The following is a 57,671-nucleotide window of genomic DNA, read 5'->3' as shown; positions in this document are numbered from 1 at the left end:
AAAGTAATTATTAAAGCATTAGATGTTGATATTAATGATAATGATGCAGTTGCTAAAGTTACTAGTGAAGAAGTAAAAAAAACGTCAAAAAATAATAAAAATATTATAGCAATTACTGCCTGTCCAGTGGGAGTAGCCCATACTTATATTGCACAAGATAAATTAGAAATTGCTGCAAAAAATTTAGGTTATAATATTAAAGTTGAAACTCATGGTAGTATTGGGATTAAAGGTGCTTTTTCGGCAACTGATATTGCTAATGCTGATTTAGTTATTATTGCTGTATCAGCAGGTGTTGCTGATTTAAAATTAGATCGTTTTTTTAATAAACGTTTGTATAAAGAAGAAATTAGTAAAGTTATTAAAAATCCGGAAGCTGTTATTAATGCTGCTTTTGCTAATGCAAAAGTTTTTGAAGAAAATAAGTTAGAATTAAGAACAAAAGGTGAAAAAGAAAATAAAGCAAATGATTTATTTACGACTGACAAACAAGGAGTTATGAAACATATTATGGCTGGTGTTGGTTATATGGTTCCATTTGTTGTTTTTGGTGGAATTATGTTAGCTTTATCAATCGGTATTGCTAAAGCAATTTATGGTGCAGCTTTTGATATTTCGAAGTTACCACATAATCATTTTCTTTATTTTATGAATCAAGCTGGTAGTATTGCTTTTATCTTAATGATTCCCATTTTAGCTGGTTTTATTGCTAATTCAATTGCAGGACGTGCTGCTCTGGCACCAGCAATGATAAGTGCTTATGTTGCTAATACCGCAGGATTAGTTTATCCAATTGCTGGCTTGGAACCAAAAGTTTCTGCTGGATTTTTAGGAGCATTATTAATTGGTCCAAGCGTTGGATATTTAGTAAGATGAGTTATTACATGAAAGGTGCCAAAAACTATTGCCCCAATTATGCCAATTTTCTTTATCCCAATTATTGTCACGTTTTTAATTAGTTTTATTTTTATTTATGCAATTGGTGCCCCAATTGGTTGAGTAATGGAAAAATTTCAAGATGGATTAACTAATATGCCACGTGAAGCAATGGCTGCTATTGGGTTATTATTAGGAGCAATGGCTGGTTTTGATATGGGTGGTCCCATTAATAAAGTTGCTTTTTTAGCAGCTTCAACAACAATAACTGCTGATCCTAGTTCACAATTATTTATGGGGGCAGTAGCTGCTGCCATTCCTGTGGCGCCACTTGGTATGGGTTTAACAACTTTAATTTTTCGTAAGTTCTTTAATGAAAGTGAACGTACATTAGGTTTAACAGCAATGTTAATGGGTTGTATTGGTATTTCTGAAGGTGCGATTCCTTGCGGTAAAAGATCCAAAACGCGCTATTATTAGTAATATTATTGGTAGTGCTGTTGCTGGAAGTATTGCTGGTGCTTTTTATTAACGGATGCTGCAGGTCATGGTGGACCTATTGTTGCTGTTTTAGGTGCTGTTAGTTCAATTAATTATGTAGTTTGAGTAAGTATTTTTTTATTCTTTTTAGCTATCATTATTGGCAGTATTATTACTTGTTTAATATATGGTGGCTTATTAATTATTGAATCACGTCATATTAAAATATTTAAAGTAATGAGTGAAAAATCTATGAAAATATTTAATAATAAGAAATCAAAAAAAGTGAAAAGTAAAGTTTAATTAAAAGAGACAACTAAAATTTAGGAGAGTGAATATGAATAATAGCACATCACAGATAATTTTTTTAAAACCTGCTTTTATTCGCAAATTATGAGGTAGCCAAAAATTAGCAACTAATTTTAATTTTGATTTACCAAAAAACACACCAATTGGTGAAGCTTGATTAGTAAGTGCGCACCCTAATGGTATGAGTTATGTTTTAAATGGTAAGTATCAAGGATTGAGTTTAGCAGATTTGTTTCAACAATACCCAAATTTATTTGGTAATATTGATAGTACAGGTCATATTATCAATAAAGAATATCCATTGTTAACAAAAATTTTAGATGCTAATGATAGTTTAAGTGTGCAAATTCACCCTGATGATGAATTTGCAAAAAAAAATTATCAATTTTTAGGCAAAACTGAATGTTGATATATCTTGGATTGTTTACCAAAAGCTAAAATTATTTTAGGTCATAATGCTAAAACTAAAGAACAGTTTAAGCAATGAATAGAAAAAGGACAATGAAATAAATTATTAAAATATGTTCCAATTAAAAAAGATCAATTTATTTATGTTCCATCATTAAAAATTCATGGTCTATTAGCACATACTATCGTTTTTGAATTGCAACAATCATCAGACATTACATATCGTTTATATGATTATGATCGTAAAGATGAATTTGGAAATTTACGAAAGTTGCATTTACAAGAAGCATCAGAAATTGTTTTAATTCCTGATAAAAATAGTAGTGAAGCTAGTGCTCATGATAATTATTTAGTCGATAATAGTTTTTTTAAATTAATTAAAATAGTTAATATTGGAAAAAAACAATATAGTTATCCTAATACTAGATGATTACAAATTTCAGTATTAGATGGTAATGGCATCATTGATGATAATAATATTAAAAAAGGTGATTCATTTATTTTAACAAATGGTTACAATGTTTTTTCTTTAGTGGGAGAGATGTTGTTAATGATTGCCTATTGTTAATAAAACAATTAATATCTAAAAAAGAGTAGATTAGTTTGTTATTAATAATTTGATTGGGTATTAGTTATCATATAAAATATTCAACTTTCATATGAAAAAATATATAGTTTTTTTATTCTTTTATCGCAAATGTTTATTAAAAAAAGTTACTATTTTTAATAGTAATTTTTAAATTCAATAGTTATTATGTTAGTATTAGTTGGTTGGTATTAATATATTTATTATTGTTATTAGGTAAGATTTATTTAGAATGTATTTTATTATTGTTTTAAGTATAAAATATTTAGAATTTTGAGAAAAGTGTGAAATTGTAGTAAGAATATTAAATTGGAAAGTGTAGTAATGCATCATTAAAAATGATATTAGTTTATGTTACTAATATCATTTATGAATAATTTTTTTTAATTTTAAAGTACTTATTCTAAATAAATCTTGACTTAATTTTATAGTTAAAAATTTGAATATGCAATAAAAAAATAAAATTTAGAAAAATTATTTTAAATAAGCAATTGCTTCAATTTCAATTAATGCATCTTTAGGAATTTTAGCAACTTGTACAGCAGCTCTTGCTGGAACATGTTCACCAAATATTTCTCCATAAATTTTGTTCATTTCAACAAAGTGATTTAAGTTTTTTAAGAAAATATTAACTTTTACAATATGGTTTAACGTAACATTAGCAGCTTCACAAATTGCCTTAATGTTTAATAAGCTTTGTTTCGTTTGTAAAGCAATATCATTACCAACAAATTTACCTGTTTTACTATCGCACATGTGCTTAACTATTAAATTTAAATTAAAATATATATTTTAAAGAAATCATTGACTGACAAATATTAATAAATAATTTTGATAATATATTAATGCCAATAGCTAATGGTATTTTAAGATATTCAATTAGTAATATTATAGTGTTACTTTCAAGAAAGATTTTTAACTATTAACCAAAAAGTGATAAAATAATATATATTATGTGCTTACAAAAAAAAGTTGAAAAGTAAGAGAGGGATTTAGCATGGAAAGAAAACAAAAGATAGTTGTTATTGGTGTCAATCATGCCGGAACAACTGCACTAAAAGCAATTATGAGAACTAATCCAAATAGTGAAGTGGTTGCCTATGATCGTAATGATAATATTTCATTTTTGGGATGTGGAATTGCCCTTTGAGTTGGTAAAGAATTTACTGATCCAAAAGGGTTATTTTATGCCACAGTTGAAAAATTAAGAGCATTAGGTATTAAGATTAAAGAAAAACATGAAATGATTAAGTATGATAGTAAAGCTAAAACAGTTACTATTAAAAATTTAGAAACTAAGGAAGAAGTTACTGAAAGTTATGATAAGTTGCTGTTAGGAATTGGTTCATGGCCAATCTTAAATCCAGGTGGCAAAGAAATTCCTGGTTTAATTGCTCATAAAGATGGTGCTATTATTAAAGATAGTTTAAATGGTGTTAAATTAACAAATGGTATTCATTTATCTAAACTATACCAACATGCACAAGAAATTATTAGTCATTTAAGTAAACCAGAAGTAAAAAAAGTAGTAGTGATTGGTGCTGGTTATATTGGTATTGAACTAGTAGAAGCTTTTTATAAAGATAAAAAAGAAGTAACATTAATTGATTTTGAAGATCGTATTATGCCTCGTTATTATGATGAAGAATTTACAAATGATGTTGAAGCAGATATGACAAAAGTAGGAATAAAATTACAATTAGGAGAAACTTTACAAGAGTTTATCATTAAAAATGATAAAGTAAGTCAAGTAAAAACTAATAAAGGAACATATGAAGCTGATTTAGTAATTATGGCAGTTGGTTTTTTACCAAATACTGCTGTGTTAAAAGATGAGAATGGTAAATCACAACTTAAGTTAGATCCACGTGGAGCCATTGAAGTTAATGAATATTTTCAAACTTCAGATCCTAATGTTTATGCGATTGGTGATTGTATTAATATTCATTCAAATGCTTGAAATAAAAATGTTAATATTGCTTTAGCAACTAATGCTGTCCGTAGTGGTTTAATTGCGGGGATAAATATTGCTAAAATTAATCCTAAAACAAGAATTGCTTTTCCTGGTGTACAGGGAACTAATGCCATTGCTGTCTTTGGTTGAAAATTATGTGCTACTGGTTTATCAGAACTTTCTGCTAAAGCAATTTTAGGAAATAATAATGTAGAAGCATATTTTTATCAAGATACAGTATTTCCACCATTTATGAGTGAAAATCATGAAGTAAAAATTAAAATTGTATGAGAAAAAAGTTCTCGTCGTATTATTGGCGCTGAAATTGGCTCAACTCATGATCATACAGAAACAATTGCCATGTTCTCATTAGCAATATTGAAAAAAGTTACTATTGATGAAATACCATTAATTGATATGTATTTCTTACCACATTTTAATAAACCTTATAATTTTGTTACTGCAGCAGCACTTTTAGCAACAGGGATTTTAACAAAAGAAGACATTGCATATCCAGATCCATATCTAAAGGGTAAGAAAAAATAGATTGCCTTATCAAATTAATTTTGAGGGGAATAAAACATAATGGTTAGTAATAAACAATATTTAAAACTGAGAGCAAGAATGATTTTACCAGTTAAAGAAAGTAAATATAAAATTGCTTGATGATTAAAAATTATTTTAATATTTACTTTTCCATTATGGGTTATTCCTTTTTTAATTACTAATTTTTTTGTTGGCTTAATGATGCGTAATGTTATGCAAAATTTTCAACGAACTGGAGAAAGTACTAACCCAAATTATCTTAAAATTAATCTTAATACTTTAGATTTTTATAATCATGATATGGAATTACAAAATTGTCCACAGTTACTGATTGATGATATGACATGAGACATGATGCAACCACAAGATATAACAATAACTACTTATGATAATAAACTATTATCAGCTTTCTTTATTGATAATCATCAACCTAATAAAAATGATAAATGAGTAATTGCAACTCATGGTTGACAACAAAATCGTTACAGTATTTTATATTTAGCAAAATATTTTTATGATCAAGGATATAATGTTGTAACTTATGATACAAGAGGTCATGGTAGTAATAACAGTGATGATGCAATTACTTTTGGTAATAAAGAAGCTGATGACTTGTATACTGTTATTGTCAGTCTTAATAATTATTTGCAAGTTTCTAATCTTAACCAACCATCTAATATTATTTTAACTGGTAATAGTATGGGTGCTAGTACTATTTTAGAAACAATCTCACGTTTTGATACTAGTAGTATTGGTGTTAAATGTGCCATTGCTGATTGTGGATTTGATAGTTTTAGTCATATGATTAAAATTATGGGTAAACAGTATTTTAAACTTCATTGATTTTGATTTTATTTTGGTGTTAATTTTTTCTTTAAAAGTAAAGATAAATTTAAGATTAACAGTATTAATCCTATTAATAAATTTAAATATTGTTCGACAATTCCTGTATTATTTATTCATGGTAATGATGATGAAACTGTACCAGTGACAATGGCACAAAAGATGTATTATAATAAAATAAAATATGAAGAAGAAGTAAGAAGTGATTTATTAATTGTGCCATTTGCTAAACATATTCGTTCTATTACTACCAATTATGATATGTATTGCAAAATTACTTTAAAATTTGTTAATAAATGAACTAATAATACTAAAATTGAAGATAAAGGAGAATAAAATTAATAATGATTTATTATATTAATAATAGTAAAGATCCATATTTTAATTTAGCTGCTGAAGAATATTTAATTACTAATCGTGATATTACCGATGAAATTTTATTATTATGACAAAACAATAATACAATTGTTGTCGGTAGAAATCAAAATACGATTGAAGAAATTAATAATGAATTTGTAAGATCAAAAAAAGTTAATGTTGTGCGAAGATTATCTGGTGGTGGTACTGTTTACCAAGATTTAGGTAATTTAAATTTTACTTTTATTTTTGATAAAAATAAAGATAATGCTCGTAATTATGCTCTTTTTACAAAACCAATTGTTAATGTTTTACAAAGTCTGGGATTAAATGCTCAATTTAGTGGTAAAAATGATATTTTAGTTGATGATAAAAAAATATCGGGTAATGCTCAATATACATATAAAAATCGAATTTTACATCATGGTACTATTCTTTTTAATGTTGATATGGAGATGTTGCCAAAAGTGCTAAAACCTGATTTAGATAAATTAAAATCAAAAGGTATTAAATCTGTCCAAGCACGAATAACAAATATTTTACCATTATTAAATCCACCAATAACAATTGATCAATTTAAAAATTTAATTATTGAGCAATTAAAAAGTACAAAAAATACGAAGATTATGGAATTTTCGCCAAAAATGATTTCTGATATTGAAAAATTAGCAAATGATAAATATCGAACTTGAGATTGGGTTTATGGTAACTCACCAGATTTTGATTTAAAACATAAAACACTTTTTCCTAGTAAGGGCACAATTCATGTTTGAATGAATGTTAAAGCAGGAATTATTGAAAATATTAAAATATATGGTGATTTTCTAGGTTCAACAGGAACTGCTAGTTTAGAAAAAAAGTTAACAAAGCAAAAATATAATTTAGAAACAATTACCAATATTATTGAAAATACTAATATTAATGAAATTTTTGGTGATAATTTTGTTAAGCAAGAAATTATTAGTAGTATTATTAAATAACCAAAGAAATTATGTTTTATAGTAAAAGTGCTAAAGCTTATTAGCACTTTTTTAAAATTTGTTTATTAAATTATTAAAACTGCATTATTTTTTACTTTTTGCTGCTTGATTTGATACAATAGTTAAATTTATTTCCTTATTCATTACGTAAAATATTGATAGGTTAATTTTATTTAGTTTATAGATTATAAATTTTATTATTTTAAAATACTAATATATTTTTTAAGTTTCTATCAATATATTTTTGTACAGTTTTAGTTTGATTTAAAAAATTATAAATAGATTTAATTGTTGTCTTTTAGGTAGTTAATAAAAATAGAGATAAAATTATATTTTTGGTATAAATTATCTTGCACCAATCATTATTAGTAGTATAATGAAGTGGTATGTTCATTCATTATTTTAAAAATTAGTATAATTAAAGATATAACTGCAATTATCTAAAAATATCTAGGAGGAAAGTATAAATGTGAATTGAGAAATTTGATAATCCCCAAAAAGAAATTTTTCAGATATTAAATGAAAAGGGAAAAATTAATCCTGAATTCGTTGATTATTTGAAAAAATTTGATAGTAAGATTTTATTAAAAGCATATGAAAATATGTGCTTTTCTCGAATACAAGAACAAATGCAGATGGAATTAAATTATGAAAAAGATGAAAAGGGACAAGTAAAATTAGTAAATGGTATCCCAAAAGTAATAGGGAAAGTTATTAACTTTTTATCTTCGCGAGGTCAAGAGGGTGTTGAAGTAGCCTATGCTACTTGTTTACGTTCAGGTATTGATTGATTAGTGCCTGCTTATCGTAATAATGCAGCCTGAATTACCGCTGGTTATCCAGTTGAAAAAGTAATTCAATATTGATTAGGAAATGAAATGGGAAGTCAAATGCCAAAAGGTGTTAATATTTTACCAGTTAATATTCCAATTGCTACTCAATATTCACATGCAGCAGGAATTGCTTTTGCTGAAAAATATAAAAAAGATAAAGGAATTGTTATTACTACTATTGGCGATGGTGGTACCTCTGAGGGTGAATTTGCTGAAGCGCTTAACTTTGCTGCTATTCATAAATTAGCAATTGTTTTTTTTATTGAAAATAATCAATGATCATTAGATACCCCGACTGCTAAAGCCACAATGAGCCCAACTTTTTCACAAAAAGGAAGTGCTTATGGGATACCTAATATTCGTGTTGATGGTAATGATTTTTTTGCTGTTTATCATGCAACGCAAGAAGCTATTGCAAGAGCAAAAAAAGGTAATGGTCCTTCATTAATTGAAGCTGTTACTTATCGTCAAAATGCACACTCTGCTTTTGATATTAAAAAAGATTATTTTTCTGTGGAAGATTTTAAAATTGAACAAGAATGATTAAAAAAAGATCCAATTGATCGCATGAGAGAATATTTAAAATCAATTAAACTTTGAGATGATAAAAAACAAGCAGCATTAGAAAAACAAATTACAAAACAGGTTAATGATGCCATTGCTTGAGCATTAAAAAATCAAAATGTTTCGATTGATGAAATATTTGATTATACATATGAAAAATTAACGCCACAATTAATTGAGCAAAAAGCAGAAGCTAAAGCTTTCTTCAATGAAGGGGAGAAAAAATAATTATGAAAAGAAATAATGTACAAGCTATTACCTTAGCTTTAGAATTAGCAATGAAAAAAAATCCTAATGTTGTTGTTTATGGTGAAGATGCAGGTAATGTTGGTGGTGTCTTTCGTGCAACTAAGGGTTTACAAGCAAAGTTTGGTATTAATCGTTGTTTTGATGCACCAATTGCTGAAGCAGTTATTGCTGGTAGCGCTGTTGGTATGGCCATCAATGGTTTAAATCCTGTTATTGAAATGCAATTTTCAGGATTTTCTTTTCCTGCTTTTCAACAGTTACTATGTCATGCCGCACGAATGAGAAATCGTTCTCGTGGCCGATTCACTTGTCCAATGGTTGTACGTATGCCTTCATATGATTGAAATAATGGTAATAATGGTGCTTTAGAACATCATTCAGAAGCAATTGAAGCATTATTTTGTCATATTCCTGGTTTAAAAGTAGTAATGACTTCAAAACCTAATGATACTAAAAAATTATTATTAGCAGCAATTGAAAGTCCAGATCCTGTTATTGTCTTAGAGTGTTTAGGAACTTATTTTAATAGCTATACTAGTAATAATTATAGATATGATGTTAGAGAAGAAGTTAGTGATGCTTATGAAGTTGCTGTCCTTGGTAAAGCTAAAGTTCTTACCGAATATAGTGCTGAAGCAGAACCTGATTTAACAATCGTTACTTATGGTTCAAAAGTTTATGATTGTGAAGCTGCTATTAAGATTTTAGCAGAAAAAGAAAATCTTAAAATTGAATTAATTGATTTACAAACATTACAACCATGAGATGAAGAAACGGTTGTTAATTCTGTTAAAAAAACAGGAAAATTATTAGTTGTATCAGAAGCTGTTCGTTCGTTTTCAGTTGCTGCCGAAATTGTTACTGTTATTTATGAAAAGTGTTTTGAATATTTAGAATGTCCTCCAACCAGACTAACAGGATATGATATTACTGTGCCACTATCTAAAGGTGAAAAATGATTTATAATTAGTCCAGATAAAATTATAGCAAAAGTTAAAGCAATGATGAATTATCAATTTTAGTTGTTTTATTAAAGGAAGGAAAGTGAAAATATGGAATTAAAGTTTAAAGATATGGATGGTTATGATGAAGTTACGGTAACTAAAGTTAATGTTGAAAAAGGTCAAAATGTTAAAAAAGGTGATAATATTATTGATGCTGAAGCAGATAAGGCTTCTGGTAGTATTATAGCAGAAGCAGATGGTATAGTTTCTAAGGTTCTTGTTAAAAAAGGAGATACTATTAAATCAGGTGCTGTTATTATTGAACTGGGAGGAGAAATTAGTGATACTAAAAGTTCTTCATCTTCATCAAGTGCAGTTATAAAACCTGAATCACCAGTTGCATCATCAAAAAAAATTGAACAACCTGCCCCTACCCAACAAACAGGTAAAGTATTATCAACGCCGGTAGTACGTGTAATGGCTCGTAGATTGGGTATTGATATAAAACAAATTAAAGGCAGTGGTAGAGAGGGTAAAATCTTAAAATCCGATTTATTAGCTTATAATCAACCGGTAACTAGTTCTGATACATCAACAACTCCGATTAATTCAACAACTACAATTGCTGCTGCAACTATTAGTTCACCAGGTATTAATGTTACTAAAATTGAAAGTTTTGGTAAGGTTGAGCACGTACCATTATCAGGTATCCGTAAAGCCGTTGCTAATCAAATGTCATTATCAGTTTATACAGCACCACATGTTAGTTTAATGATTAATGTTGATGCTGAAAACTTAGTACAATTACGTACAATTTTAAAAGAACCAGCAGCACAAGATCCCGATGGTAGTGCTAAATTAACATTTATGCCATTTTTTGTTAAAGCTGTTGCCAAAACACTAAAAGAAGAACGCTTTAAATTACTTAATTCGACTTTAAATATTGCTAATAATGAAATTCTTATTAAAAAATATTACAACATTGGTATGGCAGCTGATACTGAAAAAGGTTTAGTAGTTCCTGTAATTAAAACTGCTGATCAACTTTCATTATTTGAAATAGCAAGACAAGTTAATTCATTAGGTGATAAAGCTCGTAAAGGTTTATTAAAAGGTGAAGAAATGCAAGGTGGAACATTTACTATTACTAATTTTGGTTCAGCAGGAATTGAAATGGGAACACCAGTTATCAATTATCCAGAAGTAGCAATTTTAGGATTAGGAATGATGCAAAAAAAATTAGTTATTGTTGATGGTAAAATTGTTGAACATAAATTTTTTCCATTATCACTTTCAATTGATCATCGTGTTATTGATGGCGCCCCTGCTGGCTATTTCTTGTCTCGACTTAAAGAGTTATTAGAGAATCCAACATTAATTTTAGCTTAAGGAGAAAATATAAAATATGTCTAACTATGATTTTGATTTAATAATTATTGGTGCTGGTCCGGGTGGTTATGTAACAGCAGCAAGAGCAGCAAAGATGGGTTTAAAAACAGCAATTGTTGAAAAAGGTAACTGAGGAGGAGTATGTTTAAATGTCGGATGTATTCCTACTAAAACATTACTAAAAAATGCTAAAGTTTATCATTATATTGATAAAGATAGTGATAAATATGGTATTACTATTAAAGATAAAAAAAATATTGAAATTAATTGAAAAGTGATGCAAGACCGTAAAGCTGGCGTCGTTAAAACTTTAACTGGTGGTGTTGGCTTTTTAATGAAATCTAATAAAGTTGAACAATTATTAGGGATTGGTAGTGCGATTGATAAAAATACAATTTTAGTGAAAGATAAAGATGGTAAAGAAAAAAAATATACTACTAAATATATGATAATCGCTACTGGTTCAAAAGTAAAAATGTTTGATAATCCTGATGGTCCACAAGGTTTAAGTGAAAAAGACTTAAAAATGAATCAATCATTGTTGACTTCAACTGAAATTCTTTCTTTAACAGAAGTACCAAAAACACTAACTATTATTGGTGGTGGAGTTATTGGTGTTGAATTTGCTGCTTTATTTAGTACTCTTGGTAGCAAAGTTACTGTTATTGAATATGCAAATCGTATTTTATCATTACTAGATGAAGATATTAGTACCACTTTAACTAAAATTCTTGAAAAAAATGGTGTTAAGATTATTACTAGTCATAGTGTTAATGAGTTAAAGGATAAGACATTAACATATTATGCTGCAACTGATAAAGAACATAAAAAACCATTAACAGTAACTAGTGATTATTTTTTATTAAGTACCGGTCGTACCCCAGTTACTGCAGGCTTTACTAATTTAGGAATTCAAATTAAACCTAATCAAGCCTTTGCTGTAAATAATAAATTAGAAGCTTTGGATACTAATAATAACGTTATTGATAATATATATGTAATTGGGGATGCTAATGGTCAAAGAATGCTTGCTCACGTTGCATCAACACAAGGATTAGCAGCTCTTAATAATATTTTAGTTAAAGAAGGCAGAAATGATGGTTACGATCTGCCATTAACAGAACAAGAAGTTGATTACAATAAAATGCCTAATTGTATTTATTCATTTCCAGAAGTAGCAAGTGTTGGATTAACTGAAACGGAATGTAAGTCTTTAAATAAGGAATATTTAGTTAAAAAAATACCATTTAGTATTAATGGTAAAGCATTAGCTGATGGTGAAACTGATGGTTTTGTTAAGATCATTATTGATAAAAACTATGGAGAAATTTTAGGTGCTCATATTTTATGTTCAACAGCTACTGATATAATTGCTGAAATTGTTAACATTATGCAAACAGAAGGTACTATTGTTGAATTAGCTTCTGCTTGTCATCCACATCCAACAATGTCAGAAGTAGTCATGGATGCTGCACAAGATTTAGAACTAGAATGATATAAAGTTAATAAAAAATAATTTAATTAATATCTAAAATGCTACCAAAATTTTGGTAGCATTTTATCTGATTTTAATATTTTAAATTAATCGATATTTTTAATAATTTTATTTTAAAGTTAATTTTATATAAATAAAAAATAATGCTCTTTTTATGAAATAACTTTATTAATTTCATTATTTGTTTTATATTCAGCAAATATTTTTTGGAAAAGAGGATCGATTAAAACATTATTTAGTACTAATTGTTCATAAGTTTCATAGTTGTGATTTCTTTGAACATAATATGTTTCATAAGCAAATAAATGCATAATCATATTACCAATAGTAGGATTACCTTCTTGATTGTTTTTTCAAAGTATTTCTTGTAATTTAATACCATGTTTTTTTAACAACATATTCATTGAATGTTTTATTCGATGTGGTCTAGTTAAAATTAATTTTTCAATAGAACTACTAATATTAACACCATTAGCAAATATGTCATTTAAACTATGAATGAAATTTCTTAATTGAATTAATTCAAGATCTTCAAATAATTGTTCATTATCTTGTAAGATTTTTTGCATTAATGGCATTTTAACATGACTATCATTTTGTTCAATATAAATTGGAAATTTAACTAGATTAGTAAAACTTTTAATGATTAGCATTAATTCTTGTTTAAATTGATAGCCAAGATGATAATGAATTACAAAAAATAATAAGAAAAGATTTTCAGATATTTTATTTAAGTTTCAGAAAGACATTGCTTTTTTATGCTGATTTATTGTTTTATTAAATGATTCGTGAAATTGAGTAATATTATTAATAATATCTTGTGATGTGTTTTCCAAATACATATTTCTAAAGTTAGTAAGCGTAGTTTTTTTATAAATAAGATTTGCATTATTAAACTCTTTTAAGGCATTTTTATAATAATCTGTTGTGAAAGTTTCTGCAAGTTCTTTTTGTAAACTATTAATTTTTTGTTCATCACATAGTATAACAGCATCTTGATAATTTAAAAATGAAATAATTCAATTTATACACATTTTTTTTTGATCAACAGTTAAATTTGTATCAACGAAACATTGGAATAAAGCACCCCCAGTTTCGATGATACATTCATCAGTTGTTTTATTAATTAACATTATTTGGCACCTAACTTTCTTTTTTTGTAGTTTTAATAACTTAATTAAAAAGCGTTTTTAAAGTTAACTATCTTTTATTCTTTTATTATAAATGACTTTTTTTAATTTTAATAGAAATTACCAATTTTAATATTTTTTAAAACAAGCCAAAAAAAGAGTGATTATTAACTTTAAATTTTAAATTAATACTTTTCAAATTATCTATTGATTTTAAGAGATTAAGTAATCCTGTATTCTTTTTTGCTTAACAGTTAAGTTTTTATTAACATAGAATTTGAATAAAAGACTACTAATTTTAATGATATACTGATTAACTATTTTATTAATTAACATTATTTGGCGCCTAACTTTCTTTTAATTATAGTTTGATAACTTAATTAGAAAATATTTCAAAAGTTGGTTATCTCTTTTCATCTTTTATTATTATAAATGACTTTTTTTAATTTTAATAAAAATTACTAATTTTAATATTTTTTAAAATGAACTAAAAAATAGTGATTTTAAAGTAGTTACTATTATTATGTTTTTATAACATCAACATATACTTTAAAATTGAAGTAATGCTTATATTTTATCTCAAATTCTTTAAATAAGAACCCTAATAATTTTTAAATAAGTATAATTTTATTTTGCAAGTTTTTTATAAATGTTTATATTCTCTCATTATTTAAATATTAATTTTATAATTAAAACTTAGTTAAATACTTATAGGACAAGATGTGATATTGTGAATCTTGTATACTTATTCTAACATATAATATTTGAAAGTTTTTACTTTTGGAAATTATTATTAATGGTAATAAAAAAATAATTTTTAAAGATAATTATTACTTGAAATTATTATTTTTTAGTGTTAATATATAAAATAGTACAGACATTTTGGACTATTTTCCATCTAATAAAAGTTTATCAAAATAATCCATAGGAGTCATTAATCGTAATGATTTATGTGGTTTAGAATTGTTATAATATTCTTGAAAAGAATTCACTAATTTTTGAAATAAACTAAAATCACTATTTAAATATGGTTTTATTTCAAATAAATTACTTCAATTTCTGTGAAATCTTTCAATCTTACCATTACTTTGTGGTGATCTAAACGGTGTAGTTTCATGAACTATACCTTTTTGTTACAAAAATTTGTAAATCAACGATTCCTTTGTGGTTTTCCACAAGATGTATTAGTATATTGACTACCATTATCAGTTCTAATTCTTTTAATTTTAATTCCCAATTTTTCATAAAAATTTAAAGCATTTTTAGTAGCATTTACAATATCTCTGGTTTGTGCTTGTTCAGATGGATAACAATAAGTAATTCGAGTCTTTTCATCAATAAAATCAATAATATATCATCTTTTACTTCCTGTTATATAATCTGATACTACTTTAATATCAGTTTGCAATAATCCAGTTTCTTTTACTTCATATCTCAAATGTTTTTTCTTAATAGTTTTTTGTGAATAAAAACCAAAACGTTTTAATCAACGATATATAGTTTTAATCGAGGGTTTTGGCAAAAAATTAAACCTAATATCATCAATATGTCTTATTAAATAACAAAATTGAAAAGCACCTATACCAAACTCTTCTTGATACTGAACAAAATAATTTATAAATTTTTCTGATAATTCCAAATTATAGAAATATTTAATATTTTTAGGTTTTGTTGATTTAAATAATAATTCTGCAAAAGGTTTATTTCTGTAGAAAATATCATAAAAACGTTTAGCTCAATAATAAAAAGTTTGCTTTGGCATATGTAATTGAGAAATTATTTCTTTACAAGTATTTTTTATTTTTAAAAATAAAACAAAATTTTCTAAATTTACGATAATAAATATTAACTTTGTTAATATTTTTATCATTTTTATACTTTTCTACAAACTTGTTAAATTTATAATCAAATTTAGTAAAATCAGCATTATTAATTAAATATTTCATTTTAAACTACACCTCAACTAATAATATAAAGTTATAAAAACTTTTATTAGTCCAAAAAATGTGTCTAATCTACATTTTTTAGTGTTAATAAAATTTGCAAAATAATAAAAAGTATGTTAATAATTAATTATAAATTCAAGATCAGCATTAAAGCCCATTTATTTTAATTTTTAAAAGAAATGGGCTTTAATCAAAAATCAAGAGGTGAATACAATGAATACTTGTTTAATTAATATAAATGAATTTATTGAAAAAATAAGTCCAAAAGATGATTTTAAAGGTATCGATTTACTTGAAGAATATTATTTTTTTGAAAAGCAAGCAAATATAAAAATTTATGTCGAATTAATTCAAAAAATGAATAATGAATCTTTTAAAAAAATAGAAATCACTAAAGAAGAAAAACAAAAATATGAAGAATGTCTTTCTTATTTTACTAATGAAATAAAAAAAGCAAAAGAAAGTTATCAAAAAAAATATGTTGATAAAAATGAAAAACATGAAAAACTTTTAGAAAAAAATGATCAAGATATTAACAATAGTTTAAGAATTAATAGTAATTATAGTAAAAATATTAAAAAATTAGAAATTAAAAAAATTAGTAAATGAAAAAATACTTTTCTTAAAATTATTAGTTTAAATTTTTTCGATTGAAATAAAAAAATAATAATTCAACAACAAAGATTAAAGCATAATAAACTTGATAATGATAATTGAATAAAAGAATTAAATGCAGAAAAACAAAAATATAAGAAAATAAAAGAAAACATTGATTTTCAATTTCAGAAAGATTTGCTAAAAATAAGTAATGTTATTGCAGATTTTGATCTATTAAAAGCAGAAGTTAATGATTTAGTATCTGTAAAAAGTATTGAGGATGAAATTGAATGTGAAATTGCAGAAGAAGCATTTGCTAAAGAAATGTTTGTACCTTTAAGTAAACCTAGAAATTCATTTTGTTCACAAGATAGTGGTTTTGAGTCAAAATCAAATAGTGATAGTGAAGAATGATCTTATTCTAATAATTATGATTATTCAAATTTTCAACCAGCAATTAATATTAAAAAATCAGATTCATTAAAAATATAAATAATAGTTACCAATTTTGGTAACTATTTAATTTTTACAATATTAAATTTTTTTATCTGTTAAGTATTTTTATTTGACATCATCATTTGAATAGGATACTATTAAAAAGGTTTATGTGCCACAAATTAATAGAAGGAGGTAATTTATGGTTAAATTACGCTTAATACCAACAGGAAAAAGCAAATCGGTGCAACCTAGTTACAGAATTGTTGCCATTGATGTAAGAACAAAGCTTAATGGTAAATATATTGATAAATTAGGTACTTATAATCCAACAAACAAAGGGAAGCAAGTAACTATTGATGAAGTAAAAGCATTAAAATTTTTGTCAAATGGTGCCCAACCAACAGAAACTGTTCGTAGTCTATTATCAGCAGCAGGGATTATGACTAAGTTTCATAATTTGAAACAAAGTAGAAAACATAGTAATCCTAAAAAAATAACTAAAAAAGTTACTGTAAAAAATAAAATAGGTAATGAAACTTCTTTAAAAAAAGAAGAAGCACCTGTTACTTAAATATTTTGACAATTTAATGAAGTGATTAATATTTATATAACATTATTGGTATAATTAATTGAACTAATTTTCTTTGATAAAAAAAGATATGATTCAAGCATTGTCAACAATTATTGAAAATAAAGCGTATTTAGAAAATCATGCTATTAAATTAATAAATAATGGGTTTTAAAATGAAATATTTAGAGTTAGGTACTATTGTTAACACACATGGTCTACGTGGTGAAGTTAAAGTTTTATGTAATTATTATGGTAAAAAATTTTTATGAGCAGTGAAAACAACAGTTTATTTAGAAGAAAATAAGCAGTTGATACCTTTAAGTATTACTAGGGTAAGAAATCATCAACAATTTCTATTATTAACTTTTGAAAATTATGATACTATTGAGTTAGTACAAAGTATGAAAAATAAGCACTTAGTTATTAATACTGAAAAAATAATTAATGTTAATTTACCTTGATTTTATCAAGATATTCTTCATTATCAGGCATTTGATGCTAGTAATGATATATTTTTAGGAGAAGTTATTGCTTTCTTTGATAATAATCATCAAGGTTTATGAGAAATAAAAATGGTTAATAATAAAACCTTTTTCATTCCTAATAATGAAGTATTTATTAGTAAAATTAATAAAGAAGAAAAAAAAGTTTATTTTAATATGATTGAAGGATTAATTAATAATGGTTAAAAATCAATTTACAATTATAACTTTATTTCCTAATGCTTTTAATGACTTTATGCAAACATCAATCATTAAAAGAGCAATTAGTAAAAAACAAATTAGTATTGATATTGTTAATATTAGAAATTTTGCTGATAATAAGCAACAACAAGTTGATGATGCTCCTTATGGCGGTGGCAATGGTATGGTATTACAAGCATTACCGATAATTAATGCTATTAATAATGTTAAACTTAAGCGTCCTAATGCTAAAACAATTTTACTTAGTCCACAAGGTCAACAATGAAATCAGCGATTAGCTTATCAATATAGTCAACAAAATATTAATTACATTTTAGTTTGTGGTCATTATGAGGGTATTGATGAACGTGTTATGCCTTATATTGATGAAGAACTTTCAATTGGTGATTATGTATTAACTGGTGGTGAATTACCAGCAATGGTTATTATTGATTGTATTACTAGATTGATCCCTAATGTTATTCAACATCAATCACACCTTAATGATTCATTTAGCAATTCATTATTGGATTATCCAACATATACAAGACCAGAAGAAGTACTTGGTATGAAAGTTCCAGCAGTACTTATTGGTGGTCATCATGAGAAGATAGCACAATATCGTCATCAGCAAGCATTAATTAACACTTATAAAAAAAGAATCGATTTATTTAAAAAATATCAATTATCGACAAAAGATAAAATAATTATTGAAGAATATAAAGCTTCACTTAAAAAATCTAAACGGAAGGAGAAATAAAACATGCAAAATGCAATTATGCAATTAGTTAGTGAAAATCAATTAAATCATGATCTTCCTAATTTTAAAGCTGGAGATACAATTCAAGTATTTTCAAAAATCAAAGAAGATAAAAAAGAACGTATTCAAATGTTTGAAGGAGTAGTTATTGCGCGTAAGGGTTCAGGAATTACTGAAAATGTTATTGTTCGTAAAACTGTTGGTAGTAAAGGTGTTGAAAAAACTTTTGCTTTACACTCACCATTAATTGATAAAATTAATGTTATCCGTAAAGGTAAAGTAAGAAGAGCACGTATTTTTTACTTACGTAAATTAAGTGGTAAAGCTGCTAGAATTAAAGAAATTAAAACAGTAAAAGCTGTTAAATAATAATTAAACCACCATTATTAAATATTGATGGTGGTTTTCTAAAATGATAATAGCATAAGAGAATGTGTATTAAGGGAGTATAAAATGTCTAATGAAAGTAGCCATAATCAAATTCATTGATTCCCTGGCCATATGATGAAAGCGATTAAAGCAATTGAAATAAAATTGCCTATCATTGATGTTGCTGTTGAAATTTTAGATGCCCGAGCTCCATTAGCAACAAAAAGTACTCTTTTAGATCGCTTATTAGAAACAAAAGTAAGAATTATTGTACTTAATAAAGTTGATTTGGCTGATGCTAATATCACTAAACAATGAGTTACTTTTTTTGAAAAACAAGGTTTTGCTGTTTTATTAGCAAAGTCATTAACAACAAAAATTAAACCACATTTGTTAAATTTAATTACTAGTTTAATGCAACCACAAATTGAAAAACAGTTAGTTAAAGGCATTATTAATCCAAAAATTAAAGTACTAATTATGGGTTTACCAAATACTGGAAAATCAACATTTATTAATAATTTATTACAACGAAAAGTAACGCAAACTGCTAATATACCTGGCGTTACTAGAGGTCAACAATGGGTTAAATTAAATTCAACAATTGATTTATTAGATAGTCCTGGTATTTTGCCACCAAAAATGAATGATCAAAAAGTTGTAATGATTTTAGCATTAATTAAAGCGATTCCGGTAAAACATTTATTTTTAGAAGAAATTGCTAATTTTGCTTTAACTTTTTTGCTTGAAAATTATTATGAAAGACTAGTTAAATATTATAATATTAATTTTGATGTTAATAATATTACTGATGAAACGTTATTTTTTTATTTTAAACAATTAGCACAAAAGTATCATTTGAAATTAGTAAATAATGAAGATAATACTCATCGTGCTATGAATTTATTTATTAATGATTTACAAGTTGGAAAGTTAGGTTTAATTTCATTTGAAATACCACCTAAGGTTTTAATTAATGAAAACTAGGTTACGATATGAAATTGATAACTATTCACAATCAACATTGATTGCTAGCTTTGATGAAGTAGGCCGTGGAGCAATGCTGGACTAATTGTTATTGCTGCTGTTATTCTTACCAAATTTTGTGTGCTCATCCGTTAATAAAAGATTCAAATCAACGAGTTATTGGCTGCTGAAAATACAAATCGAAAATGAATTGGTATTGATAATTGCTCAATTGCTATTAAGGTTTCTATGGAAAAACTTAAAGAATCAGAGTATGATTTTATAGAATGTATTATTGTATATTGAAATATATTTTAATATTTTTATACATACATTTATATATTTAAAATGTAATATATTGTTAAAAACAATAAACTTCGGAGAAGTATTAAAATTGTCAACAAAGCGGATATTGAGGTATCTTTTATATTTAATTTTACAATTATAATAACAAAAACCACTTTAAAAAGTGGTTTTTGTTATTTAAGTAAAGGTTTATATACAACCATAATTTTGGTTTGAATCAATGTTTTATAAAAATGTAATATTGTTCGCTACATAATTTGAATTATTAGTTATTGGTGGTAAATATTGTTTTTGATTAATCGTTTTTGCAAAAGTAATATTTCACTTTTCTACATCTTTTTTAACAATTTGTGGAGTATTTATGATATCTCTATTTAATTTAGAATCTAAATTATTTTTCGTTTCAGTTAATAATATTTTTCCATTAAAAGTTATACTATCATTATCATTAATAAAGATTTCTGGTGGTAAAAGATTATTTCTTTGTAAAGTTTGCATTAGTTCTTTAATAGAAACATTTAATGTTATATCTGCGATATTTTTAGATGAAATAACACCGTTAATTTCTCCATAAATTTTTTGTTTCAAAGTTAAAAAAATTTTATTAGCAGTTTTATTTACAACAATACTAACTTTTATTTGTTCATTTGCTAAAATTTTAATTGGTTGAGATGGAAAAGTTAATTCTGTAATTACTTTGAGTTCATGTGTATTTGTATTTGATAAATCAAAACTCTTTCCTATGGAAAGTGTATTTGAATAACTTGTAGTATTGGAAATTGAATTTTCATTGGTAGAACTTGTTTCTCCTCCTTTTCCCCCACCTCCAATACTTCCTCCAAATCCAAATATAGTAAAGGACGGGTTTATATTCCAATTTCAATTTTGAATTTCTGTTTTACTGTTACCACTTGTTCATGTATTTGTTTCTTCTTTACTATTTTGAATTCCAATAGTATTAGTTAGTCCTTTTATAATTTCATATTTTCTTGTTATTTCTTGTGAATATTCACAAGAAGGAGAATGATAAGTTTGTTCATGTGATAAAATAGGAAACTCTATACTTCCAGAACAAATATTTTCCAAAAAATTTATTTTTTCAATTTCACTATTTTTAATTAATTCAATATTTGAATAAAATAAATTTTCTAAGTTAAGACTTTTAATATCACCTTGAAAAGAGTTTTTATCTCTAAAATTTAAAAATAAAGCTTGTTTAATTAATTCATTCAAATTAATAATTTTATTTTCATTAATTGAATAATATATTTTTTTAGAACCAGTGTATTTATTAGAATTATTTTTTGCTTTTATAGTTGCTGAAATATCATCTTTTATCGAAATTTCTAAATGACCTATATCTAAATTAGGGTTTAAGTAATTTAAAATATTTAAAATGGTTTTATCATCATAATTAAAGATACTTCCTAAGTTTATCTTATAAATAACTGTTCCTAAATCTAATTTAATATCAATTACATTATTATCTAAACCATTTATTTTAGTTAAAGTTCAATCATGATTTTGTTGTGGTACTAAGTATACCCCTTTATCAGTTATGAAAAACACACTTCCAGCACGTAAATTATTGCTATCAATATTTTTTTCAACCATACCTATATCTTTAACAAAATAATCAGAAAGTGTATTAATTTGTACAACAGAACGACTATAGTTGTTCATAAAATAAACTTTACCACTACTTGTTATAAAATAAATACTTCCAGTTGGAGCAATTTTAATATTAATTACATTATTATCTAAACCATTTATTTTAGTTAAAGTTCAATCATGATTTTGTTGTGGTACTAAGTATACCCCTTTATCAGTTATGAAAAACACACTTCCAGCACGTAAATTATTGCTATCAATATTTTTTTCAACCATACCTATATCTTTAACAAAATAATCAGAAAGTGTATTAATTTGTACAACAGAACGACTATAGTTGTTCATAAAATAAACTTTACCAGTACTTGTTATAAAATAAATACTTCCAGTTGGAGCAATTTTAATATCAATTACATTATTATTTAAACTTCTTTTCTGTTTATTTCTGCTTTTTTCGTGCCGGTGTTTATGGGTACTTGTTTCTGATTGTTGATTTGAGAATGAATCTAAATATAATTGATAAAATGGGTTAATATTTTGATTTATTTCATTTAAATTATATGGTTGATAATTAGTACTTGAGTTTGTATAATTAATTTCTTGATTTATTAATTCTAAATTAGTATTGTTACTAGTTCAATCTTTAATCTTTTGATTATTATCAATTGACTTAGCATTAATACCTTGTGTTTTGTCATTAAAAAGTGGAATGCTTAGTACTCACAATTTAAATCAATAACTTGGATTAAAATATTTCATATTGAATACCTTTCGTTTAAACATAAAAACCCATTTACTTTTCATTAAGTGATGAGTTAAAAACCTTTTTAATAAACTCTTTTTATCTATCTAAATTTTACTCTTTTATTTTATTTTTTATAATAAAATAAAATAGACATATTCCATAATTAAAATTAATAAATTGTCAAGAAAAAACTCATTTTATTTTTTTAAGCTATTTAGTGTTATTAATTATAGAAATTAATATTTTTTGAAAAAAATATTTTAAAAATAGTTTTATATTCAAAAAACAAAAATTGTTAATAGTATTTGATATTAACTTAATAATAATTTAAATTGTGAAATAGGTTTTTAATCACTTTTTTTATTTTAAAGGTTTTGTTTTATTAAAAATTTCACAAAGTAAGTTAAATCTTAAATACATAAGTTTAAATTTACCTTTTCTACATTTATTTACTAAAATTTTGAATCTTTTTAATCAAGCAAAAACATGTTCAACTTTAATTCTAATTTTAGATACAATCTTATTGTATTTTTTTCTTGTTTACTTAATTTTTTATTTTTAGTTTTTTTATTGGTATTAAAATATTAGTGATAATGATTTAAAATATATATAATATTGGATTTAGAAAAAAATGAATTTGCACATAAGTCAGATTTGATTTATATAAACTTAATTGAAACAGGTAATGAAAAAATTATTGAAAATAACTTAAAAATAAAAATAGATAGAAAATATTTAATCAAAATATATTATTTCCTAATGTAAAATGTAAGTTTAGTGAAATAAAATTATCAAATAAATTTAGTTTTAAAACCAAAGAATATTTAATTAAACATTCAAATTTAGAAAATTTTTTAATTGTGTTTTTAATTTATATTAAAGTAAATGAATATGGTAAATATAAGTATTTATAAATACTTATATTTGGTTCATATTTGTTGTTTTTAGTGATGTTTTATTTTTGAATAGTAAAGTATAGAGCAAACCTATCTTATTGGTTGGTGGCACCATGGGGTTTATCCCACAACTTTGGGGGTGGGGTGCTAACGAAGTAGCAAGGGATCCCCTATAAACTTGTTTTTTAGGAATGATAGAAGCATTTAGTAAATTAAAAGTAATTCCTGAAGTATGTTTAGTTGATTTTGAACAACCGTAGTTTTCTAATTTTATAAGAAAAGTGGAAGCAATAATAAAAGGTGATCAAAAATCACTTAATATTGCTAGTGCTTCAATTATTGCCAAAGTGGTAAGAGATAACATCATGATTGCTGATGATAGTCAGTATCCTAATTATGGCTTTAAAAGTCATAATTAGGATATTACACAAAAAGTCATCAGTTAGCATTACAGACTTATGGTATTTGTGTTATTCATCGTACTAGTTGTGTTCCTGTTAGAAAATATCGTTAATTAATTTGTTAATTAAACTTTTTATTTTAAACAAATCACTTTATATGTGTCTTAACTTTTCTAGTTCTGTTATAATTATATTATACTATTTTAAAGTGAAGCAGTTTTAATTTATAATTTAATATAGTCAGGAGAATTATAATGGCAAGAAAATTTGGTTATAATTTATTAGCATTTGTATATTTTGCAAGCCAACGTCGAGGAACTGCTAAATTAGTTTTGAAAAAAAGTACATGCAAACGTATTATTAAAATTTATAAAAAACATAGAAAGTTAGAAATTAGTAATAAAGTGACATTGTTATCTAATTTTTTAAGTAGTAATATTGTTAGTAAAATTTCAGTTTTAGCTGAGGATTCCGTAGTACCACATATGTTAATTGATGAAATAGTTTTTGTTATTATTGAACAATGAAAACTATTTTTACAGTGAAATAAAAAAATAAAAAATGGGATTATTATTACTGTTAATAAAAATATGGAAGTTAGTGTTGACTGAGTAGGTAAAGAAAATATTTTTACAGAATTAACAACTGAATATACTATTAATTATCGAGAAGTAGGAATGAATACCATTATTTTTAATAATGGTTTTTCTTATGAGATAGATGGTATTAAATATTGTGCTCATGGTGTGACTAAAATTATTTTAACACCAAGTTTATGAAAGCAAATTGATGAATTAAATAATGGATTAGTAATATCACAATATTTAAGAAATGAACAAATATTTTGTACTCTTGCTTTAGAGCCAGAATCTAATAAAATTTTAGATTATGTTTTTGATCAATTAGCGATTTTAATTTTTAATAATAAAAAATATATTGTTGAAGCATTTGCAAAATTTAAAGTAGGCGTTGTTTTAGAATTTGAAGCAATAGTTCATGAACAATTTCAATTAAAACAAATTTCGGCAATGAAGATTAATAGTGAAGAAAAATTAAAGTAATAATGATATTATTTAAGTTAAATAATATCATTATTATTTTTTCTTCATTTGTTTATTAATATTTTTTCTTAACTTGGTATTGAAACTGGTATTGAAATTGTTATTGTTGATTTTAGAGAAATTGTTTCTTCATTTTTTATTAAAGTAACCTTAAATTTTAATTTATCACCTGATCCAAGACGAACTGGATCAATACCAATTTTTTCATAACTGTCAACATTAAATTTTGCTTTTCAACCAATTAGTTCTTCAAAGTTATTAAAACAAATAGCTTGATCAGTTCTTGAATGGCTTATTAATGGTACTTCTGTTTTTTCTACTGTTCATTTATCAACAGTAGTCTCTCTTTTAGCATTAGCATAAAAATTTTGAATTGGACTTCCTGAATAAACAAATTCCCGATAACTAAGTTTAGCAGGATTTGTACTATCAGTGCTAAAAATATTAAATGTAGCCTTTGTACCACTTACTGCTTGGATTTGATATTGATCACCTAAATTTGTTTTATTATCTTCTTTAAAAAATTGTAAAAGATATGTTGCATCATTAATAATAAGTTTTTCCTCATCAGTTGGTTCAATAACTTTAGCAGTAGCAACTTGTATATTAGTTACTTTATGTTTAATTTTAGCAACTTCAGCTGCATCAAACATGCCATCTTCAAATGTTGTCCCTGTTTTCACTGTTTGTTGTAAAACAGATTTTAAAAAATAAAAACTATCTTCATCTTTAGCTTTAGCATCACCAGTAGTAACATTACCTTCTAGTAGATTAGTAGCGTTGATGTCACTATCATCAATTGTGAAAATTGGTGTATACTTACCATCTCACATCATGTCAATAGCTTTTAATCCTTTTCCATCACTATCAGTTAGACCTAAATTTATTGATACATTATCTATTAATTTTTTATTCTCATCTTCTTTGGTTCCACAAGCAATAATGGTAGTTACTGGCAATGATGTTAAAGTTACAGCCCCTAATAGTTTTAATAATGTTCTCATATTTTTCATTATTTTAACCTCCTTAGTTAAATCTAGAGTAGAATAAATGTGAATATTACCTTTCATAATCTTATATCAAAAAAGATGTTATCTTAAATAACTCACTAACACTATTATAATGTAAAAATTATTTTATGTTGTGTTTTTACTCTTTTTAGAGTATTTTCCTGTTTTTTTCTAGTAAAATTAATAAAAATGCTGATTATGATATGAAAGAAAATTTCGTAAATATTTATAAAATTACTAGTTTTGTTGAAAATATATTACTAAGGACAAATAATAAACTAAAATATGATACTTGAAACAAGAGAATTAGTTAATGATTGAAATAATATTGATAAAATATGACAACTAATTTAGAAAAAGAAATTACTAAATATTAAAAATCAAAATAGTAATGAAATAAAAAAGCTAAGTAATCATTTAGTAAAGGTGCAAAAAAGTTTAATAAATATTTGTCATAAAAAAGATAAAAGTCTTGAAAAAATAAGAAAGAAGAAGAGTTAATAATAGGAATAGAAAGAAATAAAACAGTATGTTATTGTTAGAAAATGATTTTTAAAAAGTAGTAATGTAATTTTAAATAAAGATAATTGATCAGCGTTACATGTTGGCTATGATGGCATAAATTATTCGGTTGGTAATATCTTATTCTAATAAATATTTATCTATTAAAATAGAATCTCTAAGAAAAAACAAGATTATCTTTTTTAATTAACTAAATCATATCATAAAATTAAAAACGGTTGCTATTAAAAAATACTTGTTTAGATTACATTATTTTGTTAAATTATGTAAAACTTTTATTTGTATGTAAAAATCAGATAGAAACCATAAATTAAATAAACATATTATTTAAGTAATATTGTTTTTGTTTTGCTAATAAACTTAACTGTTCTTTGACTAATTCAATTTTCCTATCAATAATACTAAAAAAATGTGCAATCTTAGTTTGTTCTTGTAAACTACAAGTAATATAAATTTGAATATTTTCTAAATCTTTATTAGAAATTTCTAAGAATGTTGTTCCAAATGAATTAGTAATTAATACATTTCTTATTGTTATAAAGTCAATAATATAGGTATTTATGGTTTATTAATTTTCCTGTTCTAATGTTTTTTATTCCTTGACTAAATCAACATTTTTCTAAATTATTTATTGTAACTACACCAACAGGAGCTCTGCAAGTTAAAAGAATATCATTTTTCTTAGAAAAATTAAAATTTTTATCTGTAATAAAACGATCATATTTATTAAGCAGCATACTGTTATTTTTTGTAATAAAATTAGGAGTTATAAAAGGAATTTCATTTAATCATAGTTTTTTATTTTTTGTTGAAGGTGTTGAACCACCTCAAATTGTTGCTATTGTTCTTAATTTTACTTTTTGAAAATTATTTTCATTAATAAACTCTTTAAATCTAATTTGGGGATAACCTTTTTCATTAGCAAACATATTATTTAAGTAATATTGTTTTTGTTTTGCTAATAAACTTAACTGTTCTTTAACTAATTCAATTTTTTTATCAATAATGGTAAAAAAATCAGCAATTTTATTTTGTTCTTGTAAATTAGGTAGTTTAAAAATAAATTGGTTAATTATTTCCTTAGAAAGGTTAGGTTGTGTTTGTTTTATAATATATTTATTTAATTCTTTTTTCTTAAATTTAAGTAATAAATAATATAAGTATTCTATCGAAAAATATAAATTATTAATTTCCATAGAAAAAAAAGCTTGACTAGTAGCTAATGGAATTTTATTGATTGTTGGAAATCCAACAGAAGCATATATAGAGTATATTAATGAATTTTTTGGTACTAATCAAGCACTAGAATTTAAAAGTCCTTTTCTAGTTATTGTTTTTTCAGTTTCAAAAATATATTTGCCTTGATTAGTAACATCTTTAATTGATAAAAATGATATTTCTCCATTATAAAAATCTTTATTTTTTGTACTTGGAGTTCCTCCAGATTTACCCTTATTATAAAACTTATTAAAAGTTGTTTTATAATAAAAATCAGCAAACTCTTTAAATCCAATTTTGGGAAGCAAAGATTTATTCATTATTAATCACCAACGCTTTTACCAGTAACTTAAATTCTTCATTTAATTTTTGCATTGCTTGTTCATTAGTAATTAATTTATCTTGCAATTCTTTAATATTAATGATTTCTTTTTCTGCTGTATTATCAATATAACGAGCAATATTTAAGTTATAATCATTTGCTTTAATTATTTCGATCGCAACTAAATTAGAAAACTTAGCAATAGTTTTTCTGTTATTAAAAACATTAATAATTTTAATAATATTTTCATCAGTTAAAGTATTTTTATTTCCTTGCTTGGCAAATTCTTTCGAAGCATCAATCAACAAAATGGCATTATCACTTTTCCATTTTTTCATTACAATAATACAAGTTGGAATTGATGTCCCATAAAACATATTAGCTGGTAAACTAATAATAGTATCAATTCAATTTTTGGCAATCATATATTTTCTAATAATTAATTCAGCATTACCTCTAAACAAAATTCCATGCGGAATAACAACGGCCATGACACCATTAGCAGCTAATTTATAAATCATATTTTGAATAAAAGCAAAATCAGCTTTTGTTTTTGGTGCTAATTTGCCATAAGCACTAAATCTTTCATCGCTTAAAAATTTTTGATTTGCCGATCAATGAGAACTATATGGCGGATTGGAAACAATTATTTCAAATTCTTGTCCTTTAAAACCATCATCTTCTAATGTATCACCATGATAAATATCAAATTTATTATACTTTAAACCATGTAACATCATATTCATTCTTGCGATATTATATGAATTGGTTTTTAATTCTTGACCATATAAATGACCAATTTTTAATTCTTTATATACTCTTAATAGTAATGAACCAGAACCACATGTTGGATCATAAACCGTTTTAATTTCTGTTTTTCCTTGACTAACTAATTTAGCTAATAATTTAGAAACAGGTTGTGGTGTATAAAATTCACCTGCTGCTTTTACTGATTCAGAAGCAAATTTACTAATTAAATATTCATAGGCATCACCTAAAATATCAATTTCTGCGTCGTTAATTTCAAAATTAATTTCATTAATTTTTAACATTACTTTAGCAATGATGTTACTTTTCTCGGTTTCTGTTTTTCCCAATTTACTAGAATCTAAATCAACAGAATCAAATAAATTTTCGAATTCTTTTGCTGATGCATGACCAACTATTGATTCAATTAATTTGTTAAACGCTTTTCTTAAGATGAAGATATCAAATTTTCCACTATTAATTTTTTTATTTATTGCTTGTCATAAATATTCTGGTTCAATATAATATCCAGCACTATCATTATCATATAAAACTTCTAAAAAATCATTGCGATATTTTTCATTAGTTAAAGCAGTGTAATAATCAATCCCTTCCATTGTTAAATCTTTTGCTATTATCGATTGGACATTATCTGATAAATAACGATAAAATATTAATCCTAAGATATACTCTTTATATTCGGATGGTTCCATTGTCCCCCGTAAGGTATTAGAAATATCTCATAACTTAGAAAACAACTGTTGTTGTTGGACATTTTGTTTTTCATGTGTTGTCATAATATCTTTTCCTAACTTTCAAACTTATTAATTAAAGTAATTAATATTTAATGCTAACTAATTTTAATCCTTGTTAGTAATTTTGCTGTTAAATATTTAATTATTTTTACGATACTATTATATAATAAAAAACTAAATTTTTAGCAAGGCAATAATATTTTAATAAAACTTTAATATCTTAAAATTGTTAGCGAAAAATTGAGAAATCCCATGTAGTATTTAATTTAATTGGTTGTTTTTACTGTTATTTTCTTAAACTAAGCAAGGTTAACGACAATTTTAACCTAATTAAAAAAGATAGAATTTTATTTCTATCTTTTTCTTAGTTTTTGGAAAATTATCCATCAACCGAATATTTTATGCGCTCTGTCATTTTTATATCTAAATGTTGAATAAGATAATTAAGATGAATTAATAAAATAATTTTTTCTTTAATTTGATGACAAATAAATTTTTCTTTTTTTAAAAATTGTATTTTTCAATTTTTTTAAATATGTTGTATTGCTTACTTTTTGTAGTGTTTCATTAGATAATTTATTAAAATTATTATTTAATAAAAATTCTACATATGTTGATTATTTTTTACTATCTTTTTCATCACAATATACACTAGTATGTTTGATAAGCTTTATTTTATTATTATAAGTAATTTCTAAATCTGGAAATTCGTGTTTTCCTTTTACAATCTTTACAGGATTACTTAAATTAATTAATTTATTTAATTCATTTTTTTGTAAATTTAGAATTAATTTCAAGTTTATTTTGATAATTATTTATTTTAGTTTCTTCATTAATAATTATGTTATAAACGAAAAATAATTGATAATTATTTAATAACTCCAAAAAAATGTTTCTGATTTGTTTAAGTTTTTATCTGAAATTAATATTTTGCTATTTAATAAGTTTTTATTGTATTCTTCGTTCATTTTATAAATTTATTTTATCATATAAATTAAATATTAAATGTTAGTATTTCTTTTTTTATTTTTTGTATAATACTTTATACAGGATAAAATAATTAGCAAAGAAGGTTATTATGAAAAAAAATAAATATCTATTAAAAAATTTAGATGATACTAATAGTCTTGCCCAAATCATTGCTAAAATTGTTAAACCAAATTTAGTTTTATTATTAAATGGTCCACTTGGTAGTGGTAAAACACAAATTACTAAATTAATTGGTCGATTACTTGGTGTTAAAGATGTTATTAATTCACCAACTTTTATTATTTATAAGCAATATCAAACTAAATATAAATGAAATTTAATTCATATCGATGCTTATCGTTTAATCAAACCTAACATCGAAGAATATTATGAAATAATGATCAATAATTTTACAATCATTGAATGATCAGAAAAATTAAGTATTAACTTTAATAATTATCAGTATATTGCGATAAATTTTAAAATTATTGATATTAATAGTAGAGAAATAACCATTAATACTAATCTTCTTCCACAAGCAACAGAAAAGTATTTAATTAATTCATTAGCTAGTTTATAGAATTTTAAATATAAAAAAAAGGAATTAATTAATTCCTTTTTTTTATATTTGTACATGAAAATAATTGAGCATAATATTATTAATAGTACTTTGACTGATTAAACCGAGTTGTTTATATTTGATTAATACTTGTAAAGTAAAGTTATTATCATCAACGGGATAATAGTTATTTAAACCTCAAACTAAACCAGCAAATAATACCAATGAACCAATAGCAATCGGACTAAAAGCATAAAATACAGTTATTTTACGGTTATGATAACCAATTAATGAAGCAAATAATCAACCTGTAACAAAGGCAATCATTCAGTATAATAATGTTACTATTTGTGAATCAAGTGCAAATCAGAAAATTAACATTAAAATAATAGTTACCAAAAAGCGACCCATAATTGGTGTTTTAAATAGTTTATAATTTCAAATAAAAGGTAACATCGCACCTAAAGATATTAATGGAAAAACTCAGAATCCTGACATAATATTCATATTATCAACAACACTTTGTAGAATCCCTGTTAAAATCATTGCTCCAACTCAAATAAAAATTGCTTTTCATCATCCATAAAATCCTTCAACAAATCTACCAACACGATAAAACATTCAAAGTGAAAATATTAAGTTAATAGGAACTGAACTATTTATATCATTGCTAACAAATGGATAAACTAATCATCTTCAATACTGATGAGCACCAAATATTAAATTATGATAGTTAGCACCAAACAGTAAATGTTGTAGGTCATAATTTAGTACTAATCAATCATCTTTGCTAATATTAACAATTGCCATAAAAACAACAAAGGTAATAATTGGAATTATAAAAAGAAATCAAGTAATTGCTAAGTTAGGATTACTACATTTTTTTAATGTTTCACTTAAATAACGACGATTTTGAAAATTAATTTTTTTTCAATTGCTGCTTAAAGTTCCACTAGTGTTATTTTCATTAGTGTTTTCATTATTTTCGGTTTCATTTTCAAGTTGTGGTAAGTCTACTTTAATAAACTTAGTGATACTAGGATAAAATTTTGCTAATTCTTGAACAATTTTATCACTAGTGGCAATGATAATATCAACTGCTGGTGACATTCGATTTTCATTTTGGTTATCGTCATTTAAAATAACCATTAAGTAACGAATATCTTTAACGCCTTCATCTGTTAATTGTTGACGCAACTTTTCATAAGCTTCATCTTTATTTTTTAAATGATGAGGATTAAAATCATTTTCTTTAATAATTTTAATAATATGATAAGTATTACTATTTTTGTTGGTTAAATAAACTTCACCTTTAACATGTAATTTTAAATCTTTAGGAACATTAAATGGTCGGTAATCTTGGTGACTAATAAAATAATCAACTAGTTGTAAACCTAAAATATCGAGAATATTATCATTCATTATTTTCCACTTTCCTTTCGTAATAATTGTAATTTATTTTCAAAAAAATCAGGTAAATTACACTCAAAAGTCATATTTTTTTTCGTTGTTGGATGAATAAAAATAATAATTTTAGCATGCAAGTATTGGCCAATATTAACATCTTCTAATTTAAATTTGCTATATAATGGATCATTAACAATTGGATGTTCAATTCATTCAAAATGAACGCGAATTTGATGTGTTCTACCAGTTTCAAGTTGACATTGAACTAAAGTATAATCTTTAAATCGTTCAAGAACTGTAAAGTGAGTAGTTGCTTCTTTACTATTTTTTTGTTCATTGATCATCATTTTTAGACGATTACTATTACTTCTAGCAATAGGTGCATTAATGGTTCCTGATCTACTTTTAATTGTACCATGAACTAGGGCAATATAAATTCGTTTAATTTCATGTTTTTTTAATTGCTCTGCTAGGATATGCTGACTAATTTTATTTTTAGCAACCAATAATAATCCTGTTGTTTGTTTATCAATACGATGAACAATGCCAGGACGTAAATTATCTTTATCAGCATTTTCAACTTTTGCTTGGAATAATAAGCCATTAACCAAAGTATTATCTCAATTACCTGCTCCTGGATGAACAACTAAATTATTAGGTTTATTAATAACAATAATGTCATTATCTTCATAGATTATTTCAAAATCAATTGCTGTTGCTTTTAAAGTGTGTTCTGGTTGTGCTTTGATAGTAATAATTATTTCATCATTATTTTTTAATATTAATTTAGTTGATGAAATAATTTTATTATTAACTGTTACTTGGTTATTCACGATTAAATTTTGAATAAAATTTCGTGAATAATGATGCTCTTTTAATACTGTTGCTAAATATTTGTCGATCCGGATATCTGTTATTTCTTGATATGTTATTTTTATTTTCTTTTGTTTTTCTGTCATTACTGACTGTTGTAAATGTTCCATTGTTGACTTCATGGTGATGTTCTCCGTGTTTTTCTTGATATGCATTGATAATGGTGCTAATAATTATTTGTAGAATAATAGTTATAATCCCAATAGTAATAAATATATCAGCAGTGTTAAAAATGGTGTATGGCGGAAATAGTTGTCATAATAGGAAGTCAACAACGCCACCTTCATGCAAAAATCTATCAATTAAATTACCAAGTATTCCTGCGATAACAAAACTAAGACCTAATGCTCTATTAATAGAATTAGTAAATAGTAGTCATATTATACTAGCAATTGCGGATATAAAAGCAAAAATTATTAGAAATATTCGTTGATTTTGAAAAAGACTAAAGGCAGAACCATAATTAATAATAAATTTTAAATTAATGAACCCGGGCAAAAAAGGATATTCTTGGTCAAACTTTACTTCTTTTTGTACTGCTAATTTAATCATTTGATCAGTAACAACGAGAACAATGATGGCACAAAAACAAATTATTTTAGTTAATCATTTTCAATCACGTGTTTTTAAGTGATTTTTAGTTGCTAATCAAGAAAATTCCATAATTACTTCTTTCTAAACTAATATTAATTATTTTACCTTATTAAGGATAACACTTCAAAACAACGATTACAAACATCTTCTTTTGTTTCATTAACAATTAATCAACAGCGAGGACACTTAGTACCAACTTTGGTTTTAACATTAATAGTTCACTCATTATTAATATTAGTATTATGATTGACAATAACTTCACTAACAATTAATAATTGTGCCAATTCTTTTTCATCAATTGTCGCTAGAATATTATTATTAAAATTAATAGTTACTGTTGTTTCTAAAGCAGTTTTAATAATTTTGTCTTTTTTTGCTTGTTCGATAACTTTATTAACTTCATTTTTGAAGTTAATAAAGTATTCTCACTTTGCTATTAATTTTGTTTGTTTGTTTAAATTTCATGGTTGTGGAAAACTTTTTAAATGAATTGAATCATTAGCTGTCTTTAGTTCTTTTTTAGTTAAACTTTGAAATGCTTCTTCAGTAGTATGTGGTAAAATCGGTGCTAATAAACCAATTAGTGTTTTTACAATTAAAAACATTGTCATTTGTACTTGCTTTCTTCTCATATCATTTTTACTATTAACATATAAAATATCTTTTGTAAAATCACAATAGAAAGCAGATAAATCATTAGTAATGAAATTTAAAATTAAATGATAGATACTATTAAATTGGTAAGTTTGATAATGGTCATGAATTTTAATTACTAAGTTATTTAATTTATTTAAAAGATATTGATCAACTTCTGTTAAAGTTTTAATGATGTTTTCTGGTGATTGTTGATCAATAGTTTTGCTGTCTAAATCAAAACAGTTACCTAATAAAAAACGAAGAATATTTCTAATTTTACGATAGTTTTCACTAACTTGTTTTAAAATATCAGTACCAATTCTAGTATCATCAGTAAAATCAACACTAACTACTCATAATCGCAAAATATCAGCACCATTAGTATCACAAATTGATTTAACACTAATAACATTACCAATTGATTTTGACATTTTGTTACCTTTAGCATCGCTAACAAAACCATGTGCTACTAAATTTTTATAAGGACTACTATTATTAGTAATAGTAGCTGTTGTTAAACTTGAATTAAATCAACCACGAAATTGATCATTACCTTCTAAATATAAATCTGCTGGTCAAGGTAAGTTATTATTTTTAATAACTGCTAAGTGGGAAATACCACTATCATATCAAACATCCATAATATCTTGTTCTTTGTAAAAAATACCATTGGGGCTATCTTGGTGTTGATAGTTAGGTAGTAATAAATCTTTTGCTTCTTTTTCAAATCAAATATTTGAACCATGTTTAGCAAATAAATCGGCAATATGATTAATAAGTTTAATATCAATAATTGGTTCTTTTTTTTCACTATAAAAAATTGGGATTGGTATTCCTCAAGCGCGTTGCCGAGAAATGCATCAATCATAACGGTTATTTGTCATTAATAACATTCTTTTTTTTGCTCAGTGCGGAATGAAATTAACATCATTAATATTTTTAATAAGTAATGGTTTAATCTTTTCAATAGCAATAAATCATTGTAAAGTAGCGCGATAAATAACTGGTTTTTTAGTTCTTCAATCATGAGGATATTGATGTTTAAATCATTTCATACCAATTAATGTACCATTAGCTTTTAATCGTTCAACAATAAGTTTATTAGTATCATCATAAAATTTATTAACTAATTGTTCATCATTAATTTCTGCTGTAAATCGACCTTGATCATCAATGGGACAAAGGATTTTAATATTATGTTTTAATCCTAGCTCAAAGTCTTCTTCACCAAAGGCAGGAGCAGTATGAACAATGCCAGTTCCATCATTGATAGTAACATGAGAACCATGAACAATTGGTATTTTTCTTTGATATAATGGATGGAATGTTGTTAATCCAATTAAATCTTTACCAGAAATAGTACTAATAATTGTAAAATTAGTAATATTATTGTTTTTAGTAAAAGCATCAATTAGTGGTTGGGCAATGATATATTGGTGTTCATTAGTTTTAATAATACTATAGGTAAATTGTTCATTTACTGCTAATAATTGATTACTAGGAATTGTTCAAGGTGTTGTTGTTCAAGTTACTAATGAAATTGGTAACTTGAACAGTTTCTTTTCGTCATTTAGTAAAAAAGCAACATAAATTGCAGCACTAGTTTTTGTTAAATATTCAATTTCAGCTTCTGCTAACGCACTTTCACTTGATGGTGATCAATAAACAGGGTATAAATTACGATATACTAATTTTTTTGCTACCATTTTTGCAAAAACCTTAATTTGTTCAGCTTCATATTTTTTATCATAAGTTACATAATAATCGGCAAAATCTGTTAATAATCCTAATGCTTTAAATTGATTAATTTGGTTAGTAACTTGCAGTTGTGCATATTTTTGACATTGTTTTCTAAAATTTGAAACTGTTACTGTTTTACGATTAATTCCAGAGTTAGTGACTGCTGTTTCAATTGGTAAACCGTGTGTATCTCAACCAGGAATATAAGGTGCATAATAGTTATTACTATTATAGTAACGAACAATAATATCTTTTAAAATTTTATTGAGCGCATGTCCTAAATGTAAATTACCATTAGCATAGGGAGGGCCATCGTGGAGAATAAAAGTTTTAGTAGCTTTTTTATTTTTTGTTATTAATTGCTGATAAATTTTTTGTTCTTGTCAATATTTTTGCAATTGTGGTTCTTTGCTAGTCAAATTAGCACGCATTTCAAAGTTAGTTTGTGGCATTAACAATGTATTTTTATAGTTTTTATTCATGTATTATTCTCCTTTAAATAACAAGTTTTATTTGCTACTAATTATTCTTTTATATTTTTAAATTTATAAAAATAAATATTATTAAATCATTATACTAGTAATTATTTGAAATTGGTATAATTTTTATTTGCTTTTTTTAAAGTAGTTATAACTATACATTATATGTTTTACACTAAGAAAAGTTTTATTTTTTTTTAGCAAATAAAACTAAAAAATTATTCTTTTAGTAGTATAATAAAAACACTTACTTAATTAAGGGTAAGTAAATAAATATTCACTCGGTTGGCACCTAACAGTGAATAAGAGTTACCATTTTTGGTAACTCTTTTATTATAATTTTATCGTTGTTTACCAACTTTTTTAATAAAATGCTAAAATAATCACATAATAGTTAAAATTTAAAACAATATAAAAATAGGACGAATTAATATAACGGATAGATTTTCTAACTTTAAACAATAAAACTAGCAAATCTAAATATTTGTTAATTTAATTATATCATAAAAAAATAAGGGAGCATAACGATGTTGTCTATAATATTCATTATTTGTCTTTAAATTATAAAGTTAGACGAGAATAATTTAGACTTTATATGCAATTGTATATTAATCTTAACACTTGTAAAACATAAGTCAACAATAATGCTTAGTTTTATAATTCAAAAATTCTTATTAAAATAATTTTTAATAAGTTTTTAAGTATGTTATAATAAATTAAAGTCCTTTAAGATAAACCGTATACCCTTTGATTACTAAGCGTATGTTAAGTACGTGGTCTCTTAGGTAAATCCCTTTAATTAGGGATTTTTTTATAATAACTGTATTTCTGTATTTATTTGATAGCATTTAAAATTAACCATTTTTGAATACATATCAATATTATAGGTTCTATTTCCAATCATATGTTTTAAAATTTGTTTAATATTCGTTTCAGTAAAACAACCAATATTTTCAACTAATGCTTGATTGAGTATTCCATTTTTAGCATTAATAAAATAACCAATTTTTAATTTTTGATATTTTAATGAGTTTAAAAAATCAATTAATTCATAATATTGACCTTTTGAAAATAAATTTTGTGCATATTTATAATGTAATTGTGCAATTTTATTTTTTCTTCTTCCTGCCATAATTCCAAGAAATAAAACATGAAAAGCATGGAATTTATCTAAAATAAATTTAGCATTTAAAATTTCAGCAGTTTTTCTAATTCATTTTGCACTATCACCACAAATTATTAAATTTGCTTGTTCAAAATTTTCATAGTATAATTTACCATATTTTTGAATCAATTGTGCAGTTTTATATGCACCAATTTTTGTTTTTGATAATCTTATTTTACATGCAACTCTTTTATTAATTAATTTGCCATTTTTCTTTTTACCAGTACAAAATATTAATAATCTCATAGAACATTTTTTACAATTTTTACTATTATGGTTATCATTAAACTTAAATTTTCTATGTCCATCATCAATATTTATATATAAAGTTTGGTTTGGCTCTAATTTAATTTTAGAAATATTAGTTTTTGGTATTTTAAATTTTTGGAATGTTCTACAAACAGTACTAATACTTATTAAATTTTCTATAAAAGTATCACAAATATCTTGATATCTTTTTCCATCAGTAAAATATTTTAAAATTTTTTTAATAACATCTGGTGCTAATTTACTATACTTTTTAACACCAAGATATACATCTAATAATGATATATGCTCAATTTTTTGTGTTTTTTTGTTATAATATGTATAAATACGTCGCTTATAAATTAATAGGCCTTTTTTTGTTTTTAATTTTCTTTTTCTAAATTTACATGGTTTATATATAGATTTATCACATTCATTTCATAATTTATCATCTATTTGTTTAAAAAATTCTTGTGTTTGTTTTAAATTTAATTCATCTTGATTAAAATAATGTTGTTCTCATTTAAAATGATTTTGAAATAATAACATTCTTTGTTTCCTTTCTAAATTTATTAATAATTAAATTTTAACTTATATATTAACTAAGGAGTAAATATGCCATTCATTAGTAGTTATGCACAATTAAATAAAAAATATGACCTTAATTTTAGTGATACTAATTATGGTTTTAGCTGAGATATTTTTAAAAATTTTGCTGGTGATGAATGAGCAGAATATTTTACTACTAATTGTTTTTATCGTTTTATACCAACAGCACGTGGAACAAGAAAAACTTGAAATTGTTTAGCCTTTGATTTATTTATATGTTGTAATTTTAGTGATAGTAGTGTCCAAGAAGTAAGGCGATATGAAAATACCCATAGTGAAACAACTATTGGAGCTTTAATGAATGTTTGTCAAGTTTTACTAGATAAATATGATATTAATTTATTACCTAATAATCTCCATGGTATTAAATGAAAAATTACTAAGGATGGTGGTTGTATTATTTTTCCTAATAATCAACAAATTGACTTTATTGGTTATGCAAATGGTAATAAAATTTTTGGAAAAGAAGCAGGTGGGTCAAGTTTTTTAGGTTCACGTACTGATGAAATTATTATGGCAGAAGAAAAAGAAACATTAACAGAAAAACAATTAACATATAGATATGAACGCTTACAAAATTCTATGTTTAGAAGTAATCGTATTAAAGTATCAAATGAACCAATTAAAGAATGAAGTTGAACATTTATTGATAAAAATATATATAGTGCTACTTTTGGAAAATCAATTACTCGCTATTTTTATAAAAGTTTTTTCATCACTTTTACATGTAATCCTTATGATAAATACCACCCATTTTATTTAAAATATTGTACACCATTTTTACCATTAAATGATAAAACTATGGATAATCTTAAAAAAATTGGTAAAATTTATTATGAAAATAAAGAAATGTTTAGTGGTTTAGGTTTATTTATTTTAAGATTTACTATTCAACCTTTTTGAAGTAAATTACCAGAAATTCAAAAAAGAACATTATTAGAAATGAAAAAAAGTAATCCTGATGAATTTAATACTGTTTTTTATGGTTTTGAATTTTTAGATAGTGATGCAACAATTTTTCCATTTCAAAAAACATTAAAATATTGACAAACATATGATTTAAAACAATTTTATAATGAAGAAAAAGGTCTGTATAAATTTGATTTTTATAGTGCTGGTATTGATTGAGCAACTGGTCATAAAGACCATACTGTATTTATAATAGTTGGATTTAAAGAATATCATAATACTGGTTATTATGATGCTCATATTATTTGTGAATTAGTAGTTACACCAAATGATTTTATTAATGAAAATGAAAAAATTAATGCTTATGCCAATGAAATTTTAGGGTTAATTGATAATTTTGAAAATTTTGAACAAACAGTTTATTTTTATGATGATAAAGCAAGAACAGCTATTGATTGATTAAATCAAAAATTAATAGATGAACATAATACTATTCTTATCACCCAAAGTGCAATTAAGCATGCTTCAAATCTTAATCAAGAAGCAGGATTAACTAATAGAGTAGTTTGAATGCGTAATATTATGAGTTACGGCAATTTTTATGCTAATAAAGATGATTTACCAAAAACTACTCAATGTTTAGAAGAGTTAAGATATGACCAAACAAAAACTAACATTCCTGATAAAACTATGTATCAAGACCCTTATGATGCTCTGTTTTATGCACTATATCCATATAAAAATGTAATTAGGGGTAAAAATAATGCTACTGTGAAAAAAAGCATCTTCACATTTGCCATATAATAAATAAGTGCAATATAATTAATAGTATAGGTCTCACAAAATAAACGCCTTTAATTTAGGCGTTATTTTGCGTTTAAAAGTATACTTGTAAAAATAATAAAAAATAAGTACAATTAAACAATAAGATGTTAAGAAATAAGGAGTAAATTATGATGAATAAAGAAAAAGAATTAAAAGTTATGAATAAATTAAAATCTTTAAAAGAGATTTTACAAAATGAACGTTATTTGCCAAAATAAAAATTGTAATAAAAAATGAACAAATATTATATTATTAGAATTAAAATCAACAACAATTAGTCTTTTTCTTTGTGAAAATCATGCAATTAATTTAGAGCATGAATTATTACCAAAATGATTAAAAACTTGTGAAAAATTAAGAAAAAATAAAAAGGAGAAATTTATTATGAAAACATGAATAAAAACAAATTTAAGTAAAATAACATTAGCATTAGCACTAATTGGTGCTACAACTGGAACAATAGGTTTAATCATGGGGGGGGTGCTTACCCATAATCTTAGTGGACTTAAATATTTTTTATCACCAAATAAAAAACCTATAATGGGTGTTCAAAAAATATGAATGTCAGACATTCATAATATATCAGTTGATATTAAATATGAATTTAAAATATATTTTGCTGATAGTCCTGAAAAATCAAAATTTTATAATGGTGGAGAAAACATTGAAAGAATAGATATACCATGAATTAAAGATTATTATCCTAATGGGTATTTTAATAATTAAATTTCTATATTTATATAAGAAATATTTTCATTATATTTATCAAATAAACTAATATTAGTTAAATTTAATTCTTGTTTATCGGTTATTAAAACTAAGTCATAATTTCCAGCACCAAATATACCACTAATTTCTATTCGATTTAAATTATTAATCGGATTTTCTATTTGTAATTCAAATTCGCTATTATTATCAATTTGTAAAATTTCTTTATAAAATTCTAATTTGGAAAATAATTGAGATTTATTTGAACCATACAAATTTAAAGCATTTTCAATTTTATTTTTATTAATAATTGCTCTTGTAAAATATTTACCATATTCACCATTACCTAATGTTCAATCAGCAGGAATTAAAGAAGTTATATTATTACTTTCTAATTCATTTGTAATTGATAATCAATTAAATTGATTATCATCAAGTTTAAATAATTCGTTTTGACTAATATCATTATTTTTTAATTTAATGTTATTTATATCTGTAAAATCAAAATAAACAGATTTCAATATTACTTTTAAATCTTTAAATTCTCAAACTTTATCAGGTGTAGAATGTATTGGATTTGATTTTAACTCAAAATAATAAGGTAATAGTAACTTATAATCATCATTTAAACCTTTATTAATAGACATTGTTGAATAAATATTATTTGATAACATAATAATTAGTTGTTTAAATATTTTCACTTGTTCTAAATTTATATAATTAGGATAATCTAATTTTCATTGTTTAAACAAATTAGTAATTACTTCATCGGGTTTTTGGCCTTCAAATTTTTGCCTTAATGCACCAATTGGTTGTAATTTTTCATTTTTTGGGTCAAAACCATTAAAATTTCTATTATAACTATATGTATAAGTTAACATATCTAATAATACTTTTTGTAAACTATCAACTAGTGGCTTATCATTTATTTCAAGTTCAACATCATCAAATTTATTTGTTGTAGCAATATTTAAAACTCAATCAGCTGTTGTTCAAGGCAAATGCCATACTTCATTATCTTTTAATTCTTTTTCTTCATTTAATGGTCATAATTGTGGACTCTTAGTAACTTTATAACCTAATTTAGTATATGTAACTCTTGCATTATTAATAATTTCTTTTCTTGTTTCAGTTCCACCACCAATAGCAATTAAATCTAAAACTGATTTTTCTTGTCCTATAAATTGCTTTGCTAAATTTCAAGGTAATATTTGTTCACTAAATCATTGTTGTAATATTCTAACTTTTGGTTGCGTTTCAATAGGCATTGATAATAATGGAAATGCTATCTTATCTTTAACAAATAATTTAGGGTATACTTGCATATTATCAACTTCACCAAGTACCTTTATATTGCCAAAAATCATGCTTCTAGGGGCTTTAATTTTTAAACCCTTAACTTTTATATCTTTATCTAATGGTTTTTGTAATTTAATAATAATTGGATAACCATCACGAGTTTTAAAATCTTTAATTTTAATAATAGTAATACTTTTAGTACTTCTTGTTTTTGGATTTTGATAAGGTTGTGAATAATTATTAATAATATATAAATTATTAATATTATTTTCGGTTAAAGGTTCATTAATAGATACAGCATATAACTTAAATTGATTTAATAATTCTATTTCTTGAAAAATTAAATTCTTAATATCAGTCATACTATATTCAATTGTATTATCATTAATATTAGTACTTGCTCTTTGATTTAATTGCATAGTAAAATCAGATGTTTCAACAGCAGTAGTTTTTAACACTTTTTCAATATCAATAAAACCAATTTTAATAGTATTTGCTGAAAATTTTAAACTATTATTTTCATTATTTTTAAATAAACGTTCAATTTCATAAATATAAATTGTTCTTTTTTTAAATTCATCATATGCTCTATTAATATCTAGGTCACTAGTAGCACGCATCATATTAGTAAAATCATAAGGAATATTATCAATTAAATAATCATTTTCTACATCTGCTTGATTAAGTTTAGTTTGCTTTTGTTTCTGTGGAAACTTCGTTTGTGGTTTGTTGTTGTTTTCCATTGTTATCTCCTATTAATTGGTTATTTTCGGGATTAAATAATTTTAATTTAACTGTTAAATTATTAATATCTTGTTCATCATCAATATTAAATGTTTTACTAGTTAATAAATCTTTATCTATACTTACTAATAATTGGATAAATTTAAGAATATCAATATTAAATTGTCATAATTTTTGCTCAATATAATTAATAGTTGAAATATTAACTGCTGTACTTTCGGGTACTGATTGTTGTGCAGATTTCTTTTGACTTGGTATATGAATACCGCAACGTTTAGATATTTCATTAACTAATCAATCATATATATCAGTTAAATTTTTACCTTTAAAATTACTACTAGTCATATTGACACTTTCGTTTTGTTCATTATTATCACCAGCACTTTTAAATATATAGTTTTTAGTAACTAATGTTCTTACTGCTTCTTCCATTAAAGATTGAACATTACCATAAGTTTGACTAAAAATAAATTTTGGTGAGTTTAAAATAGTATCTAATACAATTTGTTCAAAAATAACATCTAATGCTTTAATTTTATCCATTACTTTATTACAATCTGCTAACTCATTTGCTTTATTTCGCATAATTGCTATTGGTATATAATTAATATTTAATGTTTGCTCTTGTGATAAATTAGGATTATTAATGTATGATTTAAAATCTAATGGAAATTGTTTTTTATTATCACTAATACTATAAATTGTACGATTAATAGTTACTTGTTCATTATTTAATGTATAAACTTCAAATAATCTTACCATTTGTGTATTTTGTTCATAATTATCATAAAAAATAGTACATTGAATTAATTTACCAGTAATATCATAAACTCTTTGTTGTATATCAACGACTTGAAAATATAAGTCATCATTAGCAATAAAAATTAAATAACCACTAATTCCTAATTTACTTAATTTAAAAATAGAATTTCAATTTTTTCTATAAAATTCTTGTTGAATTAAATATTTTTTAATAGTTTCATTATTAATATCTAGTGGAGCATTATATAAATTCGCATTATTTTCTGCTACAAAATCAGTAAAATAAGTTTCATGGTTAAAATTATTAAAACCAAAATAATTTAAAATTGAAGCATGAGTACTTTTATTTTTATTAGTTAAAAATTTTAATTTTTCATTTTGATTATCATTAATATTACTTTTATCTTTTCTTTTAAATAAACTTATCATAATATTCACCACCTTTCTAAAATATTTGATTAATTTTTAACATAATTTTGACAATAATAAATATAACTAAAATTGCTGTTGCTGCTGATAATAATAAACCAATTAAACCTAAAATAATTTTTAAAATTTTAAAAAACATAATCTTATTCCTGTAATTCTTGTAATTTTCATAAATAACCTTGATCAGTTATTAATTTTATTAATTTATTATTTACAATATTAATATATGAAATTCTTTTTAAACTTGGAAGAAAACATACTCAATTTGATGATGTTTGTGGTTGTCAAAATATTTCTATTGTTTGTGTTGGAGTTTTGCCAAATGTACTCGTACTAAAAGGATTCAAATCATAAAATATTTTATAAAATGTATTTGATTTTAATTGATAAGAAGAAATAGAATTACCACTTAATGATATTGCTACATCTTTTCATTTTGGATAAGGTATTGGTGTTGGACTTTCTTTTAAATTTATTTCTCATTCATTTTCTCTAATTTCTTTTGTTAATAAGGTTTTTGAATCAATTTTTATAGGTTTTTCTATATCTACTATTTCTGGTACTTTTATATCTAATGTATTACTTTTTATTTCATATAAATCTTCTGCTTTTAATTCTTCTAATCTATATATTGCTCCCCCAGTATCTCCACCATCTAATTTTAATGTTCATTTTGTATTATCATAAATCATATTTAATGTAGCATCACTATTACTAATTTTTCTTGTAGTAATTCTTCTTGTACCAGTTCCAATTGCTTGTGCTGATGTAAAAAAGATAACTTCTTTATAACCATTTTGTAATGGTACACTTGTTTCAGTAATTAAAAATACACGATAAAGAGCATTTAAACTAGGTGAAAAATTACTTCAAGTTCTATCATCAACTCTTTCACCTATTGTTTTTCATACAACAAGTTTTTTAATTAAATCTTTTATTTTTATAATTTCATCATCAACATATTTTTTATCTGGAATATCTTTATCATCTGTTACATTAGGATTATTTCTATAAATTAAAGTTTTACCACCAACATTTGTTTTAATAATTTCATTAACTAATCTTGTAGTACTATCTTTATCATCTTTATTATTGAAGATTCTATTTTCATCAATATTACCACCATTTGTTTTAATTTCATTAATAGCACCAACAATAGTTTTATCAGTAGTTTCTAAATTAGGATTTTCAGTACCAAGAGCATTTACAGCAAAAGCATATGGAAATTGTTCTACATCCATTTTTTTATCTATATTTACTTTATTTTCATTAATTGCAGGAACAATTTGTTTAGCAACTGTTTGTAAATTATCGTCATTTATATTTTGTTTTTTATCTAATAATTCATTAGTTTCTTGTTTTGTATAATAATCATGTTCTGTACTATCTTCTGCTATAAATTCAGTTGGTGTCCCTTTTCCTATATATTGGTATAATTCAACAGAAATAGGTTGATAATTAGCATCATTAGAAGTTACAGTAATATCATTTCATTCCTGAGTAAATAATAATTGTATTTTAACATTATCATTTACAATTAATTCATCTAATTTAATACTTTTTTGTGTTGTTCTTTGAACTTCTCCACCTAAACTAAATATAGTTTTTTTATTACTATATATATAATTATCAGTTGGATTAGTAGTGGATTGGTAACTATAACCCCATATTGCTAAATATATTTTTCCAAATTCATTACTAGGAATAATAGAAGACATTTTTTTTCATAAAGGACTAGTTGCAATATTAAATCAATTATTTTTAATATCATCAATATTTTGTTTATTAATATCAACTTTATTTTCTAATAATTTAATATTATTTTCATTGGTAGTAATTCTTTTTTGTTGTTTAGCAGAAAAGTCAGCAGTTGCAGCATGAGTAAAATCACCAACTTGTGGATTATTTTGTAATGCTTCTGGTGGTAATGTACCAATTTCATCAGGTCAATCTAAAATCATTGTTTCAGTTTCTTTATCATATTCAGTTGCTACATAACCTTTATTAACAAACTTACTAACAGGACCCCTATATATTTCATTTTCATTATCATCAACTAAATCATCATATAATTTCATTTGCTTTGATAATGTAAATGCTTTTTGTTCTTTAATTAATTCATCAACTTGATTTCTAGTATAGAATGCTTTTAAATCAATTTTTTCAATATCTATTTCATCATTATTATAACTTGAAAATATTTGTTTTAATTCTGTTAATCTTGCTCATATTTTCATTCTACTAGGTGCTAAATCTCAAACATTAATACTAGGAATACTATTTGCACTAAATGATGTACCATTATTAAATTGAATAGTAGCATCAACATTAAACTCAATTGGTGTACGATTAAATACTCAATGTTCAACACAAACATAAACCATATCTCTTAATGTTTCTTTAATTAATTCATCTTTAAAACTATCAAAAGGAAATTTAGATAAAATAAAATTAAGATAAGCATTAATATCATTTTGAGCACGAATAGCAAAAGTTGTAAATCAATCCTTAACATTAGGTCATGTATTTATATATTGTTGTGGTGTTTCTATAATTTTTCCAGTTAATGGATATCAGTTATTATAGTTTTCTAAACTGACATCAGTTCAAAGTTTATTAATCATAATTTATCATTCCTTAAAAAATGCTTTTTTATAATGCTTAGTTTTTGTTTTAGTTTTCCTATGCACTATATGAATAACTTCTTTTTGTAATTTCTTTTTACCTTTTGCTACAACTTGACTATATACAAATTTTTCTAAATGATGTAATAATCCTGTACCAAATAATGTATTAACTGAAAATTTTAAACCAACACTTTTAAATGATTTATTAATATTTTCAATAGGATTATTAATAACATTAACTACTTTATGGTAAGTTCTTACTATTCTAAATATTTCTCTATAAACTTTAAAACTATCTCTAATTACTTGTTGAACAACTGGTGGAGCAAATGCAATTGCTTTTAATCATTTATTACGACTAACTCCATAACCAATGTATCAACCACTATATCAGCGATATCAATGGAATGGATGTATTTGAGTGATAAAAGTTTCTGCTTTAAGAATACTATCAATAACTATAATTGGTTTATATTTAGGATTACGATGATAAATAGTAATTGCACATTTACTTAATGATAAAGGTTGAATTTTGCAACCCATAAATACAGGTGAATTTAATGGGATTAATTGTGCATGTTTAATTGCTTTCTTTTCTGCACTAGTAAATAAATCTGTTGCTTTTTCTTTTAATTTATTAATTTTTTCAAATACTTGTTTTTCTAACTTTTCAAATTTTTCTTGTAATTTATATATACTTTCTCGTAATTTTTCAAAATATGGAGTATCTTTTCAAAATTTATTTAAACCTTTTTTTAAATAAAATCTAATATCAAAATACTTAAAAATTTTATTTGCTTTTAAAACAACCTTATGAATTGAACTCTTTTTAAAATTAAATTTAATAGCATTAGCACGAATTTTTTGTAAATCTAAAATTAAAGATTTACCATATCTATTATCTGTATGTATTGTATGAACTAAATTTAATCAATCATGTTGATTCATTTTTAATACTTCTTTTAAATCAGTATTATATTTTTTAAAAAAATTATTTGCTTTTTCAATATCTTTAATTTTAAACTTTGGAGTTAATTGTGGACTTAATTTTATTAATGTATTTTGTAATAATAAATAATCTTTTAACTCTTGTACTTCTAATTTTTGAAAATTATTTTTATATTGTCTTTCAGCAACATAACCTAAATTTTGGATTATTGTCTCACGATTAGGAGCAAAACTATAATTAAATAAATAACGTTTATTACCAATAATTTTATCTGTTAAAATTTCTTTACCACTTACTTGACTAATAATTTCTTGTAAGTTTTTTGCTTCTTTAATACCAATTTGTTCTAATGTTTTAGTTTTTTGTGCTAATTTAATAAATTTAGTTGTACGATAACCACGACTAATTTTATTAAGTCCAGCAAATGCAGGTAAGATATTAAAAAAAGTATTTAATGGTGTTACATTTCCTTTTAAATAATCATAAACTTGATTAATAGTAAAATCAGTTAAAAACTCTACACCAACAGCACTAATACTAGCAAGTAAATCACTTGCACCTAATCCAAGTGCTATACTTTCACTTAATCCACCAGTAAAAGGAGCAAGTGCTACTGCTATTACTTGTACACCAATCATTTCTAAAATTTCTCATCAAAAACTTTTATTTTCTTGTTGTTTACTTATTCTAGTATGTTTTGGTTTATTGATATTTAAAAGTATTGCTGTACTAGTTGTACCAATTGGCATGATATTAATTTCCTTTATTTAAGAGTTATTTTAATTGGATTTGTTGACCCTTTATAATTTATATCATTAACATTGGCAGTAATAGTTATATACAAGTCACCTACTTTTTGTTTTTGATTACTTACATTAGTTTTTCCTTGGACATCACTAAAATATTTAATATTTGGATTTATTAAATTTGGATTTAATGATTTAAGTTCATTAGTACTTTTTATTTCTGTATCTAATTCATTATTATTTTTATTAACATTTGCAGTAATATTTGTTGTTAAACTTGTAATTTTAGTTTTTAAATCAATTTTATCAGTATTAATAATTCCACATAACATTCAACGTGAAGTTTTTTCTTCATCTGTTATATAAGGTATTGCTTCACCAGTTAATTCTCCACCAACTAAATATCTTCTTCCAACTTTACCATCATTTATGTCTTGTACATATACAACTGTATTTTGTAACATATATCTTTTCATTGCTCTTGGTGTTGCTAAGACAAAAGACATAATTTTAGTTTCATTATTATCAGTAAAAGTCATATAGTCATCCATTACAATTTGACATAATACACCTTTGATATATAAATTTGTTCCATTTAATCTTAATTGTTGTGCTATTTGATTATCAGTAATTAAACCTTTATTATCAGCTAAATAAACTAAACTATCATATAAATTATTAGTAATAAAAAATTGACAATTATTACTATTTCTTAATTGAAATAAAGTATTTCAAGCAGATAACATTGATTTTAAATAGCCTACTGGTATTGTATCAGTAATATCTAATCTAGTTGCATATTTTGCAATTACAGTTGTATCATTATTTGCTAAATAATCTGCTAAATCATTTGCTACTTCATATTGCATTGTATTTAATAAATTTTGTCCATTTTCAGCGTTTAAATCAACATTAGCAATTATTTCACCTGCAACTGCTTCTTGTTTAATTTCTTTTAAAATTTTAATAGTTTCAGCATAACTAACATCTAATCCTTTACTTTTATCATTTCATTTTAATACTTTAATTTCTGAATTTTTTGGTTTTTTAACTATAAATTCAATTTTTGTAGAATTAACCATTTCAATAGGAAAAAAACTTGCTCATGGTGAATTTGATTGTTTATAAAATTCTATAAACTCTGGTGCTTCTACTAATTTTTCGGTATTATCTAAATTTTGATTGAATGGTACTGACATTTTTTCATTTCCTTTCTGTTATAAATTATTTTTCTTTTTATAATCCAATAAAGTACTTTTTATTGAACTTGGTTGATTTGTTATTATTGTTTGTTGTTTACCACCTGTATTTATTATTTCTTTAAATACTGGTTGTTCTTTAATCATTTTTTTAATAGCTTCTTCTATTTTTGAATTTTCTATATTATTAGTTTTAAATTTTAAATAATCATAAAATTCACTTTTAACTTGATATTTTTTAAATATATTAATTATTTCTTTTTCCTTAATTTCGTTATTTAATTTATTTAACTTATTTTCTGCTTCATTAACTTTATTTTCTATTTCTTGTGAAGAATCATTATTTTTAATTAAAGGTTCAGTTGCTTGTTGAACATTATTTTCATTTTCTAACATTTACAGTACCCCATTATTTAATTTCTTTATTAATTTTTTCATTAAGTTTTGCTAATTTTTTTTGATGTTTTATAATTTTATTATTTGCTCTAACATGTTTTGGAGTTGTAATAAATCTTTTTAATAAAACAATAATTTCTCGACAAATTAATATACCTGTACTTATTCCAATTGTTTCAAGTGCTTTTAAAAATTCTTGCATTTCCATATTTTCCTTTCATTTTTTTATAAAGTAAGATTACTATTACTACGTTGTAAAGCATTATTAGCTGTATCATCTCAATCTAATGAAACATTAGAATTATGACTGCCATATTGACTACTTGTTTCACTATTAATAGTAAATCTATCATCATTAATTAATCTTGTTGTTTCATTTGTAAAGGAAGTTTCTTGCATTTCTATACTATGATTTGTTTCCATAGGTAATAAATTATGAATAATTTCACTTATTCCTGCAATAATAGTAGGTATTGCATAAGCATTATTAAAATCATTATTAATCCCCATCGCAACACCACTACTAATTAAACAACCACCAGTTGCCATATTTGCTATTTTTTGTATCATTGCAAATTTATTAGGTATTAACTCAGTTAAACCATTAATAACATTGGCGATACCATAAGCATTTAATGAAATATAAGTATCTCAATCAATTAATGACTGATTTTCTTGTTTATCTAATAATAATCATGGCGGTCCTTCCGTAGTAGTTGGAATTGGTGTTGTTGGAATAATAGGATTAATATTATTTTCAGTTCATTTACTATAATTTGCTAAACCCATTGTTCCTAATCCTAATAATATTTTTTTACTACTATTAATTAATTTAGTTTTAGTAGTTGGTTTTTGGTTCAAGTTTCAGATATCTAAACCTAATTTTTTACCAAATAATAAAGAATTAATACTTCCTAATATTGGATTTGCTATTACTTGCCCATAATATGCACTTGTACCAATCATTGCACAAATAGGACTAATTCACGTTCTTATTAATTTAGTTAAAGTATAATTTGAATGATTTTCTATATTTGGCATTTTAATCTCCTTTAATTTTCTAATTTTTTAATTGTTACTTTAATTCAACCTTGATAAACATCATTATCACCAACTATTAATGCAACATCACTTTCAGGGTCAGAAACAATGATGTGTTTTGATTTAACATTAGGATATTGTCTTAAAATAATTGCTCTAATATCATTACTTGTATGAATTGCTTTGGGAAATGGTGATAATATTTCAATTTCATCTTTATCACCAAATAAAGTAGGTAATATAATCATTAATGAAATTCTCCATTTTCTATAAACTCAATTACTTTATAATAAGCAGTAAGTTTACCTGCTTCTTTTAATGAATCACATAAACAAATACTAATTTGTTTATTTAACCAAATAATTAATTTTTCATTATATTTATTGATTACTTTTTGTTTAAACTCTTCTCTTATTTTTTTTATATTATTCAAATGTTCTTCTGTTATCTCTTTATTACGTTTTTTATTATATTCATTAATAATTTTTTGGTCTTTATTCATTATCAAACTCACCACTTCTTATTTTTTGAACTAAAATATCTAATAATAAGTCTATTTATGTATTCTCATATTCTTTTTGTGATTTTTTAATATAGTTAATTAATTTTTCTTTATTCATTATTATTCTCCTTATTTTTAGTTAAATTATTAACTATTTTTTCTAAACATTTCAAACATCAATTTTTACTTAATCAAATTCTTTTATTACAATATTTACATTTCTTCATTTTTACTCTTTTCATTTTTTAAATCATTTAACATTAATTGAACAAAATGCACGATTTTTAGGAATATTTAAAGTATTAAAGATTTGACCACTTACTATAATTTCATCATTTTTGTTTAATAAAATACATCGTTTATAAAATTTTGGGTTATTAAAAATTAAAGTAACATAGTTTAATCCATTTCATTGTCCACGAACACTATAATATAATTCTTTATTACCTTTTTCATAATGTTTTGCTTCAATAGTGTTACTCAGTTTTACTGTTAATTTCACATAATTTGATTTATCTTTCATTTTTAAAATTCCTTAAACAATATTGAATATGTTTATATGCATCTTCTTCATGTTTTGTTAATTTTATATTTCCTTTATAATTTTCTATTTTGTTTTTATTTTTTGGATGGTTTTCTAAATAATCTCAATTCATAACATCTTGTACTAACACCATTAATGCACCAATAATTTTAGGAGTTGCTAATGGATTAGTTAATAATTGTTTTGCACTTAAAAAGAAATTTTCTACAATAACTAATATTTTTTTATTATTAAACTCTTGTTTAATCGTTAAAAAGTATTCTTTAAACAAATTTTTACTTTCTAAAACAGTTTCTGCTTTAAATGTTTCATTAAAAATAATATTATTAGTTTCATTTGAATATATAATAATTCCATTACTACCTATTCCTGCTGGGTCAATACCAATAATTAATTCATATTGCATTATTTTTTATATCCCCTACTTAATCTAATATTTAAAATACAGTCATAACAAATTGCTTTACCGTTTTTATCTCTTAAAAAATATTTTCTTGTTTTAATATCATTAGTATTAAAAAATAGATAATCTAATTTATATTGTTTACATGTTCAACAAAAATATTTTTTCATTATGAATTAAAATATTCTTAGTAATATTATTTTCATACAGTAAATGCAGTAATTAAAAAAGCAACAGTTATCATTAAAACTATTGTAGATATTATAACAATAGTAGTTAAAGCAAATTTATTATTATAAATTTTATCAATAAATTTTTCTTTCTTTATTTCATGAGTTTTAATATTTTTTGTTTTCATAATTAATTTTATCCTTTAAATATGCCCTGTTTGCTTTTAGCATAAATGGCATATATTTTTGTTTTTTTTATTTATTAATACTATTAATATTATTTTTCTTAGAAAAATGGGCTCAAAAATAAATTGTAAAATTTTAAAAAACATTAAGGCATTCGATTCAATATTTATTTAATTTGCGTTTAACAAATTAATATTTTAATTGAACCGGCACCGCTTAATTTTTTTTACAAGTTTTAAATTTATTTTCTCGCCCAAAAAATTTTAAAAAAAATAAAAAATAAAACCAACACTCGCTCACTAGGGGAGTGGCAAGGTTGGTTAAATAAAAAATAGAATTAATATAATAGGTCCCTACAACAGGTCTATATATACTAATTACTAATTCGCTCCCACCCCAAGAATTACCATTTAATGGTTAGTATAATTTATTAGGTATCACTCCACTTTTTATTTATCCATGCAAGTCCACATGTTTTAGCTACTATTTTTAACAACTGTGGTGTAGTTCACTGTTTTAGTTCCCTAACACGTGTTGATAATAGTGTTAAAGAAGGTTATTAATTATTAACTTTCTCCTACTTGGTCACTGCATGTAGTAGATATTTAAAGCGTGTTAATAATAAAAATTTTAAAATTTTACAATTACAAAAAAAGACAAGATTTTTATTCTCGTCTTTTGTCATTTATTTTAATTTAAGGATTTAAAAAGGAAAGGAGATATTTACACAAAAATATTAGTTATAGACATCTTCGCTAAGCTCCCAATAAGGGAGCATAACGATGTTGTCTATAATATTCATTATTTGTCTTTAAATTATAAAGTTAGACGAGAATAATTTAGACTTTATATGCAATTGTATATTAATCTTAACACTTGTAAAACATAAGTCAACAATAATGCTTAGTTTTATAATTCAAAAATTCTTATTAAAATAATTTTTAATAAGTTTTTAAGTATGTTATAATAAATTAAAGTCCTTTAAGATAAACCGTATACCCTTTGATTACTAAGCGTATGTTAAGTACGTGGTCTCTTAGGTAAATCCCTTTAATTAGGGATTTTTTTATAATAACTGTATTTCTGTATTTATTTGATAGCATTTAAAATTAACCATTTTTGAATACATATCAATATTATAGGTTCTATTTCCAATCATATGTTTTAAAATTTGTTTAATATTCGTTTCAGTAAAACAACCAATATTTTCAACTAATGCTTGATTGAGTATTCCATTTTTAGCATTAATAAAATAACCAATTTTTAATTTTTGATATTTTAATGAGTTTAAAAAATCAATTAATTCATAATATTGACCTTTTGAAAATAAATTTTGTGCATATTTATAATGTAATTGTGCAATTTTATTTTTTCTTCTTCCTGCCATAATTCCAAGAAATAAAACATGAAAAGCATGGAATTTATCTAAAATAAATTTAGCATTTAAAATTTCAGCAGTTTTTCTAATTCATTTTGCACTATCACCACAAATTATTAAATTTGCTTGTTCAAAATTTTCATAGTATAATTTACCATATTTTTGAATCAATTGTGCAGTTTTATATGCACCAATTTTTGTTTTTGATAATCTTATTTTACATGCAACTCTTTTATTAATTAATTTGCCATTTTTCTTTTTACCAGTACAAAATATTAATAATCTCATAGAACATTTTTTACAATTTTTACTATTATGGTTATCATTAAACTTAAATTTTCTATGTCCATCATCAATATTTATATATAAAGTTTGGTTTGGCTCTAATTTAATTTTAGAAATATTAGTTTTTGGTATTTTAAATTTTTGGAATGTTCTACAAACAGTACTAATACTTATTAAATTTTCTATAAAAGTATCACAAATATCTTGATATCTTTTTCCATCAGTAAAATATTTTAAAATTTTTTTAATAACATCTGGTGCTAATTTACTATACTTTTTAACACCAAGATATACATCTAATAATGATATATGCTCAATTTTTTGTGTTTTTTTGTTATAATATGTATAAATACGTCGCTTATAAATTAATAGGCCTTTTTTTGTTTTTAATTTTCTTTTTCTAAATTTACATGGTTTATATATAGATTTATCACATTCATTTCATAATTTATCATCTATTTGTTTAAAAAATTCTTGTGTTTGTTTTAAATTTAATTCATCTTGATTAAAATAATGTTGTTCTCATTTAAAATGATTTTGAAATAATAACATTCTTTGTTTCCTTTCTAAATTTATTAATAATTAAATTTTAACTTATATATTAACTAAGGAGTAAATATGCCATTCATTAGTAGTTATGCACAATTAAATAAAAAATATGACCTTAATTTTAGTGATACTAATTATGGTTTTAGCTGAGATATTTTTAAAAATTTTGCTGGTGATGAATGAGCAGAATATTTTACTACTAATTGTTTTTATCGTTTTATACCAACAGCACGTGGAACAAGAAAAACTTGAAATTGTTTAGCCTTTGATTTATTTATATGTTGTAATTTTAGTGATAGTAGTGTCCAAGAAGTAAGGCGATATGAAAATACCCATAGTGAAACAACTATTGGAGCTTTAATGAATGTTTGTCAAGTTTTACTAGATAAATATGATATTAATTTATTACCTAATAATCTCCATGGTATTAAATGAAAAATTACTAAGGATGGTGGTTGTATTATTTTTCCTAATAATCAACAAATTGACTTTATTGGTTATGCAAATGGTAATAAAATTTTTGGAAAAGAAGCAGGTGGGTCAAGTTTTTTAGGTTCACGTACTGATGAAATTATTATGGCAGAAGAAAAAGAAACATTAACAGAAAAACAATTAACATATAGATATGAACGCTTACAAAATTCTATGTTTAGAAGTAATCGTATTAAAGTATCAAATGAACCAATTAAAGAATGAAGTTGAACATTTATTGATAAAAATATATATAGTGCTACTTTTGGAAAATCAATTACTCGCTATTTTTATAAAAGTTTTTTCATCACTTTTACATGTAATCCTTATGATAAATACCACCCATTTTATTTAAAATATTGTACACCATTTTTACCATTAAATGATAAAACTATGGATAATCTTAAAAAAATTGGTAAAATTTATTATGAAAATAAAGAAATGTTTAGTGGTTTAGGTTTATTTATTTTAAGATTTACTATTCAACCTTTTTGAAGTAAATTACCAGAAATTCAAAAAAGAACATTATTAGAAATGAAAAAAAGTAATCCTGATGAATTTAATACTGTTTTTTATGGTTTTGAATTTTTAGATAGTGATGCAACAATTTTTCCATTTCAAAAAACATTAAAATATTGACAAACATATGATTTAAAACAATTTTATAATGAAGAAAAAGGTCTGTATAAATTTGATTTTTATAGTGCTGGTATTGATTGAGCAACTGGTCATAAAGACCATACTGTATTTATAATAGTTGGATTTAAAGAATATCATAATACTGGTTATTATGATGCTCATATTATTTGTGAATTAGTAGTTACACCAAATGATTTTATTAATGAAAATGAAAAAATTAATGCTTATGCCAATGAAATTTTAGGGTTAATTGATAATTTTGAAAATTTTGAACAAACAGTTTATTTTTATGATGATAAAGCAAGAACAGCTATTGATTGATTAAATCAAAAATTAATAGATGAACATAATACTATTCTTATCACCCAAAGTGCAATTAAGCATGCTTCAAATCTTAATCAAGAAGCAGGATTAACTAATAGAGTAGTTTGAATGCGTAATATTATGAGTTACGGCAATTTTTATGCTAATAAAGATGATTTACCAAAAACTACTCAATGTTTAGAAGAGTTAAGATATGACCAAACAAAAACTAACATTCCTGATAAAACTATGTATCAAGACCCTTATGATGCTCTGTTTTATGCACTATATCCATATAAAAATGTAATTAGGGGTAAAAATAATGCTACTGTGAAAAAAAGCATCTTCACATTTGCCATATAATAAATAAGTGCAATATAATTAATAGTATAGGTCTCACAAAATAAACGCCTTTAATTTAGGCGTTATTTTGCGTTTAAAAGTATACTTGTAAAAATAATAA

At 24.0% G+C, this 57,671-nt stretch carries 53 protein-coding genes (1 of these 53 cut by a window edge); 21 read left to right on the top strand and 32 right to left on the bottom strand.

Features of this window, described 5'->3' with window-relative positions; all coding sequences use genetic code 4:
• Nucleotides 1-1,356 carry the 3' portion of a PTS fructose transporter subunit IIABC gene (locus ACQH25_RS04915; protein ID WP_425380933.1) on the top strand. It extends 432 nt beyond the left edge of the window, so the window shows 1,356 of its 1,788 coding nt (coding positions 433-1,788); its start codon lies beyond the left edge, outside the window; its stop codon occupies nt 1,354-1,356.
• A 337-nt stretch (nt 1,357-1,693) separates the two neighbouring features.
• Nucleotides 1,694-2,641 carry a type I phosphomannose isomerase catalytic subunit gene (locus ACQH25_RS04910; protein WP_425380932.1) on the top strand — a complete coding sequence of 316 codons (948 nt, stop codon included), beginning with the start codon at nt 1,694-1,696 and terminating at the stop codon, nt 2,639-2,641.
• A 492-nt stretch (nt 2,642-3,133) separates the two neighbouring features.
• Here ACQH25_RS04910 and ACQH25_RS04905 read toward each other — a convergent pair whose 3' ends face one another.
• Nucleotides 3,134-3,415, bottom strand: a complete 282-nt coding sequence (locus tag ACQH25_RS04905) for a Rid family detoxifying hydrolase (protein WP_425380931.1) — start codon at nt 3,413-3,415, stop codon at nt 3,134-3,136.
• A gap of 241 nt (nt 3,416-3,656) precedes the next feature.
• Here ACQH25_RS04905 and ACQH25_RS04900 point away from each other — a divergent pair, with 241 nt between their 5' ends.
• The 7 genes from ACQH25_RS04900 to lpdA all read left to right on the top strand — a co-directional run bounded on the left by ACQH25_RS04900 (nt 3,657) and on the right by lpdA (nt 12,834).
• Entirely contained in the window at nt 3,657-5,159 is a 1,503-nt protein-coding gene (locus ACQH25_RS04900) for an FAD-dependent oxidoreductase (RefSeq protein ID WP_425380930.1), read from the top strand.
• A 39-nt stretch (nt 5,160-5,198) separates the two neighbouring features.
• Nucleotides 5,199-6,338 (top strand): alpha/beta hydrolase, encoded by a 1,140-nt coding sequence (locus ACQH25_RS04895; protein WP_425380929.1) that lies wholly within the window; start codon nt 5,199-5,201, stop codon nt 6,336-6,338.
• An 8-nt stretch (nt 6,339-6,346) separates the two neighbouring features.
• A complete protein-coding gene (locus ACQH25_RS04890; protein ID WP_425380928.1) occupies nt 6,347-7,339 on the top strand; it encodes a lipoate--protein ligase in 993 nt (330 codons plus the stop codon).
• A gap of 467 nt (nt 7,340-7,806) precedes the next feature.
• Nucleotides 7,807-8,964, top strand: a complete 1,158-nt coding sequence (locus tag ACQH25_RS04885) for a thiamine pyrophosphate-dependent enzyme (protein WP_425380927.1) — start codon at nt 7,807-7,809, stop codon at nt 8,962-8,964.
• A 2-nt stretch (nt 8,965-8,966) separates the two neighbouring features.
• Nucleotides 8,967-10,007 carry an alpha-ketoacid dehydrogenase subunit beta gene (locus tag ACQH25_RS04880; RefSeq protein ID WP_425380926.1) on the top strand — a complete coding sequence of 347 codons (1,041 nt, stop codon included), beginning with the start codon at nt 8,967-8,969 and terminating at the stop codon, nt 10,005-10,007.
• A gap of 30 nt (nt 10,008-10,037) precedes the next feature.
• Entirely contained in the window at nt 10,038-11,318 is a 1,281-nt protein-coding gene (locus ACQH25_RS04875) for a dihydrolipoamide acetyltransferase family protein (RefSeq protein WP_425380925.1), read from the top strand.
• 16 nt (nt 11,319-11,334) lie between these two features.
• Nucleotides 11,335-12,834 (top strand): dihydrolipoyl dehydrogenase, encoded by a 1,500-nt coding sequence (lpdA, locus tag ACQH25_RS04870; RefSeq protein ID WP_425380924.1) that lies wholly within the window; start codon nt 11,335-11,337, stop codon nt 12,832-12,834.
• Between the two features lie 131 nt (nt 12,835-12,965).
• Here lpdA and ACQH25_RS04865 read toward each other — a convergent pair whose 3' ends face one another.
• The 4 genes from ACQH25_RS04865 to ACQH25_RS04850 form a co-directional block, all read right to left on the bottom strand.
• A complete protein-coding gene (locus tag ACQH25_RS04865) occupies nt 12,966-13,946 on the bottom strand; it encodes a hypothetical protein (protein ID WP_425380923.1) in 981 nt (326 codons plus the stop codon).
• An 884-nt stretch (nt 13,947-14,830) separates the two neighbouring features.
• Nucleotides 14,831-15,019 (bottom strand): integrase core domain-containing protein, encoded by a 189-nt coding sequence (locus tag ACQH25_RS04860; protein WP_425381845.1) that lies wholly within the window; start codon nt 15,017-15,019, stop codon nt 14,831-14,833.
• A gap of 44 nt (nt 15,020-15,063) precedes the next feature.
• On the bottom strand, nt 15,064-15,705 hold the full coding sequence (locus tag ACQH25_RS04855) for a DDE-type integrase/transposase/recombinase (protein WP_425380922.1): 642 nt from the start codon (nt 15,703-15,705) through the stop codon (nt 15,064-15,066).
• Nucleotides 15,706-15,727: 22 nt separating this feature from the next.
• Complete coding sequence (locus ACQH25_RS04850) at nt 15,728-15,889, bottom strand: hypothetical protein (RefSeq protein ID WP_425380921.1); 162 nt, start codon at nt 15,887-15,889, stop codon at nt 15,728-15,730.
• A gap of 213 nt (nt 15,890-16,102) precedes the next feature.
• Between ACQH25_RS04850 and ACQH25_RS04845 the strand changes: the two genes are divergently transcribed.
• The 6 genes from ACQH25_RS04845 to ylqF all read left to right on the top strand — a co-directional run bounded on the left by ACQH25_RS04845 (nt 16,103) and on the right by ylqF (nt 20,294).
• Nucleotides 16,103-16,978, top strand: coding sequence for a hypothetical protein (locus ACQH25_RS04845; protein WP_425380920.1), 876 nt, complete (start codon nt 16,103-16,105; stop codon nt 16,976-16,978).
• Between the two features lie 145 nt (nt 16,979-17,123).
• Nucleotides 17,124-17,495, top strand: a complete 372-nt coding sequence (gene rpsP, locus ACQH25_RS04840; RefSeq protein ID WP_425380919.1) for a 30S ribosomal protein S16 — start codon at nt 17,124-17,126, stop codon at nt 17,493-17,495.
• A 173-nt stretch (nt 17,496-17,668) separates the two neighbouring features.
• Nucleotides 17,669-18,184 (top strand): ribosome maturation factor RimM, encoded by a 516-nt coding sequence (gene rimM / locus ACQH25_RS04835; protein WP_425380918.1) that lies wholly within the window; start codon nt 17,669-17,671, stop codon nt 18,182-18,184.
• Nucleotides 18,177-18,938 (top strand): tRNA (guanosine(37)-N1)-methyltransferase TrmD, encoded by a 762-nt coding sequence (gene trmD / locus ACQH25_RS04830; protein WP_425380917.1) that lies wholly within the window; start codon nt 18,177-18,179, stop codon nt 18,936-18,938. Before rimM ends, trmD begins: the two co-directional genes overlap by 8 nt.
• A 3-nt stretch (nt 18,939-18,941) precedes the next feature.
• Nucleotides 18,942-19,307: a 50S ribosomal protein L19 gene (gene rplS / locus ACQH25_RS04825; RefSeq protein WP_425380916.1), complete on the top strand. Its 366-nt coding sequence runs from the start codon at nt 18,942-18,944 to the stop codon at nt 19,305-19,307.
• An 84-nt stretch (nt 19,308-19,391) separates the two neighbouring features.
• On the top strand, nt 19,392-20,294 hold the full coding sequence (ylqF, locus tag ACQH25_RS04820) for a ribosome biogenesis GTPase YlqF (protein ID WP_425380915.1): 903 nt from the start codon (nt 19,392-19,394) through the stop codon (nt 20,292-20,294).
• Between the two features lie 510 nt (nt 20,295-20,804).
• Here the strand turns inward: ylqF and ACQH25_RS04815 are convergent.
• Entirely contained in the window at nt 20,805-22,949 is a 2,145-nt protein-coding gene (locus ACQH25_RS04815; protein ID WP_425380914.1) for an ETX/MTX2 family pore-forming toxin, read from the bottom strand.
• A 904-nt stretch (nt 22,950-23,853) separates the two neighbouring features.
• Entirely contained in the window at nt 23,854-24,198 is a 345-nt protein-coding gene (locus tag ACQH25_RS04810; protein WP_425381860.1) for a hypothetical protein, read from the bottom strand.
• Between ACQH25_RS04810 and ACQH25_RS04805 the strand changes: the two genes are divergently transcribed.
• The gene (locus tag ACQH25_RS04805; RefSeq protein ID WP_425381852.1) at nt 24,152-24,250 is read left to right on the top strand and encodes a hypothetical protein; all 99 of its coding nucleotides are present in this window, start codon (nt 24,152-24,154) and stop codon (nt 24,248-24,250) included. The genes ACQH25_RS04810 and ACQH25_RS04805 overlap by 47 nt on opposite strands.
• Nucleotides 24,251-24,486: 236 nt before the next feature.
• Nucleotides 24,487-25,293 carry a hypothetical protein gene (locus ACQH25_RS04800; RefSeq protein WP_425380913.1) on the top strand — a complete coding sequence of 269 codons (807 nt, stop codon included), beginning with the start codon at nt 24,487-24,489 and terminating at the stop codon, nt 25,291-25,293.
• 68 nt (nt 25,294-25,361) lie between these two features.
• On the opposite strand, the gene ACQH25_RS04795 is transcribed toward ACQH25_RS04800, so the two are convergent.
• The 5 genes from ACQH25_RS04795 to ACQH25_RS04775 all read right to left on the bottom strand — a co-directional run bounded on the left by ACQH25_RS04795 (nt 25,362) and on the right by ACQH25_RS04775 (nt 30,664).
• Complete coding sequence (locus ACQH25_RS04795; RefSeq protein ID WP_425380912.1) at nt 25,362-26,306, bottom strand: hypothetical protein; 945 nt, start codon at nt 26,304-26,306, stop codon at nt 25,362-25,364.
• A gap of 829 nt (nt 26,307-27,135) precedes the next feature.
• The gene (locus ACQH25_RS04790) at nt 27,136-27,309 is read right to left on the bottom strand and encodes a hypothetical protein (protein WP_425381851.1); all 174 of its coding nucleotides are present in this window, start codon (nt 27,307-27,309) and stop codon (nt 27,136-27,138) included.
• A gap of 25 nt (nt 27,310-27,334) precedes the next feature.
• Complete coding sequence (locus ACQH25_RS04785) at nt 27,335-28,363, bottom strand: restriction endonuclease subunit S (RefSeq protein ID WP_425380911.1); 1,029 nt, start codon at nt 28,361-28,363, stop codon at nt 27,335-27,337.
• The gene (locus tag ACQH25_RS04780; RefSeq protein ID WP_425380910.1) at nt 28,356-29,909 is read right to left on the bottom strand and encodes a type I restriction-modification system subunit M; all 1,554 of its coding nucleotides are present in this window, start codon (nt 29,907-29,909) and stop codon (nt 28,356-28,358) included. The genes ACQH25_RS04785 and ACQH25_RS04780 overlap by 8 nt, the downstream gene beginning before the upstream one ends.
• A gap of 575 nt (nt 29,910-30,484) precedes the next feature.
• Nucleotides 30,485-30,664 carry a hypothetical protein gene (locus tag ACQH25_RS04775; RefSeq protein WP_425380909.1) on the bottom strand — a complete coding sequence of 60 codons (180 nt, stop codon included), beginning with the start codon at nt 30,662-30,664 and terminating at the stop codon, nt 30,485-30,487.
• A gap of 281 nt (nt 30,665-30,945) precedes the next feature.
• On the opposite strand from ACQH25_RS04775, the gene tsaE reads away from it, so the two are divergent.
• A complete protein-coding gene (tsaE, locus tag ACQH25_RS04770) occupies nt 30,946-31,416 on the top strand; it encodes a tRNA (adenosine(37)-N6)-threonylcarbamoyltransferase complex ATPase subunit type 1 TsaE (RefSeq protein ID WP_425380908.1) in 471 nt (156 codons plus the stop codon).
• Between the two features lie 42 nt (nt 31,417-31,458).
• Here the strand turns inward: tsaE and ACQH25_RS04765 are convergent, their stop codons facing one another.
• From ACQH25_RS04765 to ACQH25_RS04745, 5 genes are all read right to left on the bottom strand, one after another.
• Nucleotides 31,459-32,817 (bottom strand): hypothetical protein, encoded by a 1,359-nt coding sequence (locus ACQH25_RS04765; protein ID WP_425380907.1) that lies wholly within the window; start codon nt 32,815-32,817, stop codon nt 31,459-31,461.
• Nucleotides 32,817-33,692 (bottom strand): RluA family pseudouridine synthase, encoded by an 876-nt coding sequence (locus ACQH25_RS04760; RefSeq protein ID WP_425381850.1) that lies wholly within the window; start codon nt 33,690-33,692, stop codon nt 32,817-32,819. The genes ACQH25_RS04765 and ACQH25_RS04760 overlap by 1 nt, the downstream gene beginning before the upstream one ends.
• On the bottom strand, nt 33,628-34,338 hold the full coding sequence (gene lspA / locus ACQH25_RS04755; RefSeq protein ID WP_425380906.1) for a signal peptidase II: 711 nt from the start codon (nt 34,336-34,338) through the stop codon (nt 33,628-33,630). The genes ACQH25_RS04760 and lspA overlap by 65 nt, the downstream gene beginning before the upstream one ends.
• Before the next feature lie 32 nt (nt 34,339-34,370).
• On the bottom strand, nt 34,371-37,127 hold the full coding sequence (gene ileS / locus ACQH25_RS04750) for an isoleucine--tRNA ligase (protein WP_425380905.1): 2,757 nt from the start codon (nt 37,125-37,127) through the stop codon (nt 34,371-34,373).
• 808 nt (nt 37,128-37,935) lie between these two features.
• The gene (locus ACQH25_RS04745; RefSeq protein ID WP_425380809.1) at nt 37,936-39,084 is read right to left on the bottom strand and encodes an Mbov_0401 family ICE element transposase-like protein; all 1,149 of its coding nucleotides are present in this window, start codon (nt 39,082-39,084) and stop codon (nt 37,936-37,938) included.
• A 66-nt stretch (nt 39,085-39,150) separates the two neighbouring features.
• Here ACQH25_RS04745 and ACQH25_RS04740 point away from each other — a divergent pair, with 66 nt between their 5' ends.
• Together ACQH25_RS04740 and ACQH25_RS04735 are read left to right on the top strand one after the other, a co-directional pair.
• Entirely contained in the window at nt 39,151-40,857 is a 1,707-nt protein-coding gene (locus ACQH25_RS04740) for a hypothetical protein (RefSeq protein ID WP_425380808.1), read from the top strand.
• Between the two features lie 216 nt (nt 40,858-41,073).
• Nucleotides 41,074-41,604 carry a hypothetical protein gene (locus ACQH25_RS04735; RefSeq protein ID WP_425380904.1) on the top strand — a complete coding sequence of 177 codons (531 nt, stop codon included), beginning with the start codon at nt 41,074-41,076 and terminating at the stop codon, nt 41,602-41,604.
• Here the strand turns inward: ACQH25_RS04735 and ACQH25_RS04730 are convergent.
• The 15 genes from ACQH25_RS04730 to ACQH25_RS04660 all read right to left on the bottom strand — a co-directional run bounded on the left by ACQH25_RS04730 (nt 41,601) and on the right by ACQH25_RS04660 (nt 55,798).
• The gene (locus ACQH25_RS04730; RefSeq protein WP_425380903.1) at nt 41,601-43,628 is read right to left on the bottom strand and encodes a hypothetical protein; all 2,028 of its coding nucleotides are present in this window, start codon (nt 43,626-43,628) and stop codon (nt 41,601-41,603) included. The two genes, ACQH25_RS04735 and ACQH25_RS04730, sit on opposite strands and share 4 nt — an antisense overlap.
• Nucleotides 43,573-44,820: a hypothetical protein gene (locus tag ACQH25_RS04725; RefSeq protein WP_425380805.1), complete on the bottom strand. Its 1,248-nt coding sequence runs from the start codon at nt 44,818-44,820 to the stop codon at nt 43,573-43,575. The genes ACQH25_RS04730 and ACQH25_RS04725 overlap by 56 nt, the downstream gene beginning before the upstream one ends.
• A 16-nt stretch (nt 44,821-44,836) precedes the next feature.
• On the bottom strand, nt 44,837-44,959 hold the full coding sequence (locus ACQH25_RS04720) for a hypothetical protein (protein WP_425380902.1): 123 nt from the start codon (nt 44,957-44,959) through the stop codon (nt 44,837-44,839).
• A 4-nt stretch (nt 44,960-44,963) separates the two neighbouring features.
• On the bottom strand, nt 44,964-47,444 hold the full coding sequence (locus tag ACQH25_RS04715) for a hypothetical protein (protein ID WP_425380803.1): 2,481 nt from the start codon (nt 47,442-47,444) through the stop codon (nt 44,964-44,966).
• A 3-nt stretch (nt 47,445-47,447) separates the two neighbouring features.
• The gene (locus ACQH25_RS04710) at nt 47,448-49,145 is read right to left on the bottom strand and encodes a hypothetical protein (protein WP_425380802.1); all 1,698 of its coding nucleotides are present in this window, start codon (nt 49,143-49,145) and stop codon (nt 47,448-47,450) included.
• A gap of 14 nt (nt 49,146-49,159) precedes the next feature.
• The gene (locus tag ACQH25_RS04705) at nt 49,160-50,341 is read right to left on the bottom strand and encodes a hypothetical protein (protein ID WP_425380801.1); all 1,182 of its coding nucleotides are present in this window, start codon (nt 50,339-50,341) and stop codon (nt 49,160-49,162) included.
• A gap of 18 nt (nt 50,342-50,359) precedes the next feature.
• Nucleotides 50,360-50,737, bottom strand: a complete 378-nt coding sequence (locus tag ACQH25_RS04700; protein WP_425380725.1) for a hypothetical protein — start codon at nt 50,735-50,737, stop codon at nt 50,360-50,362.
• A 13-nt stretch (nt 50,738-50,750) separates the two neighbouring features.
• Nucleotides 50,751-50,945, bottom strand: coding sequence for a hypothetical protein (locus tag ACQH25_RS04695; protein WP_425380726.1), 195 nt, complete (start codon nt 50,943-50,945; stop codon nt 50,751-50,753).
• 17 nt (nt 50,946-50,962) lie between these two features.
• Nucleotides 50,963-51,778 carry a hypothetical protein gene (locus ACQH25_RS04690; RefSeq protein ID WP_425380800.1) on the bottom strand — a complete coding sequence of 272 codons (816 nt, stop codon included), beginning with the start codon at nt 51,776-51,778 and terminating at the stop codon, nt 50,963-50,965.
• Nucleotides 51,779-51,789: 11 nt separating this feature from the next.
• Nucleotides 51,790-52,026: a hypothetical protein gene (locus ACQH25_RS04685; RefSeq protein WP_425380728.1), complete on the bottom strand. Its 237-nt coding sequence runs from the start codon at nt 52,024-52,026 to the stop codon at nt 51,790-51,792.
• Nucleotides 52,026-52,280, bottom strand: a complete 255-nt coding sequence (locus ACQH25_RS04680) for a hypothetical protein (protein ID WP_425380729.1) — start codon at nt 52,278-52,280, stop codon at nt 52,026-52,028. The genes ACQH25_RS04685 and ACQH25_RS04680 overlap by 1 nt, the downstream gene beginning before the upstream one ends.
• A gap of 229 nt (nt 52,281-52,509) precedes the next feature.
• Complete coding sequence (locus ACQH25_RS04675) at nt 52,510-52,803, bottom strand: hypothetical protein (RefSeq protein ID WP_425380730.1); 294 nt, start codon at nt 52,801-52,803, stop codon at nt 52,510-52,512.
• Nucleotides 52,793-53,230 carry a hypothetical protein gene (locus ACQH25_RS04670; RefSeq protein WP_425380731.1) on the bottom strand — a complete coding sequence of 146 codons (438 nt, stop codon included), beginning with the start codon at nt 53,228-53,230 and terminating at the stop codon, nt 52,793-52,795. The genes ACQH25_RS04675 and ACQH25_RS04670 overlap by 11 nt, the downstream gene beginning before the upstream one ends.
• Nucleotides 53,231-53,423: 193 nt before the next feature.
• Nucleotides 53,424-53,585 (bottom strand): hypothetical protein, encoded by a 162-nt coding sequence (locus ACQH25_RS04665; RefSeq protein WP_425380799.1) that lies wholly within the window; start codon nt 53,583-53,585, stop codon nt 53,424-53,426.
• Between the two features lie 1,064 nt (nt 53,586-54,649).
• Nucleotides 54,650-55,798 (bottom strand): Mbov_0401 family ICE element transposase-like protein, encoded by a 1,149-nt coding sequence (locus ACQH25_RS04660; protein ID WP_425380809.1) that lies wholly within the window; start codon nt 55,796-55,798, stop codon nt 54,650-54,652.
• A gap of 66 nt (nt 55,799-55,864) precedes the next feature.
• Between ACQH25_RS04660 and ACQH25_RS04655 the strand changes: the two genes are divergently transcribed.
• Nucleotides 55,865-57,571, top strand: coding sequence for a hypothetical protein (locus ACQH25_RS04655; protein ID WP_425380808.1), 1,707 nt, complete (start codon nt 55,865-55,867; stop codon nt 57,569-57,571).
• Nucleotides 57,572-57,671: the final 100 nt, after the last annotated feature.

Origin of the sequence: Spiroplasma endosymbiont of Polydrusus pterygomalis, from assembly GCF_964030825.1 — a bacterium.
GTDB lineage: Bacteria > Bacillota_I > Bacilli_A > Mycoplasmatales > VBWQ01 > Spiroplasma_E.
This window is presented reverse-complemented; position numbering and strand designations above follow the sequence as displayed.